This window comes from Paraburkholderia unamae, assembly GCF_003268775.1.
Classification (GTDB): Bacteria; Pseudomonadota; Gammaproteobacteria; order Burkholderiales; family Burkholderiaceae; genus Paraburkholderia; species Paraburkholderia unamae.
The window spans coordinates 171,765-229,435 of record NZ_QLSU01000014.1; the positions used below are offsets into that span (position 1 = coordinate 171,765).

The window sequence follows — 57,671 nt, forward strand, 5'->3', positions numbered from 1 at the left end:
GTTCGTGCGCGGGCGCATCGTGATCGGCACGATACCGAACGGCCTGGCCGTGCCCGCGCGCGCCGTGCAGTTCGACAACAACGCCACGAGCCTTTCGCTCGTTGCCGAAGACGGCACCGTCGTGCGGCGCAATGTCGTTCTCGGCCCCCAGGAAGCGGGCCAATGGGTGGTGAAGGATGGGCTGGAGCCGGGTGAGCGAGTGATTGTCGACGGCTGGCAGCGGGTGCAGCCGGGGCAGCGCGTGGACGCCCAGCCCGCCGCCGCCCCGAGCCACTCCTGAGCGGCGCGCGACATGAACCGATTCTTCGTCCACCGGCCGGTCTTCGCGTGGGTGGTTGCGCTTTTCGTGACGCTCTTTGGCGGCCTCGCGCTCATGCTGCTGCCGGTCGAGCAGTACCCCGACGTCGCGCCGCCCTCGCTCACGGTTTCGGCGGTTTATAGCGGCGCGGACGCGAACACGCTGGACCGTACCGTCACGTCGATCATCGAAAACGAAATGAACGGCGTCGACAATTTTCTTTACATGTCGTCGCAAAGCCGCTCGAACGGCACGGCGCAGGTCACCGTCACGCTCAGGCCCGGCACGAATCTCGACGTCGCGCTTTCGCAGGTCCAGGACCGCGTGAGCCGCGTCGAGCCGCGCCTGCCGCTGGAAGTCCGGCAGGTTGGCGTGAGCGTCACGAAAGCGTCTTCCGGATTCTTGATGCTCGTTGCGCTGCAATCCGCCGATGGCTCGATCCCTGCGGTCGAACTGGGCAACTTCGCCGCCAATAACATCGTCAACGAATTGCGCCGCATTCCGGGCGTGGGCGACGCTCAGCTTTTCGGTTCGTCGTATGCCATGCGGATATGGATCGATCCGGAAAAGCTCGCCAGCTTCGGTCTTTCGGCCAACGAAGTGATGACGGCCATTCAGGAGCAGAACAGCCAGACGGCGGGCGGGGCGCTCGGCGATCAGCCCATTGCGCCGGGGGCGGAGCTCAATGCGCAAATCGTCATGCACGGCCGCTTTTCGACGCCCGAGCAGTTTCGCGAGGTCATCGTGCGCTCGAACCCGGACGGCTCCACGGTGCGCGTGGGCGACGTGGCGCGCGTGGAGCTGGGCAACGACAGCTACGGCTTTCGCTTTCGCGTGAACGGCAAGGAGTCCGCGGGGATCGCCATCCAGCTTGCGAGCGGCGCGAATGCGCTGGCGGTGGCGACCGCCGTGCGGCAGCGTCTTGCGCAGTTGCAGCCGACTTTCCCGAAAGGCGTGGCATGGGTCGTGCCGTTCGATACCACGCCGTTCATCACGACGTCGCTGAGCGGCGTGCTGCGCACGATGATCGAGGCGTTGCTGCTCGTGACGGTCGTTGTGTTCCTGTTCCTCCAGAAGTGGCGTGCAACGCTCATTCCCACCCTAGTCGTGCCGGTTGCGCTGATCGGAACGTGCGTGGGAATTTATTTGTTCGGACTCTCCATTAATCTGCTGTCGTTGTTTGCGATGGTCGTCGCAATCGGCATATTGAACGACGACGCGATCGTGGTGGTGGAGAGCGTGGAGCGCGTGATCCAGGAAGAGGGCTTGAGTTCGCGGCGCGCGACCATCAAGGCGGTCGGGCAGATTGCGGGCGCGGCGATTGCCAGCACGCTCGTGCTCATTGCGGTATTCGTTCCCATGGCCTTCTTTCCGGGCTCGACGGGTGCGATCTATCGCCAGTTCTCGGTCACGCTCACCGTCTCGATCTTTTTGTCCACCTTGCTCGCGCTCTCGCTGGGCGTGGCCATGTCGGCGGCGCTGCTGGGCAGCAAGGCGAAAGCCGATGACGGTACGGGCAAGCAGGCGGCCACGCGTTGGCCGGCGCGCATTCAGCAGCGCATTTTCGATGCGTTCAATCGCGGCATGGATGCGGCCACCGAGCGCTACGTGCTGGCGGTGCAGGCCATGCTGCGCAAGCCGGTGCGCTGGCTCATCGTATTTCTCGTCGTTTGCGTCGCGACTGGTTTCCTTTTCACCCGCTTGCCGCGCGGCTTCATTCCGGGCGAGGACCAGGGGCATATATTCGTCGCGTATACGGCAGCGCCTGGCGCGACGGCGCAGCGCACGCAACAGGTCGTCGATCAGGTCGAGGCTTTTCTCAGGCAGCAACCCCAGGTGCGCAATATCGCCTCGGTCACGGGCTTCAGCTTCTTCGGCCAGGGGCAGTCGGCGGCCATGTCGTTCGTCGACCTCAAGCCGTGGGCGGACCGGCCGGGCGCGGCGAATTCCTCGGCGGCGCTGGTTGGGCGCGCGAACGCCGCCTTCCGCAATATTCCACAGGCGCTCGTCTTCGCGCTCGATCCGCCGGCCATCCCCGCGCTCGGCAATGCGAGCGGCTTCACGATGAAGATACTGGACCGCAGCGGCGTGGGCGGCGCGGCGTTGCAGCAGGCGAGCGCGCGTCTGCTGGCGGAGGCCTCGCGCAGTCCCTTGCTGGTGGGCGTGCGCCCCGACGGTTTGCCGCCCGCGCCGCAACTCTATGTCGATATCGACCGCGTAAAAGCGCGCGCGCTGGGACTGCAAATCGGCCAGGTGAACAGCGCGCTCGCGCTGGCGTTCGGCGCGAATTACGTGAATGACTTCGTCTACGAGGGCAACGTGCTGCGCGTGCTCATGCAGGCCGACGCCGACCAGCGCATGCGGGCCGAGGACATCGGTGCGCTGCGGCTGCGCAACAACGTGGGCGAGATGGTGCCGTTCTCCGCGTTCACGAGCGTGCACTGGACCGCCGGGCCGCAGCAGGTCGAACGCTATAACGGTTTTCCGTCGGCAACGATTTCGGGCCAGGCCGCGCCGGGCCGCTCCAGCGGCGCCGCGCTCGCGGAGATGGAGCGCATCGCGGGCAATGTCCTTTCCGGCAGCCTGACGTACGAATGGACCGGCACGGCCTACGAGGAACAACAGGCGGCCGGGCAGATCGGTGCGCTGCTGCTGCTTTCGCTCGTCGTCGTGTTTCTGTTGCTCGCCGCACTCTACGAGAGCTGGGCCATTCCCATTGCCGTGCTGCTCATCATTCCGCTGGGTGTGCTGGGCGCGGTTCTCTTCACCATGGCGCGGCGCTTTCCCGCCGATATCTACTTCAACATCGGCCTCGTGACCATCATCGGCCTCGCTGCGAAGAACGCGATCCTGATCGTGGAATTCGCCATCAAGGAAGAGGCCGCGGGCAGCGATATCGTGAGCGCCGCGGTGAACGGCGCTCGCCAGCGCTTGCGGCCCATCCTGATGACGAGCGTGACCTTCGTGCTGGGCATGCTGCCACTCGTGCTCGCCACGGGCGCGGGCGCGGCGGGGCGGCAGGCCGTGGGCACCGGCATCATGGGCAGCATGCTGACGGCCACGCTGTTCGGCATCTTCTTTACGCCGGTGTTCTATGTGGTGGCGCGCAAATGGCTGAGCCGCAAACGCGCGCAGGGCGACGATGAGGACGATGCGCGGCCCGTGGGAGCGCATGATGCTTAAGACTGCCAGGTGGATGGCGATCGTCGCGTGTCTCGCGCTGGCTTCGTGCAATTTCGCGCCGCGCTACCAGCAGCCTGATCTGCCGATAGCCGGCGCCTACGAGAGCGCGGATATCGCCACGCCAGGCGGCGAGCGTCTCGCTTCCGAGCTGACGTGGGAGACCTTCTTTCGCGACCCGGCGCTCAAGCAATTGATCGCCAAGGCGCTCGCCGAGAACCGGGACCTGGCGGCGTCCGTCGCACGCATCGGGCAGGCACAGGCGCTTTATCGCGTGCAGCGCGCAGCGCAGTTTCCGCAGGTGGCCGTGGGCGCGGACGCCACCCGCACCAAGACGCCGCTCAACACCATCGAGCCGGAGCTTCCCAACAACAACACCTCGGTCCACTTCAACCAGTACAGCGTGCAGGTGGCCGTCACGTCGTTCGAACTCGACTTCTGGGGACGCGTGGCCAACCTCAGCGAGTCCGCGCGGCGCAATTATCTGGCGACGGTCGAGGCGAATGAGGCGTTCCGGCTCTCGCTCATCAGCAACGTGGCGGCGACCTATTACGCCATTCTCTCGGGCAACGAAGGCATCGACCTGGCACAGCACACGCTTGAAACGCGCCAGTACGCGCTGGAAGTCGCGCGCCTGCGTCTCGAAGCGGGCGCGACATCGCTCGTGGACTACGAGCAGGCGCGTATTCTCGTCACGCAGGCGCAGACGCAGCTCGCCGAGCTGCAAAGAACGACGGGCCAGCAGCGCGATCAGTTGGCTGTCCTGATTGGTGGGCCGCTGCCCGACTCCGCCGGCATGACGCAGCGCCATGTGCTCGCCGACGCCGACCAGTTCGGTACGCTCGACGCAGGCCTGCCTTCTTCCCTGCTCACGCTGCGTCCCGACATTCGCGCGGCCGAGCAGTCGCTGCGAGCCGCCGCCGCCGATATTGGCGCCGCGCGCGCCGACTACTTCCCGCGCATTTCGCTCACGGGCAATTTCGGCTATGTGTCTCCGGAGTTGAGCGACCTGTTCGTGCCGGGCAAGCAGGCGTGGCTCATATCCGGATTCGTCACGCTGCCCATATTCGACGCGGGCCGCCGCAGCGCGCAAGTGCGTCTGTCCGAAGCGCGCCAGACCGAACTCGTGGCGAACTATCAGAAAACCGTTCAGGTGGCGTTCCGGGAAGTCTCGGACGCCCTGATCGCACGCCAGCGGTTGCAGGAGCAAATTGCGGCACAGGAGCGGGCGGTGGCCTCCGAGGCGCGCCTGGCTGAGGCCGCCGAACTGCGCTACCAGAACGGCATTTCCATCTACCTGGAGGTGGTCGATGCGAAGCGCAGCCTGTTCGCGGCCCAACAGCAATTGATCCAGTTGCGCGCGGCGGCGCTGCAAAACGGTGCTTCGCTCTATGTGGCGCTTGGCGGTGGGCAGGGTGGTTGAGGAAAGGGGGGGCTGGCTGGAAATGTCGCGTTTTGTGCAGGTCGAGTGTCGGACATCCACATGGAAGCGCCGGCGATGAGCGCGACTGGGACGATCACGATGACGATGCGTGAAGTTGACCGATTCAAGGCCATTCAGGATGTGGTGGACGGCAGGCTCACGCTCACGCGCGCCGCAGAACGTTTCGGGCTGACGACTCGCCAGATTCGTCGGCGGGCGGCGCGATTGCGCGAACATGGGTCCGAAGGCCTCGTGTCAGGCAAGCGCGCGAGGCCGGGCAATTACCGGCCGCAGGCCGCAACAGCCAACCACGCGCTGTCTGCTTGACCTTGCCGCAGTGCGGAGCGACGTTGCCGGTGCGCATGCGCGAAGCGCTTCGCACCTGTTCTATTCGCGGCATCGAGGGCCCCTTCAGCGGGTCGAGTCCGCACGACGCGAGACGTCACCTTGCGCAAACCCGTCGCTCCTTGCGCTCCGCTGCCCGCGCTACGCTTGTCTCTTACCCCTGCTATGCTTGGCGACGATATCGGGGGCAACCGTGCCTTCGAACATCGCATCGACCGGTTCAAACCAGAAGGAGCTAGACATGAGCACGACGCTTTACGACATTCCCGTGAACGCGATCGACGGCACGCCCACGACCCTGCGGCCCTTCCAGGGCAAGGTGCTGCTGGTCGTGAACGTGGCTTCGAAGTGCGGGCTGACGCCGCAATACGAGGGCCTGGAGGCGCTCTACAAAGACAAGCGCGAGCGCGGTCTGGAAGTCCTCGCGTTTCCCGCAAACAACTTCAAGGGGCAAGAGCCGGGCGCGAATGAAGAAATTCTGGCGTTCTGCACCGCGACCTACGGTGTGGAGTTTCCGTTGTTCTCGAAGATTTCGGTCGTCGGCGCGGACCAGCATCCGCTCTATCACGAGTTGACCCTGGCACAGCCGCAAGCCACGGGTGACGGTCCTTTCCGCGAGCGGCTGAAGGGGTACGGTATCGAACCGAATCCCGCCCCCGACGTGCTGTGGAACTTCGAAAAATTCCTGGTGAGCCGCGAAGGCAAGGTGGTGGGGCGCTTCGCACCGAACGTGAGTGCCGACGACGCCGCTTTGGTGAGCGCGATCGACGCCGAGCTCGCGAAGGCGCCGTAAGCGCCGGCCCGGAAACTCGATCGAGCGGCTCCGCAACCGACCCGCACCGGTGTCGCCGATCACCGATGCGGTCGACCTGCGGCTGCCCCTCGCGTCGTCGAGGCGCTCCATAGGCTCGGCATTCGTCCATACACACTGACGGTGCCGATTCTGCGGCGAGGCCTTCACTCGGCCACGCCGATCTTCCCGCTCAACCCTTTGAGTGCGAACGTCGCGGCGAACGTGAGGAGCGCGCACGCCGTCATGAACCAGGCCGGAGCGAGAGGGGTGCCCATCTTGCCGATCAGCCAGGTGCCGATCAACGGCGCCGTGCCGCTGAAGATCGTAAAGCTGAGATTGAACGCGATCGCCACGCCGCTAAAGCGTACGCGCGTGGGGAACATGTCGGCGATGATGCAGGCGAACGTGCCGTTGATCAGCGCAGCGCCCAGCCCGCCCAGCAGCATCAGCGTGACGAGGTCCATGCCGTGCGCGACGAGCACCGAGTAGAACGGCAGCGACAGCACGACGAGAATCAGCGCGCCTGCGCGCATCAGCAGCCGCCGTGGCACATGATCGCCGAGATAGCCCACGATCAGGATGCCGATCGATGCCGTTGCGAGCGCAACATTCTGCGCGATCGCGACGGTGTGCGGATCGTAATGGAGCACCTTGTCGAGGTAGGCCGGCATGTGCGCGAACAGCAGGCCGTTGTAGCCCGCGGTGGCGGCCGTGGTGAGAATGCCGCACACCACGGCGCGCCAATGCTTGCGCCACAATTCCGTGAACGGGCGCTTCGAGGCGAGGTGCTTCATGTTCGCGAATTCGGGCGTTTCCTCGAGCTTGCGGCGCAGCCAGAACCCCAGCAGCCCGATCAGGCCGCCGAACACGAACGCAATGCGCCAGCCATAGGCGGGGACGTCGGCCGGTGCGAGCGCGGCGTGCACGAACAGGTTCATGAGCGCCGCGAGCAACACGCCGGAATTCACGCAGAAGAACACGATGCCGCAAACGAAGCCCGCCCGCCGGGGCACCGTTTCGACCACATAGGTGATCGAGCCGGGCAGCTCGCCGCCAAGGCAGAAGCCCTGGATGAGCCGCAGGCCGATCATCGTGAAGGTTGCCGCAAGCCCCCAGCTTGCGTAGGTGGGCACGAGACCCATGCCGATCGTCGAAAGCGAAACGACGATCACGGAGACGATAAACACGCGCCGCCTGCCATAGCGGTCGCCGAACCAGCTCAGGACCGCGCCGCCCAGGGGCCGCGACAGATAGCCGATGGCGAACACGGCGAACGACATGACCAGCGACATCATCGGGTCGAGCATCGAAAAGAACGCCGCGCCGATGAATTGCGCGAACACGCCGTAGACGACGAAATCATAGAATTCGAGCGCGCCGCCGAGGCTGGCAAGAATGATCAGCCGCCACTGGCTCGCGCTGAGGCGTTCACTGGAGGCGCCGAGCGCGGTGCTCGATTCGAGGGTTGGCATGCTTGTCTCCGTGTTTTTTTGGTGTCGATGAACGATGAGTAGGGCTAGTCGGGGTCGACGGTCGCGATTTGCGAAATGTCCGCGTCGGCCAGGCCTTGTTCGACGGCTCGCGTGAGCCAGCGGCGCACGAGCGCGGCGACGGGAAGCGCCGCGCCGTGCGCGCATGCGAACGCCTCGACGGCGTCGAGGTCCTTGAGCATCGTGCGGATCGTGCCGCTCGGTTGCACGGGCGCGAGGATCATACGCGGTTGCAGCGTTTGCAGCAGGACGGAATCGGCCCATCCGCCGGCGAGCGCGCTGGGTATGCTCGCGGCGTCGATGCCGGTGCGCTGCGCGAGCCGCGTGGCTTCCGCAATGGCGGCGATGGTCGTCATCACGATGACCTGGTTCGCGAGCTTGGTGGCCTGGCCTGCGCCGCTCTCGCCCATGCGCGTCACACGCGCCGCGTAGGCCGTCATCGGCGCGGTTGCGGTGGCGATGTGCCCGGCGTCGCCGCCCGCCATCACCGCGAGCGTGCCCGCCGTCGCGCCGGCCGTGCCGCCGGAGACGGGCGCGTCGATCCACGCGCCGCCCGTTTCAGCGCGCCATCGCCGCGCGAGTGCCTGGGCCTGCGCGGGCGCCATGGTCGAATGATCCGCGACGATTGCGCCGCGCCTCGCCCCGTGCGCGAGCCCTTGCGGGCCGAAGGCGACCTCTACGACCGACGCATGGTCGGCGAGACACAGCATGACGACGTCGCTTTGCGCGGCCACGTCGGCAGGCGTGACGCCAACGGCGGACATCCCCTGCGTCGTCGCGCACAGCGTGTGCGCCTTTTCCGCGGAACGGTTCCAGAGCGCGGTGTGATACCCCGCTTCGACGAGACGCCTGGCCATTGGCAGCCCCATCTTTCCCAGTCCGCAAAAGCCCACGCTCAACGCAGCTTGCTCGCTTTGCAAAGTGGTGCTCATACGGTGTCTCCATGCGTGGGGGCGTCGTAGGGCCAATCGAGGTTGCCCGAATGCGTGACCGCGCCCAGATGCGCGGGCCGCACGAGCGCCGCATACTTTTCGAGCACGCCGGCCAGTCGCTTCGGCTTGTGCGGGGGCATTTGCGCACGGCGCTGCGCAAGTTCTTCGTCGGCAAGCTCGACGTGCAGCACGCCCTCGCGCGCATCGATGCGAATGCGATCGCCGTCACGCAGCAGCGCGATCGGGCCGCCTTCGGCCGCCTCGGGCCCCACGTAGCCGATACACATGCCGCGCGTGGCGCCGGAGAAGCGGCCGTCGGTGAGCAGGGCGACTTTCTCGCCCATGCCCTGACCGTAGATCGCCGCCGTCACGCTCAGCATTTCGCGCATGCCGGGGCCGCCGCGCGGCCCCTCGTTGCGGATCACCAGCACGTCGCCTTCGCGATAGCTTCGCGCCGCGACCACCGCCATGCAGTCCTCCTCGCATTCGAAAATGCGCGCGACGCCCGTGAACGTCAGCGACTTCAGGCCCGCGATCTTCAGGCACGCGCCGTCAGGCGCGAGGTTGCCGCGCAGGATCACGAGGCCGCCGTTGTGCGAGAGCGGGGCGTCGCAGGCACGCACCACTTCGCCGTCGGGGCCGCTGAATTGTTCAAGCGCTTGCGCGAGCGTCGTGCCTTCGAGCGTGAGCGTGTCGCCATGCAGATGACCGCCCGTTAGCAGCGCGTTGAGCACGGCGGGCACGCCGCCCGCGTGATGGAGATCCTGCGCGAGATAGCGGCCACCCGGTTGCAGGTCGCCGATCAAGGGAATGCGCGCGAACACGCGTTCGACGTCGTCGAGCGTGAAGCGGATGCCCGCCTCGTGCGCGATCGCCGGGATGTGCAGACAGGCGTTGGTCGAGGCGCCCGTCGCGGCCACGGCGGCGCAGGCGTTCTCCAGGCTCTTCACGGTGACGAGGTCGCGCGGCAGCGGGCCGCCCGAGCGCAAGGCGCGCATCACGGTCTCGCCGGCGCGCCGCGCGATGCCGATGCGCTCGCTGTAGACGGCGGGCACCATTGCCGAGCCGAGCGGCGCGAGCCCCAGCGTTTCGGCCACCATCGCCATGGTGTTCGCGGTGAACTGGCCGGGGCAGGAACCGGCTGTCGGCGTGCATTGCTTTTCAATGGCGTCGAGTTCGCTGCGCGAGATGTCACCGCGCTGCGCGGCGCCCACGGCCTCGATCGCATTGAGGATGGTCGCCTGACGCTGAAGCCCGTGGCCCGCGCCGCCGGGAATCGCGCCCGGTGCGCTGCCGGGCAGCATCGCGCCGCCGAACAGGAACACCCCCGGAACGTTCACGCGCACCATGCCCATCAGCATGCCAGGGAGCGTCTTGTCGCAACCGGCCACGCCGACGATGGCGTCGTAGCCGTGCGCGCGCACGAACAACTCCACGCTGTCCGCGATCACTTCGCGCGAGACGAGGCTCATGCGCATGCCCGCGTGGTTCATGGAGGTGCCGTCCGAAACCGAGATCGCCGTGCCGCGAATCGGCACGCCGCCGCCCGCGGCCACGCCAAGGCGAACATTGTCGGAAACCTGGTTGAGCGACATGGAGCAGGGCGTGTTCTCGCCGAAGGTGTCGACGATGGCGACGAAGGGCTTTTGCATCGAGGCGTCGTCGAGCCCGGTCGCGCGCAGAAACGCGCGATGCGGTGCGCGCGTGACGCCGTCGGTCACCATCCGTGAGCGGTGCTTGTGAAGATCGGTCATGGTCGTATCGTGGAGATGTCGATTCGTTGCATGCGCAACGTGCAAGAATGGATTGGGCGATTTCGCCCGGGTCACGCGGTCACGAGCAAGAAGCCGTTTTCGGCCGCAATGACCTGGCCGGTGATCGCGGGCGCCTGGTCGGCCAGGAAGAATGCGAGATCGGCGATTTCCGAGGGCTGCGAGACACGCTTGAGCGGCGAGTTCTCCGTCATGCGGCCGAGCACTTCGCGATATTGCGAGGGTTCGAGCGAGCGCAGCAACAGGCCGTCGTCGACCATGCCCGGCGCGATCGCGTTCACGCGCACGCGCGGCGCAAGCGAACGAGCGAGCGAGAGGGTCATCGTGTTGACGGCCCCTTTCGAGGCGGCGTAGGCAATGGACGAGCCGGTGCCGTTCAAGCCCGCGAGGGAAGAGATATTGACGACGCTCGCGCTACGCGTCGCGCTCGCCGATTCGCGCAGCAGCGGCGCGGCGGCGCGCGTCATCTGGAAGAGGCCGATCGTATTCACACGATAGATACGCTCGAACTCGGCGGCGTCGATGTCGTCGAGCGCGTGATGGGGGATCACGCGCGTCGTGCCCGCGCAGTTGACGAGGGCGTCGATGCGCTGCCAGCGCGTTGCCACGGCGTCGACAGCGCGCCGGCAGGCGGCGGCGTCGGCAACGTCGGCGTCGAACATCAGCGTTTGCACGCCGAGCGTGCGGCATTGCTCCTCGATGGCGAACGCGCCGGGCCGCGTGGCGTCGTCGAAGTTGCCGATGGCGACGGACCAGCCCGCGCGTGCGAAACGAATGGCCGTGGCGGCGCCGATGCCGCTTGCGGCACCCGTGATCATGCAGACCGGAGCTGCGGTTTGCGTCATGTTGATTTCCTTGAACCAGGCGGTGAATCAGTGGCTGCCGGCAGCCGCCCCTTGAGGCGGCGGCGCGGCTCGCAGCGTCAGCACGAGCGCTGCGCCAATGAGCAGAGCGACAGCAATGGCGAGCATGCCCGGCAGCAGCTTGCCGCCGCTCAGATCGGACAGCCAGCCGACGAGGAACGGGCTCACGAAACCCGCGAGATTTCCCGTGCAATTGATGACGGCGATGGCCGCGGCGGCGCCCGCGCCGCCGAACAGCGCGGTCGGAATGCCCCAGAACACCGGCGCGATCGAATTGATGCCGATGGCGGCGACCACCAGCGCGGCGACGGCCACGGCCGGCGTCGCAGCGAACAGGACGGAGGCGAGCAGGCCGAACGCACCGAGCACGCAGCAGATCGCCACCGGCCGGCGGCGCTCGCCACGGCGATCGGCGTACCGCGCGATCGCCACCATCGCCACGATGCTGATGAGTGACGGCACGGCCGAAAGCCAGCCGATGTTGCTCACGCTGGCGACGCCGCTCGCCTTGATGATCGTCGGCACCCAGAAGGCGAGGCCGTAGTTGCCCATGGCGATGCAGAAGTAGAGCAGGCCGAGCAGCCAGACGCGCGGGCTCGCAAACGCACTGCCCACCGTTTGTTCGACGCGCGTGTGCGCGTCGCGGGCGAGGTCGGCCGTGAGCAGCGACTTTTCGGCGGCGTCGAGCCAGCGCACGGAGTCGATCCGGTCGTGCAGCATGAAGAACGCCGCGAAGCCCACGAGCAGCGAAGCGAGGCCTTCGACAACGAACAGCCACTTCCAGCCCGCAAGCCCGAGCGCGCCGCCCAGATGGACCATCACCCAGCCGGACAGCGGGCCGCCAATCGCGCCTGAGACGGGAATCGCCGCCATGAAGAGCGCGATGATCTGCGAGCGCCGTGTAGAAGGAAACCAGTTCGACAGGTAGAGCACGACGCCCGGAAAGAAGCCGGCCTCCGCCACGCCCAGCAGGAAGCGCAGCGTGTAGAAGGAGGCGGGCCCGCTCGCAAACATCGTGAGGCTCGACACGATCGACCAGGAGATCATGATGCGAGCGATCCAGCGCCGTGCACCGACGCGATTGAGGATCAGATTGCTCGGCACCTCGAAGATGAAATAGCCGAGAAAGAAAATGCCCGCGCCGACACCGTAGACGGTCTCGCTGAGTTGCAGGTCGGCGAGCATTTGCAACTTCGCGAAGCTGACGTTGACGCGGTCGATATAGGCGACGACGAACGCCAGAAAGAGAAACGGCACGATGCGCCGCGCGAGCTTGCGGTAGAGGGCGAGGCGCGCGGGATCGGTGGCGGGGTGGGCATGCGCGTGCGCCGCGGCGGCGACATCGGCGCAGGCGGCCGATGTGGCGTTCGCGCCGGATGGCTGGGTGCTCATGGTGTCTCCAGTGCGCCGGTGTGGCGTTCTCACCTGCCGGCTTTGTTATGCTTCGCCTGCATGTAAAACTCGCGACGAGCCTGAAGCGCAAGAGTAGCCGCCCGCGATGGACTGCCGCAAATCACTCTTTCGGTATCGCACATAACCAAATTGGTATACCGGATACGGGAAACCCCTATGCAAAACGACGCGCCCATCGACCGGTTCTTCCGCAGCGGACTGAAGCTCGCGCACTTGCGCATCCTCGTCGCGCTGGCCGATCTTGGCCAGGTCACGCGCGTGGCCGCGGCTTTTCACGTGACGCAGCCGGCCGTCTCCAGACAGATCGCCGAGATCGAGCAGGCAATGGCGGTGAGCGTCGTGAACCGGGTCGGCAATGCGCTCGAACTGACCGCCATCGGCACGGTGATCGTCGCGTGCGGGCGCGAGATACTGCGCCATCTCGAACTTGCGCGCCGCGACGTGAACGCGCTCGCCACGGGCACGGGCGGACACGTGCGCTTTGGCGCCGTGGTGACGATTCCCGAGCCGCTCACGGCGAATGCCGTGCAGCTCTTTCTTCGCCGCGCGCCGGCGGCGTCGCTGTCGTTCGTCGAAGGCACGCTGGACCGGCTCATCAAGATGCTCGACGAGGGCGAACTCGACATCGCCATCGGACGCAACCGCATACCGACCGCGCAAACGCAGTTGCGCCAGGAAGCGCTCCATAGCGAGCCGTTCGTGTTCGTGGCGAGCGCCCATCATCCGCTCGGGCAGGTCGATCAGGCCGTCGAGTGGGACGACCTGCGCAACTGCCGCTGGATCACGCCGCTGCACGGCTCGCCGGCCTATGCGACGCTGATCGAGACGCTCTCGTCGCACGGCATCGTGCCGGGCGCGAGCAACGTCGAATCGAGTTCGCTTTCGCTGAATGTCACGCTGCTCACGCACGGCGAATTCGTCGCGATCCTGCCGCTTTCCACGGCGCGCCAGCACGCCATGCGCGGCCACATGCGCATCCTGCCGCTGGCGCCGCTCGAACCGTTGACCGAGGTGGTTGCGTACTGGCGTGCCGACGCGCTTCAGGGCGCCGGGCAACTGTTCGTGGAGTGTCTCAAGGAAGCCGGCAACGAAATGCGCAAGGATTGAGCGGGGCGCAACGCCTGCGCTGGACCTTCAGTGGCCGTTCGACGATAGACAGTTCGGTTGACGATAGAGGAGAGCGCCATGAACGAGGTTTCGCTTATCGGCATCGCACCGGACGCACGGCTACCATGAACCGGATACACGGCGTTCTGCTCGATTGAGGTGTCCTCTATAGCAACGGCGAATGCAGATGATCGGGATGATCGAGCATGTCGGCGACGAGATGCAGTGACTCTTCTATTCCCAGCGCGTCGCTGGGACCGCCGAGACAGATGCGTACGGCGTTGGGTGGATTCCCGTCGGTGCTGAACGCCGCACCGGACACCACGCCAATTTGCTTCGTGCGCAGATGCGAAGCGAGTTCCGACGCGCTCCATCCCGTTTCGCGCGGGACCTTGAGCCAGAGGTGAAAGCAGTCCTTCGACGCTTCGAACTCGCGTGCAGCGAACACCTGCGCCGCAATTTGCTGGCGCACCATGCACTCGTTGCGAATGGCTTCAAGCATTTGCTGAGCCACCCCGCTCTCGATCCAGCACGCGGCGAGATGCGACATGTAAGGGCTCGCCATGACCGTGGTCGCGCGCAGCGCCCCCGATAGACGCTCGGCATGGCGCGCGCTCGGTGCAACGACGAACGCCACACGCAATCCCGCACCGAAGCACTTCGACATGCCTGTCACGTAGTAGGTGAGTTCGGGCGCGAGCGTTGCAAGCGCCACGGGCGGCGCTTCGCAGAGCATGCCGTACGCGTCGTCCTCGATGATGGGCACGTTATAGCGCAGCGCGATATCGGCGATATGCTCGCGGCGATTCTGTGAGAGCGTGCGCGTTGTCGGATTCTGAAGTGTGGGATTGCAGTAAAGCACTCCGGGCTTGCGAGTCTTGCAGAGCGCTTCGAACGCCGTGGCGTTGATGCCGTCCTCGTCGCGCGGCAACGGGGCGAGCGGCATGCCCAGTTGATTCGCGATCACCTTCAGGCCGGGATAGGCCAGGCAATCGGTGCAGATCGTTTCGCCGGGTTTCACGAGCCGCAGCAGCAGCGCAACAAGCGCGTTGTGAATGCCGGGGCAGACCAGCAAGCCATCCGGGCGATGCGAAGGCAGCGTGTGGCGCAGCCACTGGCTGGCCGTGCTGCGCTCGAACTGCGAGCCGCCAAAATCCTGATAACGCAACATGGACCACGGGTCGGCCGCGCCAACGATCCGTGCCGCCGATTCCGCGAGCAGCGCCCTCATGTCCGGCGGCTCGGGCGGCATGTTCATGGTCATTTCCAGCGCCGTACCCGCGCGCAGCGGCACGGCCGGTGGCCGGCCGCGCACATAGGATCCGCTGCCCGCGCGCGAATCGATCAGGCCCCGCTTGCGTGCCTCGGCATAGCCGCGCGCGAGCGTCGTGTAGTTGATCTTGAGTGCATCGGAGAGATCTCGCAGCGCGGGAAGCCGGTCACGCGGGCGCAAACGGCCGCTCGCAACGTCCTCTTCGATGAGATCGGGAATGGTCTGATAAACGGGCTTGTCGCTTTCGGCGAGCCGTTTCAGCCAGTGAGCGGTGAAATTCGACATGGAGCGTGCGCGTGCGATCGGGTGAAGATGGGCTCATTCATTCTAGTGAGAATCGACGGCGGAAAATAAACAATTGATTGTGAGTGATTGCATCGAATGATCCGAATTGATGCGCGCATGCACCGAAAGTGATTGCATATTGCCCAGCACCAGGGCGTGAGCCATTTCATGCGGTTTGCACGCCATGTCACGCGAAAGGGGGGGGCACGCACTTCACGAAAAAAATCTGCGTGGATCATTCGCGGCACGTCGAATTGATTGGGTATTGATTGCATGACGCGTGCCGCCAGATGGCATAGCCGTTGCAAAAAGAGAGGCGCCGGCCACGGGTCGGTCACAGTCCTCAATCATTCAACGGAGTCACATCATGCCCGCCATCACCACGCCCGCCCACAAGACCGGCGACTTTCTCGTCGACTATGAGGAGAAGGTGTTCGAGGACGTCAAGGCGGAACCCGGCGAGAAAGCGCTCGTCACGTTCCACACAGTCGCGTTCGAAGGCTCCATTGGCTTCGTCAACATGCTTCAGGCCACGCGGTTGCAGCGCAAGGGCTTTGAAACTTCGATTCTGCTCTACGGTCCCGGTGTGATGCTGGGGGTGCAGCGTGGTTTCCCGACGCTCGGCGCCGAAGCGTTTCCGGGGCATCTGAACTTCAACAACCAGATCATGAAGTTCATGGCCGAGGGCGGCAAGGTCTACGCGTGCCGTTTCGCGCTACAGGCGCTCTACGGCCACGGCGAGGCCTCGCTGATAGAAGGCGTGCGGCCCATCAATCCGCTCGACGTGCTCGACCTGAAACTGCTGCATCGCAAGTCGAACGCGCTCGTGATCGACACCTGGACTGTCTGAGCGCACACGGGTATCGCCATGTCGATCCAATCCACGAACCGCATCGTTCGCGCCGCCGCCGTGCAGATTGCGCCGGATCTCGAATCGTGCACGGGCACGCTCGCGCGCGTCGGCGACGCGATCGTCAGCGCCGCGCGCGAGGGCGTGCAACTGGCCGTGTTTCCCGAAACGTTTCTGCCGTACTACCCGTACTTCTCGTTCGTGCTGCCGCCCGTGCAGTCGGGCGCGGAGCATCTGCGGCTGTACGAGCAGGCGGTGACGATACCCGGTCCTGTCACGGAAACCGTCGGCGCGCTTGCGCGCGAGCACGGCATGGTGATCGTGCTCGGCGTGAACGAGCGCGATCACGGCAGCCTCTACAACACGCAACTCATTTTCGATGCGGATGGCCAGATCAAGGTGAAGCGCCGCAAGCTCACGCCGACGTTCCATGAACGCATGATCTGGGGGCAGGGCGATGCGGCCGGCCTGAAGGTCGCGCACACGGCCGTGGGGCGCGTGGGTGCGCTCGCCTGCTGGGAACACTACAACCCGCTGGCGCGATACGCGCTGATGACGCAGCACGAAGAGATTCATTGCAGCCAGTTTCCGGGCTCGCTGGTTGGGCCAATCTTTGCCGAGCAGATCGAAGTCACGATCCGCCATCACGCGCTGGAGTCGGGCTGTTTTGTCGTCAACGCGACAGGCTGGCTCAGCGACGCCCAGATCGCTTCCATCACCAGCGACCCCAAGCTGCAAAAAGCGCTGCGCGGCGGCTGCAACGCGGCCATCGTCTCGCCCGAGGGCCAGCACCTGGCCCCGCCGCTGCGCGAAGGTGAAGGCATGGTGATCGCCGATCTGGACATGGCGCTCATCACCAAGCGCAAACGCATGATGGATTCGGTCGGTCACTATGCGCGGCCCGAACTGCTGAGCCTCGCAATCAACGAGCGTGCCGCCACGCCTGTTTTCTCTCTCGACGACACGAGCGTCACCGCTTCATGGAGCTTCCACGATGAATGCCAGCGTCAATCTACCGGAATCGAGTCTGCGACTCTTGACTGAGCTGCAATCGAGCGGCCTGCGGCTCGCGGAGCCCGATGCCGAGGGCCTGTCGCGGCGCGGTGGGGCCGGTCCATCCGACCACAAGGCCGTGGTGATCGACGGCGTCGCGCTGATGGTGCCGGTGCATACGCACAGCGCGCACCAGTCCGCCTTCGTCGCCAACGCGCCGGACGCGAACGGCACGAGCCTGCTCACACGCGGCAGCATACCGGTTGCACAGATCGCCTTCGCCAAGCCACCGCGCTTCTACAAGCTGCAAACGCTCGATGGCGTACCGTACTCGCACATTGCCACGCTGCATGGCACCGACGTGCTCGCCACCACCGTGCTGCAAACCTGTATCCGCTACGAGAGCCGCAAGAAGGCCTGCAAGTTCTGCGCGATCGGGCAGTCGCTCGCGGCGGGGCGCACGGTCGCGCACAAGACGCCGGAGCAACTGGCGGAAGTCGCGCGCGCCGCGGTGCTGCTCGACAATGTGCGGCACATGGTACTCACGACCGGCACGCCGGCCACGCCCGACCGCGGCGCAGCCATACTCTGCGAGAGCGCGCGCGCGATCAAGCGCGCGGTCAATCTGCCGATCCAGGCGCAGTGCGAGCCACCTGACGACGACGGCTGGTTCGGACGCATGCGGGAGGCGGGCATCGACACGCTCGGCATGCACCTGGAAGTGCTCGGCGAGGCGGAGCGCGCGCACATCATGCCCGGCAAGGCAACGGTGCCCGTGAGCCGTTACATGGAGGCGTTCGAAGCGGCCGTGAGCGTGTTCGGGCGCGGCCAGGTGAGCACCTACCTGCTCGCGGGCCTGGGCGACACGCCGCAACGCATTCTCGACACCGCGCAGCAACTCGTACGTATCGGCGTCTATCCGTTCGTGGTGCCGTTCGTCCCCATCGCGGGAACCCCCCTCGAAGACCTCGCGCCACCCACGCCCGAATTCATGCGCTCGATTCTCGCACCGCTGGGTGCGATGGTTCGCGAAGCCGGTTTGCGTGCCGACGACATCAAGGCGGGGTGCGGCAAGTGCGGCGCATGCTCGACGCTCTCGTCGTTCGAAAAGGTGACGCCATGAACGCAGTGAGCCACTTCGACGACGAAATCGTCGTGCGCTGGGCCGGTGAACCGTGGGAGCGCGAAGGCGCGCTGGCGATCCGGCAGGCGGTTTTTTGCACGGAACAGGGCATTTTCGAGGGCGACGACCACGACGAGATCGACGCCGCGGCACAACTGCTCGTCGCCGTGCAAGGCACGCAGGGGGCTGCGTCCCGCGTGGTGGGTACCGTGCGCATCCATCGGGATCCTGTCGACGCTTCCACCTGGTATGGCTCGCGGCTTGCCGTGCGCGCGGACTATCGCCGGCACGGGCGCATCGGTGCGACGCTTATTCGTCTTGCCGTGAGCAGTGCCCACGCGCTCGGCTGCACAAGGTTCCTCGCATCCGTGCAGGCGCAGAACGCGCCGCTCTTTCGTCGCCTGCACTGGCGCACGCTTGAAGAGGTGATTGCGTTCGGACGTGCCCATCACGTTATGCAGGCCGATCTCGCGCATTATCCACCGTGCGCGACGCCCTATGCCGGCTTCCCTGTCGATCAGCGGAGGGCCGCATGACGCTCGACGCAATCGTGGAGACGATCCGGGCGAGTCGCGGTCTCGCGCACAAGACCGATATCGCGCCGATGCTCGCAGCGCTCGATGCGGGCCATGACGCGTCCGTGGTCATGGCCGCCGGAGACGACTGCGCCGCGATTCCCGATGGCGACGGCTATCTGCTCTTTGCCGCCGAAGGCATGGTGAGCGACCTGATCGAAGCGATGCCGTGGTTCGCGGGCTACTGCTCGGTGCTCGTGAACGTGAGCGATGTGTGCGCCATGGGCGGGCGCCCGATTGCGGTCGTCGACGTCATCTGGAGCCAGGGGATCGAGCCTGCGGCTCAGGTGCTCGAAGGCATGGCCGCAGCGTCGCGGCAGCTCGGCGTGCCCATTGTGGGCGGACACAGCAACGCGCGCAGCGACCGCACGCAACTCGCGGTGGCGATTCTTGGCCGCGCGCAGCGCCTGCTGTCCAGTTTCGAGGCGCGCGCGGGTGACAGGCTGCTGATGGCGGTCGATCTGCGCGGTGCATTCGTCGAGCCGTATCCCTACTGGAATGCGGCCACCGAGGCGCCCGCCGAACGCCTGCGCGGCGACCTTGCGCTGCTCGCGCAGATTGCCGAGGACGGTCTATGCGCGGCGGCGAAGGATATCAGCATGGCCGGCATCGTGGGCACCGCGATGATGCTGGCGGAGTGCTCGCGTGTGGGTGTCACGCTCGATCTGGCCCGCCTGCCGAAGCCCGAAGGCGTGCCGCTTGAGCGCTGGGTGGAGATCTTCCCCAGCTATGGCTACCTGCTGAGCGTGCGTGAGGAGCATGTTGCCGAGGTGATTGCGCGTTTCGAGGCGCGTGGCATCGCCTGCGCGGACATCGGGGAGATGCAGTCCGAGCCCTCGGTGGACGTGCGCTGGCATGGCGAGACGCGAAATGTCTGGCGGCTCGACGCACAGCCCTTCATCGTACCCGCCGACCGTCGCGCGACCCGGGCGTTCGCCCCGGCGGCGTGCGAGTCCGTGGTGTCCGCTGATTCCGCTGAGTCCCCCTTATCCACCGACAAGCGCTTCTAGCACTCGAACAGGAGGTATCCATGCCAGTCACTTATTTCGTCGTGCGTTGGCCGGACGGCACCGAGGCGCGCTGCTACTCGCCATCGAGTGTCATTCGAGACTATCTGCGCCCCGGCGAGTATCCGCTCGACGCGTTTCTCGGTGCCACACGTGATGCGCTAGCCGCGGCATCCGAGCGGGTGCGCCAGAAGTTCGGCTACGCGTGTTCGTCCGCGCTCGACCAGTGGGACGCGATCGAGCGCACCGCTCAACCCTTTCGGTCGCAACCGGCCGCGCGCGTGACCGTCGTGAGCGTCGATTGAATCACAGCATCGCGGCAGTGTGCCCGCCGCGACCATCGCACAAGGAGATTTTCATGTCCATTCAGGCGCCCGCCGCCAAGGCCCATTTCAGCGTCGCCATCATCGGCGGCGGTCAGGCTGGTCTCTCAATGAGCTATTGCCTGAAGCAGTCCGGCATCGATCACGTCGTGCTCGAAAAGCGCACCGTCACACACACCTGGCGCGAACAGCGCTGGGACGCGTTTTGCCTCGTCACGCCGAACTGGCAGTGCGCGTTGCCGGATTATCCGTATCGCGGCGACGATCCGAACGGTTTCATGAAGAAGGACGAGATCATCGCCTGGCTCGACGGCTTCGCCCGGCACGTCGATGCGCCCGTTCGCGAAGGCGTGGCCGTCACGCGCGTTGCGCGCCGTCCGCAAGGCGGCTTTCTCGTGCAGACATCGGACGGCGTATTGAGCGCCGACCAGGTTGTCGTGGCGTCAGGTGGCTATCACACGCCGATCATGCCTCGCATGGCCGAACGGCTGCCCGCCCACATCGCCCAGATCCAGTCGTCGGAATACCGCAACCCGGCCGCGCTGCCCGAAGGCGCGGTGCTCGTGGTGGGTTCGGGACAGTCGGGCGCGCAGATCGCCGAGGACCTGCATCTGGCGGGTCGCAAGGTGGTGCTCGCGGTGGGCGAGGCCCCGCGCTGTGCGCGGTTCTATCGCGGCCGTGACGTGGTCGATTGGCTGGCGGACATGAAGTATTACGACATGCCGGTCGAGGAGCATCCCTTGCGCGAGGGCGTGCGCGACAACACCAATCACTATGTGACGGGGCGCGACGGCGGCCGTGATATCGACCTGCGCAAGTTCGCCCGCGAAGGGATGGCGCTTTACGGCGCGCTCGAAGATTACACGGCCGGGATGCTGCGATTCGCGCCGAACCTGCGCGCAAATCTCGACAGCGCTGACGAGACCTACAACCGCATCAACGCGTCGATCGATCGTTTCATCGCGCAGGAGGGCATCCAGGCGCCGCCTGGCGAGGCGTACGAGCCGGTGTGGAAGCCGCACGCGGAGCGCGAGTTGCTCGATCTGGCGGCGAGTGGGATCGGCAGTATCGTCTGGTGCATCGGCTTCCGGCCGGACTTTGGCTGGATCGACCTTCCGGTGTTCAACGGGCGTGGATATCCGGGCCACACGCGTGGTGTCACGGCGCAGAGCGGCCTTTATTTTCTCGGGCTGCCGTGGTTGCATACCTGGGGTTCGGGGCGGTTCTCGGGCGTTGCACGCGACGCCTCGTATCTCGCGGAGCGGATCGTTGCGCAGGCGAGGCCCGATGCGCGCGCGGCGTGAGACCGCGCCCTCGCCCGGACGGACGCAGACGCCGGCCGGGTCGCGCACGCACTACGTCGCCGGCATGCCCGAGCTGGCCTTCGCGGGGCTCTCGGAGCAGTGGCTTTTGCGCACCTGCGGCCAGTTGCACTGGAACGCGCTGGCCGGCCAGGCGGGGTTCGCCACACCGGACTTCTTCGACGACGAAGGGCAGAAGTCGTATGCCGCGTTCACGGCGATCCGCGTGCGTGAGGCGCGGTTCGAAGAGGTGGGCGAGCATCAACGCTTCGCCATCGAAGCAGACGTGCAGCGCATCGCGCACGCGAGGCATTTCGGTGTCTTTCGCGTGTTCACACCCGAGAGCGCGATCGCCCGTGTCGAGATGATCTCCACTTTCGTGCGCCGTGAGCACAGTGGTGACAATCGTTCGGTATGCAGAGCGATGTTCGACAGTGCGCCGCAACGCGTGACGCCGCCCGGCGCCGGCGAACTCGCGGCCCAGGCGAAGCGCTTTCGCACGGGCGACTGGACGCGTCACGGACGGCTCGACCGGATGCAACACGCCACACAGCATGTCGTGGAGTACCTGCCATGTCCGTCACTCGATTTCAACGGCGCGCATCTGCTGTACTTTGCCAGCTTCCAGTCGATGGTCGAGCGCGCGGAATGGCACTGGCGCTCGGCGCCGCAATCCGCGCCGCCGTGTCTCGTCGAGCGGGACATGGCTTTCTACGGCAACGCCAACGTGGGAGACCGTCTGACGCTTTCGTTTGGCGCGCGCCATGCCGGCCACGACGGTCTTTCGCACTGGTGCTCGATAGCGCGCGCGGGGGATGGCGTGCGCATTGCCGATGTCGTCACGCACAAAAGGTGGTCGCATGAATGACACGGCATCCTTGCCGCGCAAGCCGCTCTATACGCCCGCGGATCTCGAAGGCGTGCCGTGGCTCGACGCACGGCCGGGCGAGTATCCCTATCTGCGTGGCGTGCATGCGAGCATGTACACCGGGCGGCCCTGGACGATCCGGCAATACGCGGGTTGTGCCGACGCGGCCGCGTCAAACCTCGCGTACCGGCGCGCGCTGGAGGCGGGTGCAACAGGGCTTTCCATCGCCTTTGATCTGCCGACCCATCGGGGCTACGACTCCGATCACGGCGACGTTGCCGCCGATGTGGGCCTGGCCGGAGTCGCCATCGACTCCGTCGAGGACATGGCTCGCCTGTTCGACGGCATCGCGCTCGACCGGGTCTCCGTTTCGATGACGATGAGCGGCGCCGTGCTGCCGGTGTTCGCGGCCTTCATCGTCGCGGCCGAGGAGGCGGGTATCGATGCGATGCGGTTACGCGGGACCATCCAGAACGATATTCTCAAGGAATTCATGGTGCGCAACACGTATATTTTCGCGCCGGAGCCTTCGATGCGGATCGCGACGGACGTGGTGCGCTACGTGCTCGATCACATGCCGCATTTCAATGCGATGTCGATTTCCGGCTATCACATTCACGAAGCGGGAGGGGACAGCGTGCTTGAACTCGCGCTCACGCTCGCGAATGCGCGAGAGTACGTGCGGCGGGTGGTCGAAGGCGGCGCCGAAGTGGATGGCGTATGCCGCCAGTTGAGCTTCTTCTTCGCGGCAGGGCGCGACTTCTTCGGCGAGATCGCGAAACTGCGTGCGGCCCGCGTACTGTGGGCGGAACTGGCGCGATCGCTGGGTGCACGCGAGCCGCGCGCGATGCAGTTGCGCATGCATTGCCAGACTGCCGGATCGACCTTGACGGCACGACGCGCGCCCAACAACATCGTGCGCACCACCGTCGAGGCCATGGCGGCAGTGTTCGGAGGCACGCAGTCCTTGCATACGAATGGTTGGGACGAGGCGCTGTCGCTGCCCGGCGAGGACGCAGCAACTCTCGCGCGCGATACACAACTGATCCTTCAGCACGAGATGGGTTTGTGCGAAGTGGTCGACCCATGGGCCGGTTCTTATCTGATGGAGGCGCTCACGGCACGCACTGCGGACGCCGTGCGCGCCCTGATTGCCGAAATCGATGCCCACGGCGGTGTGATCGCCGCGATCGATTCGGGCTGGGTGCAAGCACGTGTGCATCAGGGCGCCGCGCGCACTCAGGCTCGGATCGACGCGGGCGAACACGTGGTGGTGGGTGTCAACCGTTTTCGCTCCAACGCAGATGAAGAGAGCGGCAGCCACGAAGTCGATGGACGAATGGTGCGCGCGCTTCAGTGCGATCGATTGCGCCGGTTGCGCGAGGGCCGCGACACGCAACGTGTGCGTGTCGCGCTGGAGCGGCTCACGCTGGTCGCGCGTACCGGTGAGGGGAATTTGCTGGCCGCGACGATAGCGGCAATTCGTGCGCGCGCAACGGTTGGTGAATGCACGGCGGCGCTGGAACTTGTCTGGCCGCGCTGGACCGCGGCACTGAGCGGCGATGCCCGTGCGTATGGAGATAACCGCAGGGGAGACGAGGCGTGGGAGGCAGTGAAGGCTTCTGTTGCACGCTGGCGCCGCGAGAGCGGGCGCGCGCCGTGCCTGGTGATGCTCAAGCTCGGCCAGGACGGTCACGACCGCGGAGCGCGTGTCGTCGCCGCTGCGCTCGCGGATGCGGGCTTCGAAGTCGAAATCGGCCCGCATTTCATGACATCGGCTGTGGCTGCGGAGTGGGCCGCGCTGCGTTCGCCCGATATCGTTGGTGTTTCGACGCTCGCGGGCGGCCACTTGAGTCTGGTGCCGGCACTCATCGACGCGATGCGCGCGCGGGGCGTCGAAGCGCCTGTTGTCGTAGGCGGCATCGTTCCGCACGTGCATCGCGAAGCACTGAAAGCGCAGGGCGTAGCGGCGATATTCGGCGCGGACACGCCGCTCGATGAAATCGTTCGCGATCTGTTGTGCGTTGCGAGCCGAACGAAGACGCCTTTAGCGTGACGCGGGCCACCGCCCGGCAACCAGCAAGACGGCACTCAGGCAAACGCCAAGCGAGCCGACGCCGGACCTTGCGAGGGTGAAAATGTGCAGTGCACAGACTCGGCTACGGCTTTGATTTCATAAGGGAAATCCCCACGTTTTTTCAACAAAAAAGGTATAGAACAATACCCAAAAGATGTTGGACGCTAACGCGATCACTGTCTATTATCCGATCGAATCAAGGTGCACAAGTGTTTCTGTAGGGCCAGCACAAGGTCGACCATGCCAGGAGACAAACAGCGTCACGAGAGGCCTGCGCGGCTTCCCGCAGCGATTTCCAATGGGCTGAGGTCGGGTCTGGATGAATAAAGAAGCGTTCCCCCTTCAATCAACACGGTAGCTTGACCTCCATGCCGTCTTTTTATTTATCGCGCAAAAGCGCTGTGTTCGATGGAGCAGACCCTCGGGAAGTCTCCGATTACGTGAACCACGCGGTCGGCCGACATTCAATTCGTGTGTCGGCCAAGACGCAGCCTGGCGCACGTCTTCTGTTAAGGAAGGTGTGCGAAATAGGACTGTGCAACATCAGTTACGGTGCCAGAGTCGAAATCTCGACAGAATCTCTTCGCGATTCCTATCAATTGCAGGTTCTATTGCGCGGAACCTCCATGTGGACAGGCGACCAGAATACCTACGAGTTCAACCCCGGTGAATTTCTCGTCATCAACCCCGCAGACCCTGCGCGTGTGCAATACTCAAGCGACTGCGAGAAGCTTATCGTCACGCTGCCGGTTGACGTGGTGGAGGCGATGTCTTGTGAAGCTAACGATAGCAGAGGCGATAAGCGCGTACGGTTCCTCCGCCCGGTTCAGACGCTTGCATGTGTCGACGGACTCGCCGGCTTGCTCGCCCTGATGTGCGAAGAAAGCGAAAACGCCACATGCAGCCCGGAGATCCAGCGTCAGTATTCGCAGATCCTGGTTCGCAAGTTGCTCACTCAGCTCGAAACGAACGTGCTTGAGCGACAGACACATGAACCCAGCGTGGCCTTCGAGAGGATAAAGAAGTACATACTGGATCATCTCTATGATGACCTCTCGCCTGAGACCGTGGCCTTTGCATCAAATGTCAGTTTAAGAAAAATGTATGCGTTATTTAAATTACATGCAAAGGAAAGCCCTCGCAGTTTCATTCAACGCCTGAAGTTTGACCGCGTTCGCGCTGATCTTCTGAACGCACGCACTTCGGACAGCGTTACGGAAATTGCCACCCGCAACGGCTTCTCACACCTCAGCCGTTTCTCGGCGGCTTACCGCGCTCGCTACGGCGAATTGCCGTCCCATACCCTTAGCCGTTCCCGGTAGGATCCGCCAGTTATACATGATGACCGTCCTGGCGGTCATCGGCGATCGTGATGGCACGCTCTGGACTGCCCTGCACGATGATCGACTATTCCGTGGCAGAACCGGAGCGTCGATGGTTTAAGTTCTCTTCTAGCCTTGCATGGATGACCGCTGCCCTGAAGCTCAGGTGACACGTCGCGCCACATCTTCCGGGGCAAGCGGTCGAGATCGATTCAGCAGGTTATCAACACGCGGTCAAACATGGTAAACGTCGATAACTTGATGAATCAAGTCGTTCTTCAATACGACTTTTTTGTTCAGAATGGAGAATCCAGATGAACTGATCTTCAATGTGTAGCAGGAGGTTCCGAAGAAGTGGTCGAGCGTTTTGTATCTGTAACTCATGGTGTGCCAGTTAAAGCGCACTTCGACGCTGTTCTCATCGCGCTGCACAATCTCGACGTTAGCGATGTTGTGGGTGGTGCGAGGCTCTGGACTACTTGCGCCGGAACGCTCAGTGTTAAGACGAAAGACCCGGTCCTCAAGACCAACACGATTTGGGTAGTAGATGAGCGAGATATGCTTGTTGGGATCGTCAACGAGCTGGTCTGAGTCGTCCCAGCAGGGCATCCAGAATACCGCTTCCGGGTCGTAACACTCCACCCACTCGTCGAATTTCCGATCGTCAAGCAAGCGTCCTTCTCGAAAGAGGAAGGCGCAGATGTCGAGATAAAGGTTCTCAAAGGCGCTCATTTCAGAACCTCGACGGGTTGTACGTTGATGATACTCTGCTCGGCGGAAAGGCTACGCAGCATCGTTTCGGACCAGTACCGGTGCTGTTGCACGAAGAGCCCCTCGTCTTCGATTCGAACTCCGCTGAGAATCGGATCATATCCGACGCGTGCAGCGTTCTCGTCGCGACCACTCACCCACCGGGTAGCACCTCGACTCAGGTCGTTCCATTGAGCTGCGGTGCCTTTAAATCCGCTTTGGCAGGCGCGGAATTCCTCAAGGTCGTCCGGTGTTCCCATGCCGCTGACATTAAAAAAGTCCTCATATTGGCGAATTCGCGTGTGACGATCCTGTTCGCTCTCGTCGCGGGGGCCGAAGCAATAGATCGTGACTTCGGTCTTGTCCACCGAGATCGGCTGGACGACACGAATCTGCGTGGACACCTGGTCCATCACGTAAAGATTCGGGTAAATGCAGAGGTTGCGAGTGTGATTGACGATAGCGTCCGCTACCTCTTCGCCGAGTCGTGCCTTCAATTCCTCGCGGTGACCGAATACGGGACGGACCTCTGGATTGAGTAGTCGCGTCCACAAGAGGATATGGCCATGTTCGAAAGCGTAGAATCCGCCGACGCTTTTTGACCAGGCATTCGCGTCAACCGTACGGACATTATCGTCAGAGCGGTCGCGGCGACCGACTGTAGCAACATAATTCCAGTGAACTGCGCTAACGTGATATCCGTCGGCCCCGTTCTCGATCTGCAACTTCCAGTTACCGTCGTAGACGTATGAGGAACTTCCGCGCAGGACTTCGAGTTCCCCTGGCGTCTGATTGATGATCTGGTCAAGAACGGCCTTGCTGCCTCCCAGATGTTCTTCGATCGACCCGACGTTCGGGTTCATCGAGCCAAACAGGAAGCCCCGATAATTGGCAAAGGAGGGGACTCGCGTCAGGTCGTGCGAGCCGTCAACGTTGAAACCTTCCGGGTAGTTGTCCGTCTGCCCGTCCTTGACTTTCAGAAGCTTCCCGGTATTACTGAATGTCCAGCCGTGAAACGGGCAGGTGAAACTCCCCTTGTTCCCCTGCTTGCGCCGGCACAATTCGGCGCCACGATGCGCACACGCGTTGATCACGGCGCCCAGCTTACCGTTCTTGTCACGCGTGATGATAACGGGCTGGCGACCGATTTTGGACACGAAGTAGTCGTTGGGATTTGCGATTTGGCTTTCGTGTGCCAGGAAGACCCAGTTTTGCTCGAACAGGTACTTCATTTCGTATTCGAACAGCGCGGCATCCGTGAAGATGTCGCGACGGCACCTGAAGCGACCGCTGGATGGATCGTCTTGTACCGAATCGGACACCAATTGGTGAATGGCGCCAAAGCCCGCCGCTGAATTGAGTGAGGCATTCATTGATTGCTCCTCCATGAGTTTTGATTGGAGTGATTTTCATGAAGGGGAGCGGTTGATCATATCCAGTCAGTGCAGATCTTCTATCCAATTTGTGCAAGCTTTTGAGGGCGGGAAATTCTAGCGGGTGTGATAGGGCGCCTGTGAGGGGAGTTCGCGCTACCAGGCCTCATAGCGCACAGAAAGGCGGCCTGGGTCGGCAAGCCGGTATCGGGTTGCAATCCCTGTGGTTAAGGGGTGCCTGATCTCATTCGACCCGAAACGTCTGCAAAATCTCATCAATCATTGCCCGGATACGTGCGGTATGCCTCAGGTCCTGATGCGTCACGAGCCACACCTCATAGGGAGCCTTCCTCGCACGTTCTGGCCAGATACGTATCAGACCGTCCTTCTCCGCCATCGCGACGGGTATTTCGCCCAAACCGATACCCGCCTTGATCGCTGCGCGCAGACTTAGGTTGGAATTCAGGCTCGCGACGATCCTGCCGCCGTGGAGTGGCTCGCCAGCGAGTTCGGGCGTGCTCGTGGCTGACATATACGGCTGGTACACGACCAGATCATGCGCGGAAAATGCCTGACCCTCGATCGGCATCCCATGGTGGTCGAGATACGTCCGGGAGGCGAAGAGACCCATTTCCCAACTGGCGATGCGCCGCGCGACGAGCCCCGGATTGGTCGGACGCACCGTCCGCACGGCGATGTCGGCTTCTCGCCTGGCGAGGTTGACGATCTGCGTCGACGTGTTCAACTCGACCCTGACATCGGGATGCTTTGCATGAAGGCGTTCGATCGCGGGTATCACGAATTCCAGTGCGAGCGCGTCCGTTGTCGTCACCTTGACTTCGCCCGCAAGACGCTTGTCCATGCCATGCGTGCGTCTTGCGAGATCGTGCGCCGAGCGCTCCATCAATTCAGCGGGTGCCAGTGCCAGCTTGCCCGCCTGGGTCAGCTCATAGCCCTTTGATGTGCGCACGAAGAGTGCGGCGCCGAGCGCGTGTTCGAGCGCGACGAGCCGCCTTCCCACCGTAGCCTGGTCGAGCTTGAGTGCGCGCGCCGCGGCACGCAATGTCCGCTCGCGGTGAATCGCGAGGAAGATACGTGCGTCATCCCAGTTCATGATTTCTCCAGATCGGGTGATGCATTTTTGCATCACTCTGCCGGCATTTTGCTGCGTGGCGCGTCGCGGCGCAAATCCTATACTCGTCTCCAGACTTGACGCGATCGATTCAATGACTCAACCAGATTCATTCGTTCCGCGGGCAAGCTTATGAGGATAGTTCCATGTCGAATGCAACACATACGCTTCCAGCAACCATGTCGGCTGTCGAGATCACTCAGCCGGGCGGTCCGGAGGTGCTGGTGCCCACTGTGCGCCCAGTCCCGGCGCCGGATGCCGGCGAACTGCTGATCCGAATTCACGCTGCGGGCGTCAACGGTCCTGATGTGTTCCAGCGTAAAGGATTGTACGATCCGCCGCCGGGCGCATCGGATCTGCCTGGCCTCGAAGTGGCTGGAGAGGTTGTTGCACTTGGGCGTGGTGTGACGCGCTTTAGCGTCGGTGACCGCGTCTGCGCGCTGATTCCTGGCGGCGGCTACGCCGAATACGCCACTGCGCACGAGTCGAATACGCTGTTCATCCCTGAGGGGCTGAGCCTCGTCGAGGCGGCCGCCATGCCGGAAACATTCATGACCGTATGGTTGAACGTGTTTCAGCGTGGTCAGTTGAAAAAGGGCGAGACCGTACTCATTCATGGCGGCGCATCAGGCATCGGCACGACAGCCACGATGTTCGCCAAGGCGCTCGGGGCGGGGCGCATTATCACGACCGTGGGTTCCGATGCGCAACGAGCGGCGAGCCTTGCACTGGGAGCGGATCTCGCTATTGACTATCGCCACGATGACTTCGTTGAGAAGACGATGGCGTTCACCGACGGTCGGGGCGCGGACGTGATCGTGGATATCATTGCGGGCGACTACGTGGCAAGAAATTATGCAGCGGCTGCCGTCAATGGGCGCATCGTGCAGATCGGCGTGATCAAGGGACCGGCTGCACAGGTTGATCTGTTCCCCATGCTCACCAAGCGTTTGACGCATATTGGTTCGACACTGCGTTCGAGAACCCACGAGGAAAAGGCCGCGATCATCGGTGAACTCGAAGAACACATCTGGCCTCATATCCGGAGCGGCAACGTGAAGCCGTTGATCTATCAACGCTTTGAACTAGAGCGTGCCGCTGATGCCCACACCTTGATGGATTCCGGGACTCACATTGGCAAGATCGTGTTGACGACTCCTGCCGCGCAGCGGTAGCGGACCGAAATCCGCGTGCGTGCCCTCGAATTTGAGCGGCTGTGCGGCTCCGGCAAAGCCGTGCACCGCATGCTTCCACAAGGGCGGCAAGGCACTGTGAGCAGCCTGCCGATGTATCGGCGGGAGGCGGATTCCGCTAAGCACATAGTGATAATCGAGTCCCGCGCTATGGACGAATCCTCGTAGTGTAGTGTCATCCGTCGTTCAGGGAATGACGCGGGAACGGAATCATTGTTGCTTGCGCCGATCGAATTGCCCCCCACCTGGGGGGCTGAATGCGCGTGTGGTGCCGGGTAGTCTATTGCAGGCGACTTCACCTGACGCATAGGGGCGACACAAGATGTCACGAGTCGACCCCCGGCGGCACCACAGCATCTCGGTTGGGAAGAATTCATGAATGACTCACTGTTTGACATCTCCGGCAAGACCATTCTTGTGACCGGCGCATTCGGCGGTCTCGGGTTGCACTTTGCCGAATTCCTGGCGCAGCGCGGTGCGCGTGTGGCCATGGCGGGACGGCGCATCGAAGCGGGACGCAACGAAGCGGCACGCCTGCGCACCGACGGCTTCGCAGCTGAAGCCTTCGAGCTTGACCTCACGCGCGATGGTGAAATTGACCTTGCGCTCGCGGCGGCGGAAACCGTATTCGGGCCGATCGATGTGCTGATCAATAACGCTGGCGTGACAAAGACCCGGCCGTTGCTTGAGGTGTCGCGTGACGAGTGGGCTTCCGTAGTCGACGTCAACCTGAGTGGCGCATGGTATGCCGCGCAGGCGGTCGCTCGCAGGATGGTGCAACACGGGCGCGGCGGGAGCATCGTCAATATCGCATCGATACTGGGGCGGCGCGTGGCACAGCAGGTGCCCGCGTACGCCGCGAGCAAAGCCGCGCTCCTTCATCTGACCGAGGCAATGGCGCTGGAGCTCGCGCGTCACGATATTCGGGTGAATGCTATCGAGCCCTGCTATATCGAAACCGACATGAATCGCAGTTTTCTGCGGACCGACGCGGGCAATGCGCTTTGCAAGCGCATTCCGCAGCGGCGCTTCGGTGCTCCGGGCAGCCTGGACGGCGCGTTGCTGCTGCTGGCCTCGGACGCATCGTCCTTCATGACCGGCGCCTCGATTGTCGTGGATGGCGGCCACAGCATCAATTCACTTTGAGAGCGTGCCCATACGATGAGTAACGCGAACCATCTTCAGCCAGAAGACGGGGCCTATGGCTACCCACTCCTGATCAAGCAGTTGCTGCACACGACGCTCGCAAGCTGCCCAGAACAGCAGATCGTCTATGGCGATGCGGTACGCTACAACTACTGGGGCTTCCGGCACCGGCTGGGCCAGTTGGCGAGCGCGCTTGCCGGGACAGGCGTCACGCCCGGCGACACGCTGGCCGTGATGGACTGGGACAGCCATCGCTATCTGGAATGCTATTTTACGGTGCCCATGATGGGTGCGGTGCTGATGACCGTGAACGTCCGGCTTTCAGCAGACCAGGTGCTTTACACGCTTAACCACGCGGGCGCTCGCGTGCTGCTCGTGCATCGCGACTTCCTGCCGTTGCTGGAGAGCATTCGAGATCGTCTGGAGACGGTGCAGACCTTTGTGCTGATCGGCGACGGCGACGAAACGGCACCGCGTCCCGCGCATTTCAAGGGGGAATACGATGAGATGGTGAGCGCAGGCTCACCCGATTACGATTTCCCGGACTTTGACGAGCACACGCGTGCCACCACGTTCTACACAACGGGCACGACTGGCTTGCCCAAGGGCGTGTCGTTCAGTCATCGTCAGCTCGTGCTGCACACGCTGGCAGGCATGGCGGCGTTGGGCAGCGCTCGCGAGCAGGGCCGCGTGCATCGCGAGGACGTCTACATGCCGATCACTCCCATGTTCCATGTGCACGCGTGGGGCATGCCTTACATCGCGACAGCGCTCGGCCTCAAGCAGGTCTATCCGGGGCGCTACGTGCCCGAGACCCTCTTGTGCCTGATCGAGCGCGAAGGTGTCACGTTTTCGCATTGCGTGCCGACGTTGCTCGACATGCTCCTCACGAGCCCGGCCAGTGCAGCCATCGATCTCTCCCGCTGGAAGGTGATCGTGGGAGGCTCGCCGCTTTCGGAGGGACTCGCGTGCGCCGCACGTGCTCGCGGCATCGACGTCTTCACGGGCTACGGGATGTCCGAGACCTGTCCGCTGATGACACTCGCTCAGACGCGCGGCGGCGCGAAGGGCGACGACATCACGGTACGCACGCGCGCGGGCTTGCCGCTGCCGCTCGTGGACCTGCGCATCGTCGACGAGCACATGCGCGACGTGCCGCGCGACGGCAAGTCAGCAGGGGAGGTCGTCATGCGCGCGCCGTGGGCCACGCAAGGGTATCTCGGTGACGAACAAGCCTCCGCGGCACTATGGGCGGGCGGTTATCTGCACACCAACGACATCGGAGTGATCGACGCAGAGGGTTACCTTCAGATCACCGACCGCATCAAGGATGTCATCAAGACCGGCGGTGAATGGGTCTCGTCGATGGAGTTGGAGAACATCCTCTCGACGCATCCGGCCGTGCGCGAAGCGGCGGTTATCGGCGTCAAGGATGCGAGATGGGGCGAGCGGCCGCTCGCGCTCGTCGTGCTCGCCGAGGGAAAGCAACAGAGCGTCACACCGGCGGACTTGCAGGTGCACGTGAAGCGTGTGGCAGACCGCGGGCTCATCTCGCGCTACGCGGTACCCGAACGCCTGTTGATCGTGGACTCGCTCGAGCGAACCAGCGTGGGTAAGATCAACAAGCGGGCGTTGCGCGACCGGTATCAGAACGAGCAGGAGAACGAAGGGATGTGAAACGTCCATGCCATGTCCATGCTGCGATCGGTTGCCGGTCGCCAGCATGGCGTTGCGTGCTTGCCGATGCGAAGCCTGGTGCCGCGACAGCAGTCATGCAAGGTGACTTGAAGCAGCGGGATCTCCGCTGCACCAGTCTGTCTCAGGGCGTCTCGACCGCCACCATGTGACTGACCGACGGCGATTGTGTGAAGTGATGGCCGACGAGTTGCCGCCATTCGGCAAAGTCGTCGGTCTTTCGAAATGCCTCGTGTGCGGCCACGCTGGCCCATTGCACCAGCAGCGTGTATTCGGAAGGCTGTTCGATACCACGGTAAAGCGCAGCGCCATGGCAGCTCGGTGTGCGAGCGAAGATCGGTGCGGCTTCGCGCCAGGCCGCCTCGAATGCTGTGACATTGTCGGCACCAATGTGCAGGTGGGCCTTTTCGATGATCATGGGGAGTTCCTGATGGGTTGAGAGCGTCGACGTATTCAATTGCCTCTGACGTCGTTCCGAGATTCCGAGAAAAGTGGGGCACGCGCGCTGGCGAGATCCTGCCAACGACGCGTGCCGCTCAGGAATACGCGGGGCCTTGCGGGAACCGCGCGATCTCAGTGTTTAGAGTCCGACTTCCTTGAGCAAGGCCGCGGCGGCAAGTTTGCCGATGTTGTTGGACGCAAGCGGACTGTCGCCTGTAATGAGCTTGCGATCGGTGTGACAACTACCGTCGATGCCTTCGTTCAACACTTTCACGCCGAGCTTTTCGAGGCTCTCGCCGACGAGCCAGGGCAGCGGTCCCGGCATGTAGCCGATCGCCAGATTCGCTCCCTTGTCGAGGGAGTCGGGGAACACGCAAATCTCGTAGCCCTTGAAGGGGTAGTCGGCGGGATCTTCGTCGACGGCCGCGGAAAGCAGGCAGGACGGACCGTGGCAGAGCGTAACAATGTACTTGTCATGGTCCATCGCCCACTTGAGTACCTGCTTGACCTCCTTGCTCTGCGGAATGCAAGCGAGCACGCCATGACCGCCTGGCACGAACACTGCGATATAGGGGGAGTCGCTGCCCAGACTCTGTTCCAGCACATCGGAGAGTTTGAGCGGCTGCTTAAGCTTGGGGAGGTACTTGCGGTATGTGCTTTGCACCGCTTCGTCTTCGTTCGGCATCGCCCAGAGTTCCAGCTTGGCCGGGTTGCCGGAGAGCGTTGCGATGTCGATCTCGAAGCCGGCCTGATCCATGTGATGCATCGGCAGTAGCATCTCCACCGGGTGATTGCCGGTCGAGAACATCTTGCCGTTGGTCATGAGAATGTAGCGTTCGTCGGTCGCGATCATCAGAACCTTCCATTTGCCCTCTTTATAGGGGTTCGGATAGGTCGTACCGTCGAAATCCGTTTTCGACGCGGTGTACTGCGAAAGCGAATACGGCGAGGGAAAGAACGCATTGTTCTCAGCGGCGTCGGGCGAGGGCGTCTTGTCGAGCGCCTGGGTTCCTGAAGTCATGGCATCTCCTTGAGGGGGGTTGGCAAACGTGCTTCGGAAACAGGGGAAAAGGTGTGGTGCGCCGTGGCACGGTGTCGAGTGCGCTACCTGTGGTGATGCGAGCGCTGGCCACTACGAGGCGACGGTGCCAGGTGCGTGATCCACAACGGAAATAGTAGGGCGCTGCGCACCGGACACAAAGCCCCCTGAATGGGTGGGGAGGTCTACGTCATTGGATGCGTTAGACGAATGACGCGGATCGGCACGGCGCGACAGTCGGATGAACCGTGTCGCGCCGGCAATCGTCCGAAGTTCAGTCGTGAGCAACGCGTACCACGACCTTGCCGAAATTGCGGCCCGCCAGCAGATCGAGGAAGGCTTGTGGCGCGTGCTCGAGACCGTCGACAAAATCCTCGTGGACCTTGACTTTCCCTTGTGCGACCCAGACGCTCATTTCACGCATGAATTCGTCGAAGCCGCTCGCGTAGTGGTCGCCGATGATGAAGCCCTGAATGCGAATGCGCTTGAACAGAAGCATCTGCAAAAAGGCAGGCAAATGATCCGGCACCTGTGGCGCTTCATCCGCGTTGTACTGGGAGATCAGTCCGCACAGCGGAACTCGTGCGCCTACATTGAGCAGCGGCTGCACTGCTTCGAGGATGGCGCCGCCTACGTTCTCAAAGTAGACATCGATCCCGTCTGGGCAGACCGAGGCGAGGCGTGAGGCGAAGTCCGGCGCGTGGCGGTCGAGGCAGGTGTCGAAGCCGAGTTCCTCGGTCACATAGCTGCATTTGTCCGTGTCGCCGGCAATGCCCACGACGCGCGCGCCCTTGAGCTTTGCGATCTGCCCGACGACGGCACCCACTGCGCCGCTCGCCGACGCGACGACCACGGTCTCGCCAGGCTGTGGTGCGCCAATCTTGAGCAAGCCCCAGTAAGCGGTGAAGCCCGTCATACCGAGGACACTTAATGCGTGCGATGGCTGCTTGATGTCGTCGAGTACCGTTAGCCCATCGCCGTTCGATAGTGAATAGTCCTGCCAGCCAGCGTGGGCGAGCACGAGGTCTCCCGCCTTGAAACCTGCATTCTTCGAGGCGACGACACGGCTCACAGTCGCCCCGATCATTGGTTCGCCGATCGCAACGGGCGGCGCATAGGAGGCCGTATCGTTCATACGCGTCCTCATGTAGGGATCGAGCGACAGGTAGAGCGTGCGCAGCAGCACTTCGCCATCGGAGGGGGCAGGTACGGCGCTTTCGTCGAGTCGGAAATTGTCTTGCGACGGTGCGCCGTGCGGCCGCGAGTTGAGTACTATGCGGCGATTGCCGATTGAGTGCTGAAGCATACGTAAATCCTCACAGGGTTACGACTCCTGGGTGCTAGTTTTGCGTCGAAGCCGGCGGACGCAGCCAGGTTACAGTCGGTGCACGCGGATTGTAGGGCGGTGCAGCGAGCTGAATGCACCGCACGCGGGAAATCATCGTTACTCGCGACGCACGAATCGCTTTCCTCGTCCCCGTGTAAGCGCGCGGGCGCGCAAGGTGATCCGGGCCGCGCCGATCAGCGTGATGCTGCGGGCGCACTCGATCGCGTCACCGGGCGCAAGATCAACCGGCGGCTGCTGTGTGAGCCTGGAGATGTTGAAGGAAGCAGGGACGCGGCGTGCCTGCGGGTCGCGTCCCTTCACAATCAGTTGCCGGGTTCGTGCACGTGCAGTTGGTTGTTGATCGACGCGACGCCCGGCACCGCCTCAGCGGCCGCACCCGCAAGATCGATCTGCCCGGCTTCCGGCACCGAGCCCGCGAGCGAAACCGCACCGCCCTTCGCCAGTACGTTGATGTGCGATGCGTCCAGGCCCTTAGCGTGCGTAAGCGCGTGGCGCACATCCTTCGCCAGCTTGTGATTTTGCGCGCGGGCGGTTGTCGTGCCGTTTCCGGACTGGGCCGCACCTGGCGCTGCGCCCGCATCGGTCTGAGCGCGCGCGCCGAATGCACAGACGGCTGCCACGAGCAAGACAGCCGTTTTCATCATGAAAGCAGACTTCTTCATCGGTAAGCTCCCGGGTTGGGTGTGAGTGGAATCCTGGTGCGATGCACTAGACGGACGCAAGCTTGCCGAGATCGCCGAACAGCTTCGTGTTGTCCCAGTAGGCCGTGATCCGCTCGATCCGTGCTTGTGGATCAAGCTGGAAGATGAAGGCGTGCCGGACCGAGAATGAACGTGCGTGATTGGCAATGCCGAGAAAATCTCGCGCCTGCGTGCCGCCGATCACGACTTCCGCAGTGACGGCACGGTCTGTATCGCTTGCGTGGAGTGCGACGATCTTGTTTTGCAGATCGGGAAAGGCCTCGACCAGTGAGGCCCAGATTTGCCGTCCGATAACCTCGGCCGAACCGGTGGCGCCAAGTGGCACGTAGTCGATCTTTGCTTGCGGCGCGCACAGTGCGAGCATGCCGGCCACGTCGTGGGCTCGATAGCAATCGAAGAACTGCGTGATGGTTGCGCGGCTGCTCATGACGGCTCCTTCGGCGGCAGGCGCAGCGGCGCCCAGTGAGGCTCAGGATGAAATGTCCGGTGACACACGACTAGCCCCCCGAGCGGGGGGGCTCACCGGGCAGGTGCGCGTCGCCGATAATGCGTGATCCGATGACGGCGCTCCCGTCACCTCTTTCAGCGGGTCATGATGGACATGCTCGAAAATATGCGTACGTTCGTGCGTGTCGTGGAAGCCGGCAGTTTTACGGCCGTCGCGAAGCGTATGGATACCTCGACAGGCATGGTGTCCCGTGCGATTTCCCAACTCGAGGGCCATCTGGAGACGCGCCTCCTGCAACGCACGACACGGCACCTTGCGTTGACCGAGAGCGGGCGGCGTTACTTCGAACGTGTGCGGCCGATTCTGAGCGACGTGGACGAAGCGAACGCAGAAGCGCGCAACGCCCTGGTCAGGCCCTACGGTAGACTTCGCGTGCACTCGATGCCCGGGCTCGGGCAGCGCCATGTGATGTCGTCGATTGTTGCCTATCGCGAGGCTTTCTCCGAGGTCGAGGTGGAGCTCACGCTCTCGCAACGCCTGCCCAACCTCGTTGAAGACGGCTTCGACGTGTCCGTGCTGACCGCGGCGTCGTTGCCCGACTCCGGCTACATCGCGCAGCCAATCGGCGTGAGCTATAGCGTGCTCGTCGCGTCACCCAGCTACCTTGCGAAGCACGGCGTGCCCCGCATGCCGGCCGATCTTGCACGCCATGCTTGCCTCGGGCTCGATACCCCGGCTGCTCCAGCGCACGAATGGCGCTTGCAGGGGCCGGAGGGAGAGGCGGTGCATCAGTTACGCGCTCCCACCCTTCAGGTGAACGAACCGGAGGCGCTAGCCGTCGCGCTGCGAGCCGGCAGCGGCATCGGCTCACTCGCTATCTACTCGGTGATCGACGACCTGCGCGCGGGCACGCTCGTGCGGGTATTGCCCGACTATCGCCTTCAGACGCTGAGTGTCTATGCTGTTTATGTCTCGCGAGCCTACGTCGACGCACGTATCCGCACCTTCCTCGACCATTTGCGCTCCACGCTGGCGCCGGCTCTGCAAGAAGAGGAGCTGGAAATCGACCGGTTCGTTTATGCTACGGCAACGTAGTACCGGCACGCGATGCAGGAGAGGAGCCGATAGCGCCAATGACGTCCCGTCCCGACAGGCGCCGACGCGCCGACGCCACAGGCGCTTCGGATAGCGCCGCTGCCGCGCTGATTCGCACCAAGCTCGCCCCCGCGCGTGCGCGTGAGAACGTCGCACGCGTGGCGCCGCTTGAACGATTGCGCGCCGGGCTTGAGCGCAAGCTGACCGTGGTGTGCGCGCCAGCCGGTTACGGCAAGTCGACGCTGCTCTCGGAGTGGAGCAGGACGCTGCTCACACTGGGCGCGCAGGCCGCGTGGGTCAGCTTCGACGACGAGGACGATGATCCATCCACGTTTGCGTCCTACGTTATTGCGGCTGTCGTGGAGGCAACTGGCGGCGCGGGCACGCGCGCGCAACAGCAGTTGCGCGACCGGGCGCTCCTGCCGATCCACGTCGCTTTTGCCGAGCTGCTTAACGAGCTGGGCGAGAGCGGCAAGCCGCTATTTCTCTTCCTCGACGACGTCGACCGGCTCGAAACCGCGGCGATCCACGAGGCACTCTTCAGCCTGCTGCGCTACGCGCCGGACAACCTTCATGTTGTGCTGGCTTGCCGTTCGACGCCGGCGCTACCGCTCAGCTATTTCGCGTCTCGCGACCAGCTCGTCTGGCTCGACGCCAGCGATCTGCGCTTTAGCCGCGACGAGGCAGCGGAATTCGTCAGACGCATCGCGGGCCGGGAACTGGCGGCGAGCGACCTCGAAGCGCTCGTCGGCGCGACCGAGGGATGGGTATCCGGTTTGCAGCTTGCGTCGCTCGCACTGCGCGGCGAAGTCGATGCGGCGCTGGTCGTTCGGCGTATCGCGCAGGCGAGGGGCGGCATTGCCGCCTACCTGAATGAGAACGTCATAAACGTCTTGCCGGAGACCGTACGCGAGTTCCTGCTTGCGACGGCCGTGCTCGATCGCATGACGCCCGCGCTCTGCAATGTATTGACCGGCAGGGAGGATGCACACGAGACGCTGGAATGGCTCAGTGCACACAATCTGTTCGTCAAGGCACTGGATGGCGAGCGCCTGTGGTTCCGCTACCACGCGCTGCTTTTACAGTATTTGCGTGACGAATTGCAGTTGCGCAAGCCGCAAGCTGTCGCCGGACTCCATCGCGCGGCGGCCGCATGGTTCGGCGCGGCGGGCCTGTGGTCCGAGGCCGTCAAGCATGCCCTCACAGCGGGTGAGATCGTGCAGGCCGCGGATTGGGTGGAGGCTTGCGCAATGGAACTCATTGCGGCGAGCGACGTACGCACCGTCCTCAACTGGATCGCGCGCCTGCCCGAGACAGCGCTGCACATGCGCGTGCGGCTGCGCCTTGCGCACGCATGGGCGCTTGCGCTTTCGCTACAGATCGTTGCCGCGAGGCGGGCGATCCAGGCCATCGAGGCTGATATCGAGGATGGTGTGCTGCCGGTTGACGACATGGCAGCGCTGGAGGTACTCGCCGTGCGCTCGCTGATTGCCGGCCTTGCGGATGAGAGCGCGGAGTCGTTGCGGCTCGGTCGCCGCGTGCTGACTGCCCGGCCGCCGCGCGGCTCGTGGGTCGAACAGATCGGGCAGACGACCTTGATCTTCGGCTTGAGCTACGCCGGCGGCCTGGACGAGGTTCTGCGCTTGCGTGCCGAAGACACGGCCGCCGTGGGCCGTGAACCGCTCTATTCGGACGTCTACCGACGCAGTATGTCCGGCCTGGGTGAGTTCGTCGCGGGGCGTTTGCACGACGCGTCGCGCACGTTCGAAGGCGCATTGCGTATTGCGGAGGAGCGGGCCGGGCGCCTGTGCGCGGCGGCGGCCTTGCCAACGGGCTACCTGTGCGCCATTTACTATGAGTGGGGCGATCTGAAGCGCTTGCGCGAAATACAGCATGAGCGGTTGCCGATAGCACTACAGGCGTGCTCGCTCGGGCCCATGCTGCGATTTGCGCTCGCAGCGGCGATGAATCTGGCGCACTTGAACGAGTTCGAGGCCGCCCACGCGCTCCTTCGCGACGTCGAACGGGTGGCAGACGACAGGCAATGGTTGCGCCTCCAGGTGGCGTGCCTGGCTGCCCATGTCCGCCTGAGCCTCATGGCCGGCAAGCTCACAGAAGCGCATCGCTTTGGGGAGGCGCTGCGCATGCTGGCGCCTGGCATCGCGCCACGGCCCGAATGCAGCGTCGTGGAAACATGGTCGTTCCATGAGATGGCGCACGCACGGCTACTGTTGAGCGACGGCCACGCCAGGGAGGCCGCGGCAGTCCTGTCTGTCCTGGAGCGAGAACTCTCATCACGGGCGATGCCATGGTTTGCCGCGCAGGCGGCCGTGCTTAGCGCGATCGCGCACGACGCGTGTGGTGAGGACGGCAGGGCGCTGTCGTTCATGGCAGACGCACTGGCCTACGGGCAGTGCAACGGTCTCGTACGTACGTTCATCGATGAAGGGCCGGGCGTCGCGTCGCTGCTGGCGAAGCTTGGCAACTCCCCAGGCCGTTTCCCAGGCGTGAGTGCGTGGTACCTCAAGGAGTTGACTGGAGCCTTTGATGCCCCGCCGGCGAGCGACGTGGCCAAGGCGTCAGCGCGGCCACTGTCCGGGCCGGCCGCGAGCAATCTCAGTGCCCGCGAGGTGGAGATCCTTGATTATGTGGCGCGCGGATTGTCGAACAAGGAAGTTGCGCGTGCGCTGCGCGTGGCCCCCGAGACGATCAAGTGGCACCTCAAGAATATCTTCGAGAAACTCAACGTGAGCTCGCGAATCGAGGCGGTACGAAGTGGCCTCGCGTTTGATCTGCCCATGAACCGCGGCGACGACCCGGCGAGTGACAGTGGCAAACGCCGTTAAACGGCGCGCAACCCGCGTTTTCAGGAACATGAATTTCTGAGGACACGGTCGGCCATCCGATTCTTTTGCGGCCCATGAATATGCCAGCGGGGCGAGTCCAGGCATCGGTTCAAACTGCTTGTTTACGCCGCAGCGAGTTCGTGTGCCGTAACACCGGGCTCAGCAAAGTCATGGTTCAGCCCCGATGTGGCCTGACGATGCCGAGCTTCGCGACGCGCCGGTACAGCGTTGCGCGTGAAATGCCTAGCGCTCGCGCAGCGGCATTAGCGCGCCATTCGTACTTCGTGAGCGCCGCCATGATGCGCTCGCGCTCGTCTATCGAAGCACGAATCGGGGAGGATTGCGCAGGCATCGATGCGTGCGCTCGCACTCGTGCAGTCGGCTTCGTGGTTGGCGGTGCAACCGGCAGCAGTTGCGAGGCAAGAATCGCATCAACATGCCGCGTGTCGACGAGCTCGGTGTCGCACACGGCGCACGCGTAGCGGATGGCCGTGCGCAACTGGCGCAGATTGCCTGGCCACGCATACGTCGCGAGGCGCGCCGCGAGGGTAGCGTCGAGCGTGATCGGCCTGTCCACGGCCTGGGCTTCGTCCGCGAATATCGTGTCGATGAGCGCGGCGATGTCGTGCCGCTCGCGCAGCGGCGGCAGCGTGAGCGCCGCGCTGCTCAGCCGATAGTAGAGATCGTCGCGAAAGGCGCCGGTGTGGGTCATATGCGCGAGGTCCCTCTGCGTCGCGCAGATCACGTTGACGTCGACATGCCTTGACGATTTGCCGTCAACCGTCACCATCACGTCATCCGCAAGCACGCGCAACAGGCGCGCCTGCTGCGCCAGCGGCATATCGCCGATCTCGTCGAGAAAGAGCGTGCCGCCATCGGCCATCGCAATCGTGCCACGTATATCGGGGCGGCGCGCGGCCTCGAATGGGCCAGGTCCATATTCGAACAGTTCACGCTCGATTCGCGATTCCGCTAGCGCGTAGCAACTGACAGCAATGAACGGGCGGTTGCGTCGCGCGCCGGCGTTGTGAATCGCGCGGGCAAACACTTCCTTGCCCACGCCCGTTTCGCCCTGAAGCAGGATTGGCAGGCGCTTGCCCGCCACTCGTTGCGCGATGCGTGCGTTTTCGACCACACGCGCATCCGTGCTGCGCAGGAAAGGGCCGAGCGCACTGCAATCGTGTTCTCGCGCTGGTGCGCCGCTTTCATGCGACAGCGGTATTGCTCCGTGCCTGGCGACTGGGCCGCGGCGGCCGATGTGTCCAAACGGCGTGCGAACGCGCGCGTAAAGCACTGTGCCGTTCGCACGCAGGCGCAGTTGCGCAATGGTCCCGGTGTGCCCGATGTCGCGCAGCTTCACGTGCAATGGATCGAAGATCTCGTCGATGTGATGCGGGCCGTTGGGACAGGGCATCCATTCGCTCGCGCGTCGGTTCGCAGCGACCACGTTGCCGCTCTCGTCGAAGGCGATCAGCAAGTCAGGTCTAACTTCTACGTGATTGCGGCTCTGATGGCCGAAGAGTATCCAGCACGACGTCATGCGTTGCAGGAACCAGGCATTTTCTATGAGCGTGGCGCTATCGCGCACGAGCCGGTTGACGATGCGCTGGCTTTCGCGGTTGTCGGGCGACTGCACGGCCGAGGCGTCCAGCACGCCGATCAGATCGCCATCCGGCGCGAAGATCGGTGCTGCGCTACAGGTGAGGGTCGTGAACGCGGCGCGGAAGTGATCGGTCTTGTGTACCGTGACGGGTGTGAGGTCGGCGAGCACATTCGCAATGCCGCAGGTGCCTTCCTCATCTTCCGACCAGCACGATCCGATATGGAGTCCTGAGTGCCTGAATTCTTTGCGGCGATCGTGGGCGACGCGGTAGTCGATGGTCACACCGCGTGCATCAGCAAGCATGACGCAATAGTTGTCGTCGCGCACCATATCGTGCAACCGCGTGAGGCATTCAGCCGAGGCCCGCATCAAAGCCTCTTCCCGATCGCGGATTTCGCGCACCTCAGTGGCGCTCAACACGCGTGGGCCCGTCACTGCGCCAGGGTCGAGTTGATAGAGAGCGAACGAGCGCTGCCACGAGGCGGCGAGTTGAGGCGAACCGGACGGCGAACGAAGGCGGCCTTCCACAGCGCCACGCACGCGCTCGGCATGACGGGCAGCGGCCAGGACGTATGACATAAGCGATTCCAGACGGTTGCTGATGGGAAACGCCGGACCGGAGAGCGTTCGGCGGGATTCTTTGTAGCACATCCCTGGCTCGTGATCACACGGCGGCGAAGCAGGCAAGACCGCTGAGACGTTCGTCTCATCGTGCGACACCTCGCATGAGGTCGTGGGCTGGAACGTCGCTCAGGCGCGCCGTGCGGGGCCGCCGCGATTTCTGTCGTGCGAGCCCAGGGCGGTTCTTCTCGTGTCTTGCAGAGTACGAGACGGTGGCTGAGACGCTGCGAGCGATGCAAGCGCCGAAGCTGCGAAGGCTGAAAAACGGCTAAGGCCCTTGCTGCGTGGTACGTTGCGCAGACGCACAGCGTTGTGAGTGTTATTGGCACGTCGCTTGCAAGGTCTACGGGAAAATGCGAAGCACGGTCTCGCACGGCGCGTCGCTATCAGGAAACACAATCTTGGGTCCGGCCTCGGACCGCGAGTCACACTCTCTCGCATGCATTCCAGGCGGAGGTGGTCGGTGTGACCGGCGAAGGGACGCAGGACCGGTCTTGTCGTATGTGCACACGCCGTTCGGTGTGGCTCACACTAAGGCGAGACAGTCCTGGCGCGAAGATCGGAGAGGGGCAACCGGCGTGAGGTACCAGCCGCGCATGAGCCGACTCACGCACGCTTGCCTGGGCAGACGGTGACGCGTCGCCTCCAGGATCGTGCCGCGGTGATGGTACATTATCGGCCTAACTCGAAAACATCGGGTGTGCCTTGAAGCGCTGCCCGAGGCGTCCGGTTTGTGTGCCAGTACGATCGTGCCCGGCATCACACGTCGCGGACACAGGAGACGACAATGGACGTGCGGCAACGTGATCATATCGAAACCGTGGTCCTGACGACTGCCGGCCAGCCGCCGGTGGCCGCCCGGATGCACGACGCAATCATCCAGAGCTCCTGGCAACGTTGCGTGCATCAGTACGGCCTCGATCCGACGCGTATGCAGGAAGCGCGCATCCTGCCGCAGATGCGGCTGCGCGAGCATCAGCAACGCATCGACGATTTTGCTCGCATTGCCCGCTATGGACTGGAAACCCTGTACAGCCAGGTGGCCGGGATGGGCTACGTCGTCTTGCTGACCGATGCGGACGGTGTCACAGTCGACTATCTTGGCGATGCCGGCACAGACGCGGGGTTGCGTCGAGCGGGTCTCTATCTGGGCGCCGAATGGAGCGAGAACGGTGCCGGCACGTGCGCTGTCGGTACCGCGTTGGCGACAGGCCAGGGCTTGACCGTGCATCAGGCCGATCATTTCGATGCCACGCACATTCCGCTGACCTGCACAGCCGTGCCGCTGTTCGATCCGCACGGCCGGCTCAATGCGATTCTGGACATTTCCGCGCTCAGTTCGCCGCTGGCCAAGGACAGCCAGACGCTCGCGCTGCACCTGGTGCGCACCTATGCCGGCCGGATCGAGGACGCTTATTTTCTGCGCCGGCATCGGCAGGACTGGATCCTGAAGCTGAGCCCGGCGTTTGAATTTCTCGATGTCAATCCGGAGTATCTGATAGCGCTCGATGCCAATGGCTGCATCGTCGGCCATAACCGTCGCGCGCACCAGATGCTGACGGCCGAGCCCGGCGTCGGTGCGACGGGGACGTCTCTCCTCGGCGCACGATTCGACACACTCTTTGACGCGCGCGCGGAGGAATTGGGCCGCTTCGTCTATTCGCGGCCCAGCGAGCAACGTATCGTCCAGCTAAGCCGCAGCGCAAAGCGACTCTATCTGAGTGTCATGCCGCCGATGCTGCGTTTGCCCCCCCACACGCAAACGCCATTGCCGGCCGAACTGGCGGCGCTGTGCGGCGGAGATGCGGCGCTGGAGCAGCAATTGCAGCGTGCCTCCAGGCTCATTGACGCGCCGATCAACCTGCTGATCAATGGCGAGACCGGCAGTGGCAAGGAATACTTTGCGCGAGCGATGCATCGGGCCAGTGCGCGTCGGGACGGTCCCTTCATCGCGGTCAATTGCGCGGCGATTCCGGAGACGCTGATCGAGAGCGAACTGTTCGGGCACCTGCCTAACAGTTTTTCGGGCGCGGGCTCGAAAGCCAAACGCGGTTTGATCCAGGAGGCCGACGGAGGCACGTTGTTTCTCGACGAGATCGGCGACATGCCGAGAGAACTCCAGTCGCGCCTGCTTCGAGTGCTCGCCGAGGGCGAAGTCCTGGCGATCGGCGCGTCACGTCCGGTACCCGTCAACGTGCGGGTGATTTCGGCGACTCACCATTCGCTTGATCAATTGGTCAGCGGGGGGCGCTTTCGCGAAGATCTGTATTACCGGCTCAACGGCGCGCGGCTTACCTTACCCCCGCTACGCGAGCGTAGCGATCTGGACTGGCTGGTCGAGAAGTTTCTCACGGTGCCGCAAGGACTGCCTGCCTACACGCTCTCTGAACCGGCCCGAGCCCAACTGCACCGCCATCGCTGGCCGGGCAATCTACGCGAACTGCGCAACGTGCTCGAATATGCACGCGCGGTGTGCAGCCACCGGCACATCGAAACGGACGACCTGCCCGAGGGCATCGGTGGGCAACACCTCGTGCCCACGCCCGAATGCCCGGCGCCTGACGCGGCAGCGCATTGCGCAGACGCGGAACCGCACACGCTATCCCCCGAAGGCATGCTGCTCATGCAGTATCTGCGCGCCTCCGGCTGGAACCTGAGTGCTGTCGCGCGCCAGATTGGCATCAGCCGCATGACGTTGTATCGCCGCATGGCCCGCCATGGCATCCAGTCGCCGAACCGCAACGATACCGCTTCTGGCCGCGCAGACGGGAGCGAGCACGCCGGGCACTGACGCGGTACGGAACGTCAAGGTGCACTGAGACAGCTGTCAAACGCTAGACAACCGATGCTGTGACACCTGTCACACGCAACGCACGGAACAGCGTGTTTCACCGTCTGTTCTTCAGGGTAACCCCCTAATTTATCGCTTCTGCCAGCCAGCATTGGTGTTGGCACAACTGTTGCAATAAGTCCTGTCACTAAAACCTATCAGGAGACAGGCATGCACGAACCTTCCCCGGTTCGTCCGCCACGGGTCGGCATCATCGCCAACCCCGTATCGGCTCGCGACATCCGGCGCGTCGTCGCCAACGCCAACAGTCTGCAATTGTCCGACCGCGTGAACATCGTGCTTCGCGCGATGGCGGCGCTGGGCGCATGCGGCGTGACGCGGGTGCTGATGATGCCGGACCGTGAAGGCCTGAAGCCCATGCTGGAGCGGCACATGGCGCGCGAGCGCGCGGCAGCAGGCCATAGTCACGCATGGCCGCAACTGGATTGGCTCGCGATGCCGGCGACAGGTCGCGTGGACGATACTTTCCGCGCAGCGCGCATGATGCGCGAAGCCGGAGTCGCGGCCATCATCGTGCTGGGCGGCGACGGCACACACCGCGCCGTGGTGCGCGAGTGCGGACAGATCCCGATCGCCGGATTGTCCACCGGCACCAACAACGCCTATCCCGAGCTGCGCGAGGCCACACTGGCCGGACTCGCGGTCGGGCTCCATACCGTGGGCCGCATTCCGTCCGATGCCGCGCTGGCTTTCAACAAGCGGCTGGACGTGACGCTGAACGCGGCCAATGGGGCCGTACGTCACGACATCGCGCTTGTGGATGCCGTCATCGCCCACGAGCACTACATCGGCGCCAAAGCGTTATGGCGGACCGACTCGCTTGCTGCCGTCTATCTGGCCTTTGCCGAACCTGAGGCGATCGGGCTGTCGTCCATCGGCGGCATGCTGGCGCCAGTGGGCCGGCGCGAACACGGTGGACTGTACGTGGAATTGACTCCGCCCGGGCCGGATGATCTCGCGACCGGCGCCGCTGACGAGCCGCTCTTTCATCTCCATGCTCCGATCGCACCCGGTCTGCTGCGGCCCATACCGATACACGGCTGGCGCCGGATGGTCGACGGCGAGCCGATGCGCGTGCGTCAGCGCGCCGGGGTGGTGGCCCTGGATGGCGAGCGCGAGTTCACGTTTAGCCAGAAGGACTGCTTGACGATCACGCTGCGCGAACGGGCCTTTCGCTCGGTCGACGTGGCGCGTTGTCTGCACTATGCCGCAACGCAAGGTTTGCTTCGAGGAACGCCCGCAACAGCGCTCGCGGCTCAGGCGAACACCGCATACGAATCCACCGGGGCCGAGCCCCTCGCTTTTCCTTCACTGCCGTAAAACACAACCTTTCAAAGGAGACACGCATGACTGCGAAACCTGCTGCCCTGCCGCTGGGCCATGACGAACTGCTGGAGTGCTATCGCAGGATGCGCACCATCCGCGATTTCGAGGAACGCCTGCACGTCGATTTCTCGCGCGGCGACATCCCAGGCTTCGTGCACCTCTACGCCGGCGAGGAGGCAACCGGGGTCGGGATTCTGCATCATCTCCATGACGGCGATCGCATCGCCAGCACCCACCGCGGGCACGGCCACTGTATCGCCAAGGGCGTGGACGTGATCGGCATGATGAAAGAGATCTACGGCAAGACCGGTGGCTCCTGCAATGGCAAGGGCGGTTCCATGCATATCGCCGACCTCTCCAAAGGCATGATGGGCGCCAACGGCATTCTTGGCGCCGGCGCGCCGCTGATCTGCGGTGCCGCGCTCGCCGCCAGGTTTCGCGGTAAGGGCGAAGTGGGGATCACCTTCGCGGGCGACGGCGCCTCCAATCAGGGCACCTTCCTTGAAAGCCTGAATCTGGCGGCGGTATGGAATCTGCCCGTCATTTTCGTCATCGAGAACAACGGCTATGCCGAGGCCACTTCCCGCGACTACGCCACCGCGGTCGATAGCTACGTGGACCGCGCGGCCGGATTCGGCATCCCGGGCGTCACGGTGGACGGCACCGACTTTTTCGCTGTGCACGAGGCAGCGGGCGAAGTCATCCGCCGGGCGCGTGAAGGGGGCGGTCCCTCGCTGCTGGAATGCAAGATGGTGCGCTTCTACGGCCACTTCGAGGGCGATGCACAAACCTATCGCGCACCGGGCGAACTGGACGATATCCGCGCCAATCACGACTGCCTGAAGATTTTTTCGGCCCGGGTCATCGAGTCCGAATTGATCACACGCGCCGAACTGGATGCGATCGACCGCGACGTGGCCGCCCTTATCGAGCGCGCCGTGGAGGAAGCGAAGGAAGCTCCGCAGCCCAAGCCTGCCGATCTGCTCACTGACGTCTACGTGAAGTACTGAACAGCGAACCCGACGAATCAAAGGAAATACGTATCATGGCCCGCAAACTCAGCATGAAACTGGCGATCAACGAAGCGATCGACCAGGAAATGACCCGCGACCCGAGTGTGATCATGCTCGGCGAAGATATTGTCGGCGGCGCCGGCGCGGAAGGGGAAAAAGACGCATGGGGCGGGGTGCTCGGCGTCACCAAGGGACTCTATGCGAAGCACGGCGACCGCCTGCTCGACACGCCGCTGAGCGAAAGCGCCTATGTGGGCGCTGCGATCGGCGCGGCGGCTTGCGGCATGCGGCCCATCGCGGAACTGATGTTCATCGATTTCATGGGGGTGTGCTTCGACCAGATATTCAATCAGGCCGCCAAGTTCCGCTACATGTTCGGCGGCAAGGCCGAGACGCCCGTGGTCATCCGCTGCATGGTCGGCGCGGGCTTCCGCGCGGCCGCACAGCACTCGCAGATGCTCACGCCACTGTTCACGCATATCCCGGGGCTGAAGGTGGTATGTCCGAGCACGCCGTATGACACCAAGGGGTTGCTGATCCAGTCGATCCGCGACAACGATCCGGTGATTTTCTGCGAGCACAAGAACCTGTACGGGTTCGAAGGAGAGGTGCCGGAGAACTCGTACGCCATCCCGTTCGGCGAGGCGAACGTCGTGCGCGACGGGAAACATGTCTCGATCGTCACCTACGGGCTCATGGTGCACCGCGCGCTCGAGGCCGCCGCCCAGCTTGCCCGGGAAGGCATCGAGGCCGAAGTGATTGACTTGCGCACGTTGTCACCGCTCGACATGGACACGGTGCTCGAATCCGTGGAGAACACCGGCCACCTGGTCGTGGTGGACGAGGCCAGCCCGCGCTGCAACATCGCGACTGACATTTCGGCGCAGGTGGCGCAACAGATATTCAAGGCACTCAAGGGACCGATTGAAATGGTCGCCCCGCCGCATGTTCCGGTGCCTTTCTCGCCCACGCTTGAGGATCTCTACCTCCCTGGCAGCGCGCAGATTGCAGCGGCGGCCCGTCGTACCCTGGGCAAGGGAGGAAAGCACTGATGGCCGTCAACATCACCCCTATCGTCATGCCGAAGTGGGGCCTGGAAATGCGCGAAGGCACCGTGCAGGACTGGCTCGTGGCAGAGGGCGAGCGCATTCAGGTCGGCCAGGCATTGGTGGACGTGGACACCGACAAGATATCCAACGCCGTCGAGGCGACCGATGCCGGCCTGCTGCGCCGCATCGTCGCGCAGAGCGGCGAGACGCTGCCGGTCAAGGCGCTGCTCGGCGTGCTTGCCGAGACGGAGGTGAGCGATGCCGAGGTCGAAGCCTACATCGCCGCGTTCGAGGTGCCGGCCGCCGACAGTGACGATGCAGACGCCGGTCCGGCGTTCGACTACGCAGAGGTGGACGGCATTCGCGTGCGCTATGCGCGTCGCGGTCCGGAATCGGGTACGCCGGTGCTCTTCATCCATGGCTTTGGCGGCGACCTGAACAACTGGCTGTTCAACCTCGATGCGGTGGCGGAGAAGCACCCGGTGATCGCGCTGGACCTGCCGGCGCACGGGCAATCGACTGTCAAGCTGGCCGGTACCACGCTCAAGGCGCAGGCGGCTTTCGTCGGCCAGTTCATGGATGTGATCGGTGTGCCATCGGCGCACCTGGTCGGTCACTCGATGGGAGGTGGCGTTGCCGCGCAGATCGCAGTGGACGCGCCGGACAAGGCGGCCTCGCTGGCATTGATCGACAGCGCCGGCTTCGGCGACGAGGTCAACGCCGACTACACGGACGGCTTTGTGCGTGCCGATTCGCGCCGCGAACTCAAACCCGTGGCCGAGCTGCTGTTCGCCGACACGGCGCTGGTGAGTCGCCAACTGCTGGACGATCTGCTCAAGTACAAACGCCTGGACGGTGTGAGTGAAGCGCTCGCTGCGCTAGGCACACAACTGTTCGGTGGCGGCAGGCAGAGCGAACAACCCGGCCGTGCGCTGGGCAGCTTCGGCAAGCCGGTGCTGGTGATCTGGGGCAGCGACGATCAGGTCATTCCGGGCAGCCATGCCAAGGCCGCGCCGGCCGAAGCGAAGGTGGAACTGCTCGATGGTGCAGGCCATATGCCGCAGATGGAGAGGGCCAACGAAGTGAATGCACTGCTGCGTCAGCATTTGAACCCGTGAAGCAAGCGGGTCCGCCTTGGTGATGACCTTCTGAATACCGGGCTGATCGCCGCGCCTCACCGTGAGTCAGCCGATCTCCAGGACGCCTCGCCGCATTGCGCAGCAGGGGCGAGGGGATCTGGATCACCTCATTCGAAACAGATTAAGGAGTTTGAACCATGAAGGCAGCACGTTTTTATGATCGCGGAGATATCCGGATCGAAGACATACCCGAGCCCGTCGTGGAGCCGGGCACCGTCGGCATCGACGTGGCGTGGTGCGGCATCTGCGGCACGGATTTGCACGAATTCATGGAGGGGCCGATTTTTATTCCGCCCTGCGGCCATCCGCATCCGATCTCCAGGGAGTCCGCTCCCATCACCATGGGCCATGAATTTTCTGGCGTGGTGTATGCCGTGGGTGAGGGCGTGAACGATATCGAAGTCGGCCAGCATGTGGTGGTGGAGCCCTACATCGTGGCCGACGACGTCCCTACCGGGCCGGGCGACAAATATCACCTGTCCAGGAACATGAATTTTATCGGACTGGGTGGCCGTGGCGGCGGCCTGTCCGAAAAGATCGCGGTCAAACGCCGTTGGGTGCACCCGATCTCGAAGGCCATTCCACTGGATCAGGCTGCCCTGATCGAGCCCCTGTCGGTGGGTCACCATGCCTTCACCCGCAGCGGCGCCAAGGCCGGCGATGTGGCCCTGGTCGGCGGCGCCGGCCCCATCGGCCTGTTGCTGTCAGCGATTCTGAAAGCCAAGGGCCTGCGCGTCATCGTCACGGAGCTGAGCGCCGCGCGTAAGGAAAAAGCCCGGGAATCCGGCGTCGCCGATTACATCCTGGACCCGACCGCAGTGGATGTGGTCGCCGAAGTGATGAAAATCACCGGTGGCGAAGGGGTGGATGTGGCGTTTGAATGCTCCAGCGTGAACAAGGTGCTGGACACGCTGGTGGCCGCGACAAGATCGACCGGCGTGGTGGTGATCGTGTCCATCTGGAGCCATCCGGCCAGCGTCAATGTACACAGCGTGGTCATGAAGGAACTGGACGTGCGCGGGACGATCGCGTACTGCAATGATCATCAGGAAACCATCAAGCTGGTGGAGGAGGGGAAAATCAATCTGGAACCGTTCATCACCCAGCGCATTCAACTGGATGACCTGATTTCGCAGGGATTTGACACCCTGATTCACAACAATGAATCAGCCGTAAAAATCATCGTTCAGCCCAGAATGAAGTGAGCGTGGGCTCCTCCGCAAGAGGGGCACTCCGCCTGTCCAGGCCTCCGGCTGCCGCATCGCAGCCGGATGAGGCGAAGCCAGGACACCCATACCAAGGAGACATTCATGCAGCAAGCTTCTCTTCCTCTGGCCGGCAGATCGGCCGTCGTGACCGGTGGCGCGCGCGGCATCGGTCGTGGCATCGTGATGGCGCTGGCCGAGGCGGGCGCCGATATCCTCATCGCCGACCTGCTGGAGGACGACATGCGCGCCACGCAGGAGGCCGTGCGCAGTCTGGGCCGCAAGGCGCTGGTGCGGCGTGTGGACGTGACCGACGCTGCGCAGGTGCAAGCGATGGTCGATCAGGCCGTGACCGAACTGGGCGGCCTGGACGTGCTCGTCAACTGCGCGGGCGTCATCAGCATCCACCCGGTCGCGGATCTTGCCGAGAAAGACTGGGACTTCGTCATGGACGTCAACGCCAAAGGAACCTTCCTGGGCTGCAAGGCCGCATTGGGGCCGATGCGTGCACGACAGTCGGGGCGCATCATCAACGTGGCATCGATCGCCGGCAAGGAAGGTTTTCCGAACCTTGCGCACTACAGCGCCTCGAAGTTCGCAGTGGTGGGTTTCACCAACGCGCTGGCCAAGGAAGTGGCCCAGGAAGGCATCACGGTTAACGCCATTTGTCCCGGCATCGTGCGAACCTACATGTGGGACCGCCTCGCCGATGAGTGGAAGAATGAGGGTGAATCGGTAGAGGACTCCTGGGCCCGCCACCAGCTTTCACTGATTCCGCAGGGCCGTGCGCAAACACCGCAGGACATGGGGCGCCTGGCGCTGTTCTTTGCCACGATGGACAACGTCACCGGCCAGTCGGTCAACGTTGACGGCGGCTTCACCTTTCACTAGGCACGGGTGTCGCCCCGGTCGAGCGGGGTTGGCGTCACGTTCCTCACGCACACGCAAATGCCATTCGACATTATCGATCTTGATGTTGGCACCGCCGATCCGCTCGTCGCGGAGCAAGACCTGCTGTCGCTGGCGGTGTCGGGCCGGTGTGTCGCGCATCTTTGGCAGGCACCGCAGTCGCTGGTGGTGCCGCGCAGCTACCAGCGCTTCGCCGCGCTGGAGCGTGCACGCGCCGAGTTCGCGGCGCGAGGTTGTCCGGTCTTTCTGCGCATGTCTGGCGGTGGTCTGGTGCCGCAGGGACCGGGCATTCTCAATCTTAGTCTGGCCTACCCGCTGCGCGGCACGGTGGGCGGACTTTCCGAAGCCGTCTATCGACATCTGTGCACGATTCTGGGCGAAGCGCTCGCCGTGCTGGGGGTACGGACGCATTGGCAGACGGTGAACGGCTCGTTTTGCGATGGCCGCTTCAATCTGGCCTGGGGGCCACCCGGCGACGCACGCAAGATCGCCGGTACCGCGCAATACTGGCGCCGCATCGAGGCGGCGTCGCAAGCGTCGTCATCGCCGTTGCACGTGGTACTGGCGCATGCCGTGTTGCTGGTCAGCGCCGATCCAGAGGAAATCAATCAACGTGCCAATGCCTTTGAGGACGCCATCGGGAGTGGGAGACGCTATCTCCCCGAGCGTGTGGTCACGGTACAGCAGGCGCTTTCCGGCACGGGCGACACGCCGGCTGACCGGCTTGACGAGCGCGTCGTGACAGCACTTCGTGCCTGTGTGGCCGCAGCAACGCCTCCCGTGGCGATCGACGGTTGAACGCAGTCAATCAGGGTAGTACCGACAAGCGACGATAGTCGGGCACGCGATCCGCGCTTGCGGGCTTCGCGTCCGGCTCCCCGTGGCAATAAGCAAATGGAGACGAGATACATGGAACCGATCCAAACCGGTGCCAATACGGCACCAAGCGTCGCGACCGGAAGTGGGAGAGCCACACTCGGGCCGTTCGTATTTCCAATCGCGGTATTTCTGATCGTGCAGGTCGTCAGTCTCGGTGTGTGGCGTCTGTTCGTTGACCCCGTAAAGGCGGTCTGGCGGTACTATCCTCAACCGTTTGGTATGTACCTCTTCTGGGGCATCCTGGTTCTCGTCTTTATCGGCTTCAATTTCGGCATGGCCGGCTTCTCCACCTTGAAGCAGCCACTGCGAGGCTGTGTCGCCACTGGTTTGACGCTCCTGCTCGGATTCGCGATTCCCGCTGCCTTCGTGTATGGCTATGGACTGCTGGACCCCACATTTGCCGGGAGCACCGGACAGGGCGCAACCGGCCTTATTGTTCTGATTGGTTTCTACGGTTTCGGAATACTTGCCACGGGAATGGCCGGATGGCCCTGGACAGACAGTGGGCTAAGCCAGGCCAAGGCAGGCTTGGCGCAATTAATGAGTGGTGTGTGCCTGACAACGCTCGGCTATTTCCTTCTTGTCTATCCCAATCTCTCGTCTACCACCGCGTCACACAAAGTCTTGTTGAGCTTGCCTGTTACGATTGGCTGGTTCTATTCCGTTATCGTCGCATGGTTGACGACATTTCTCATTTTTGATAACTGGCCATGGAGTATGCTGAAGCGCAGAGGCCTTGTCGCGCTTGCAGCGTTTTTCGGCAATTTCTTGATGGGGACCGCAATCTATTTCGGCTTTATCGCGCTGATCAAAGCGTATCTTGTTCCCGATGAAGCGCTTTCGAAAATCGGCGAGGCACTCCCGATATGGGCTGCGCAACTCGGTGTATGGATCGTCTTCTGGTTGATATTCTGGGCGAATGTCATGGGCAATTTTCCCCAGAGATTCGGTTCCTTCTGGAATCGGACGACTCGATTTATCCTGTGCTGGGGACTCGGAATCGTCTCCTTTCAATTCTACACACGATGGTTTGCGGAGAGAATTCTGCATGAAGCACCGATTACCTCAAGCTTCAGTGGCGACCCGCTGACATGGGTGGATCTGCTGAATTTTGTCATGTTGATTTACATAGTTTACTTTGATTTTTTTGGCATTTCGAAAATAAGGAATGCGAATAATTAAGGTTGAAATTTTTCCAGAATTGTATGAGGGCATCTGCACGGATCTGCCACAGCAGCGCAAGAAGTATGTCTGAAGTTGCCTGCGTGCCTGGCAAGCCGGATCAGCCACCGCCTGGATCATCTTGAGTCGGTCAAGCTCTCGCCTCGTCACGGCGGAGCGGGACAGTACGTTCAACGACGTCACCGATCCGGATGATCGTCTTCTTTCAGATACCGTAGCAAGATCTGCACGGCGGGCGACGGTGTGCGCGATTTGCGCGTGACGATCCCGAGATTGGCCATTGAGAGTGGCAATGCCACGGGCAGTATCGTGACCATTCCGTATTTGGCGTAATGCTGCGCAACATCGTTCGGCACGACGGAAATCATGTCCGATGCTTCGATCATCGCGGTCGTGGCGAGGATCGAGGCTGTCTCAACAATGTCGAGATCGGCTGTCAGCCGGGCTTCCTGAAGCGCACCCTCGACCCGCCGGCGCATGGGACTGCCGAGGGGGTGGAGAATCCATGTCGCATTGACCAAAGTCGCCAGACGAAGCTTGTCGCAGCCAGCGAGCGGGTGATCCGGCCGCGCGATCACGCGCATCTGTTCGCCCTTCTCGAACGGCTCGATATTCAGGTCTTGCTCGTTGAACTGGTCGGGCAAACGGCCGAGCACGACGTCCAGATCCCCGCGTAGCAAGGCCGGCAGCAAGGTATCGCTCGTGCCCACCTCGATGCTTAGCCGCACGCGCTGATTCGCCTGCTTGAACGCCGCCAGCGCGCGCGTCAGGAGCGTGGGTACGGGGCCCATGACGGTGCCGACGCGCACGAGGCCCGCCGCCCCTTTTGCCAACTCGGCAATTTCCGCCTCAGCATGTTCGAAATCGTGCAACACGCTTTGCGCATATCGAATCATGACTTCGCCATAAGCGGTCGGCTCCATGCCTCGTGAAAGACGCTCGAACAACTTCACGCCCAGCCGCTCTTCCAGTTGTTGAAGCAACAGGCTGGCGGCAGGCTGGGTGGTGTGCATCGCGTCCGCCGCGCGGCGCATGTTGCGAAATTCGTTGAGCGCGTAGAGCAACGCGACGTGCCGGCTCGAGATGCGCAGGCTGGTATGGGGTTTCGATGCCTTGGGAGATTCGTCCGTTGACATCGCCTGCGTCGCGGGCTTGGGACTCATATCAAATTTGAAATCGATATATACAGAAACACAATTATACGGGTATCGCGCGGATTCGTAGAATCGCTCCATCGTTTCCTCGTCCGATCCACGATTTCGATATGACCACTCGCATCACTCATCTGACCGTACGCGATATCCGCTTCCCGACCTCCCGCTCACTCGACGGCTCCGACGCCATGAACAGTGCGCCCGACTACTCGGCCGCCTATGTGGTGTTGCATACCGACTCGGCGGCCGGTCTCGAAGGGCATGGCCTGACGTTCACCATCGGCCGGGGCAACGAGCTGTGTGTCGCCGCCGTGAATTCGTTGGCGCCGATGGTGGTTGGCCTGACGCTTGAAGAGATCGTCGCCGACATGGGCGCCTTCTGGCATCGGATTACCACCGGCGACAGCCAGCTGCGCTGGCTCGGCCCCGACAAAGGTGCGATCCACCTCGCCACGGCCGCGCTCGTCAACGGCGTGTGGGACCTGTGGGCGAAGGCGCAAGGCAAGCCGGTGTGGAAGCTGCTGGCCGACATGACGCCGGAAGAACTGGTGCGATGCCTCGACTTCTCGTATGTGACGGACGCATTGACCCCGGCGGAGGCAATCACGCTGCTGCGCCGCAAGGCGCCGACCAAGGCGCTGCGCGAGGCCGAGATGCTGGAGCACGGCTTCCCCGGCTACACCACGGCCGCCGGCTGGCTCGGCTATTCGGAAGAGAAGCTGCGTCGCCTTGCACGCGAAGCCGTCGATGCAGGCTGGACCCACTTCAAGCAGAAGGTCGGCGGCAATCTGGAAGACGATATCCGCCGCGCGACGATTCTGCGCGAAGAGATCGGTTGGGAGCGCACCCTGATGATGGATGCGAATCAGGTTTGGGGCGTCGATGAGTCGATCGAGAAGATGCGGCGCCTCGCCGAGTTCGATCCCTGGTGGATCGAGGAGCCGACGAGTCCGGACGACATCCTCGGTCACGCCGCCATTCGCCGCCGCATCGCGCCGATCGGCGTGGCCACTGGCGAGCACTGTCACAACCGCGTGATGTTCAAGCAGATGTTCCAGGCGGGCGCCCTCGACTTTTGCCAGTTGGACGCGGCGCGGCTCGGCGGCTTGAACGAAGTGCTGATCGTGCTGCTGATGGCGGCCAAGTATGGGATTCCCGTTTGTCCGCACGGTGGCGGGGTGGGGCTCTGTGAATACGTGCAGAACATCTGCCTGTTCGACTACATCGCGGTGTCCGGGTCGCTGGAAGGGCGCGTGCTGGAGTACGTGGACCACCTGCACGAACATTTTCTCGAACCCGTGGTGATCCGCCGCGGCCGCTACATGCCTCCCCGGCGCCCCGGCTACAGCATCGAGATGCATCCGCAGACGCTCGTCAACTACGAATATCCCAATGGCAGCGCCTGGTCGTAGTCCGGGGGCGATCCGCCAGATTCGGCGTTGACAGACTCAACGTTCGAGCATGGCCGGGCGGCATCAAGCGATGCCGCCCACGCGGGGAACCGCGTCATCCTAAAAAAAGAAAAGCACGGAAGAGACACATGAACCCATTTCCCGAACAGACCCTGTCCGCGCCGGTCGAGCGTGCAACTGAGCGCGCGCTGGACAAGCTGTTGTTCCGAAAGCTGATGCCGCTGCTGATCATTGTCTATGTGATCAGTTTCCTGGACCGGACCAACATCGCACTCGCCAAGGCGAGCATTGCCGTCGACCTGGGCATTTCCTCGGCTGCCTATGGTCTCGGCGCGGGCTTGTTCTTCCTGACCTACGCTGCGCTCGAGGTGCCGAGCAACCTCATCATGTACAAATGCGGCGCCAAGTTCTGGATCGCCCGCATCATGGTCACCTGGGGGTTGCTGTCGGCCGGCATGGCGTTCGTCCAGGGCGAAACGTCGTTCTACGTCATGCGCTTGCTGCTTGG

At 63.5% G+C, this 57,671-nt stretch carries 48 protein-coding genes (2 of these 48 cut by a window edge); 32 read left to right on the forward strand and 16 right to left on the reverse strand.

All coding sequences use genetic code 11. The features are described 5' to 3' along the window. From C7401_RS23400 to C7401_RS23420, 5 genes are all read left to right on the forward strand, one after another. Positions 1 to 280, forward strand: partial view of an efflux RND transporter periplasmic adaptor subunit gene (locus tag C7401_RS23400; protein WP_112173780.1) — the end only. The gene continues 881 nt to the left of window position 1, outside the view; 280 of the gene's 1,161 nt are visible here — the last part of the coding sequence; its start codon lies off the left edge, out of view; it ends in the stop codon at positions 278 to 280. Positions 281 to 292: 12 nt separating this feature from the next. Next, positions 293 to 3,481: a multidrug efflux RND transporter permease subunit gene (locus tag C7401_RS23405; RefSeq protein WP_112173781.1), complete on the forward strand. Its 3,189-nt coding sequence runs from the start codon at positions 293 to 295 to the stop codon at positions 3,479 to 3,481. Further along, positions 3,471 to 4,901 carry an efflux transporter outer membrane subunit gene (locus tag C7401_RS23410; RefSeq protein ID WP_112173851.1) on the forward strand — a complete coding sequence of 477 codons (1,431 nt, stop codon included), beginning with the start codon at positions 3,471 to 3,473 and terminating at the stop codon, positions 4,899 to 4,901. Before C7401_RS23405 ends, C7401_RS23410 begins: the two co-directional genes overlap by 11 nt. Before the next feature lie 60 nt (positions 4,902 to 4,961). After that, complete coding sequence (locus C7401_RS23415) at positions 4,962 to 5,228, forward strand: helix-turn-helix domain-containing protein (protein ID WP_146757980.1); 267 nt, start codon at positions 4,962 to 4,964, stop codon at positions 5,226 to 5,228. A gap of 259 nt (positions 5,229 to 5,487) precedes the next feature. Further along, on the forward strand, positions 5,488 to 6,039 hold the full coding sequence (locus C7401_RS23420; protein ID WP_112173783.1) for a glutathione peroxidase: 552 nt from the start codon (positions 5,488 to 5,490) through the stop codon (positions 6,037 to 6,039). A gap of 164 nt (positions 6,040 to 6,203) precedes the next feature. Here the strand turns inward: C7401_RS23420 and C7401_RS23425 are convergent, their stop codons facing one another. From C7401_RS23425 to C7401_RS23445, 5 genes are all read right to left on the reverse strand, one after another. Further along, on the reverse strand, positions 6,204 to 7,511 hold the full coding sequence (locus C7401_RS23425; RefSeq protein ID WP_112173784.1) for an MFS transporter: 1,308 nt from the start codon (positions 7,509 to 7,511) through the stop codon (positions 6,204 to 6,206). A 44-nt stretch (positions 7,512 to 7,555) separates the two neighbouring features. Then, positions 7,556 to 8,461 (reverse strand): NAD(P)-dependent oxidoreductase, encoded by a 906-nt coding sequence (locus C7401_RS23430; RefSeq protein WP_112173785.1) that lies wholly within the window; start codon positions 8,459 to 8,461, stop codon positions 7,556 to 7,558. Then, positions 8,458 to 10,215: a dihydroxy-acid dehydratase gene (gene ilvD / locus C7401_RS23435; RefSeq protein ID WP_112173786.1), complete on the reverse strand. Its 1,758-nt coding sequence runs from the start codon at positions 10,213 to 10,215 to the stop codon at positions 8,458 to 8,460. Before ilvD ends, C7401_RS23430 begins: the two co-directional genes overlap by 4 nt. A gap of 71 nt (positions 10,216 to 10,286) precedes the next feature. After that, complete coding sequence (locus C7401_RS23440) at positions 10,287 to 11,078, reverse strand: SDR family NAD(P)-dependent oxidoreductase (protein ID WP_112173787.1); 792 nt, start codon at positions 11,076 to 11,078, stop codon at positions 10,287 to 10,289. A gap of 27 nt (positions 11,079 to 11,105) precedes the next feature. Continuing rightward, positions 11,106 to 12,488 carry an MFS transporter gene (locus tag C7401_RS23445; protein WP_112173788.1) on the reverse strand — a complete coding sequence of 461 codons (1,383 nt, stop codon included), beginning with the start codon at positions 12,486 to 12,488 and terminating at the stop codon, positions 11,106 to 11,108. Between the two features lie 177 nt (positions 12,489 to 12,665). Between C7401_RS23445 and C7401_RS23450 the strand changes: the two genes are divergently transcribed. Further along, positions 12,666 to 13,616, forward strand: a complete 951-nt coding sequence (locus C7401_RS23450; protein ID WP_112173789.1) for a LysR family transcriptional regulator — start codon at positions 12,666 to 12,668, stop codon at positions 13,614 to 13,616. A 166-nt stretch (positions 13,617 to 13,782) separates the two neighbouring features. Here C7401_RS23450 and C7401_RS23455 read toward each other — a convergent pair whose 3' ends face one another. Further along, positions 13,783 to 15,174 carry an aminotransferase-like domain-containing protein gene (locus C7401_RS23455; RefSeq protein WP_112173790.1) on the reverse strand — a complete coding sequence of 464 codons (1,392 nt, stop codon included), beginning with the start codon at positions 15,172 to 15,174 and terminating at the stop codon, positions 13,783 to 13,785. 367 nt (positions 15,175 to 15,541) lie between these two features. Here C7401_RS23455 and C7401_RS23460 point away from each other — a divergent pair, with 367 nt between their 5' ends. From C7401_RS23460 to C7401_RS23505, 10 genes are all read left to right on the forward strand, one after another. After that, complete coding sequence (locus tag C7401_RS23460; protein ID WP_112173791.1) at positions 15,542 to 16,024, forward strand: MSMEG_0572/Sll0783 family nitrogen starvation response protein; 483 nt, start codon at positions 15,542 to 15,544, stop codon at positions 16,022 to 16,024. Positions 16,025 to 16,042: 18 nt separating this feature from the next. After that, a complete protein-coding gene (locus tag C7401_RS23465) occupies positions 16,043 to 17,068 on the forward strand; it encodes a Nit6803 family nitrilase (protein WP_112173792.1) in 1,026 nt (341 codons plus the stop codon). Beyond that, positions 17,019 to 18,140, forward strand: a complete 1,122-nt coding sequence (locus C7401_RS23470; RefSeq protein WP_112173793.1) for an MSMEG_0568 family radical SAM protein — start codon at positions 17,019 to 17,021, stop codon at positions 18,138 to 18,140. The genes C7401_RS23465 and C7401_RS23470 overlap by 50 nt, the downstream gene beginning before the upstream one ends. Then, positions 18,137 to 18,676 (forward strand): MSMEG_0567/Sll0786 family nitrogen starvation N-acetyltransferase, encoded by a 540-nt coding sequence (locus tag C7401_RS23475; protein ID WP_112173794.1) that lies wholly within the window; start codon positions 18,137 to 18,139, stop codon positions 18,674 to 18,676. The genes C7401_RS23470 and C7401_RS23475 overlap by 4 nt, the downstream gene beginning before the upstream one ends. Next, positions 18,673 to 19,725: a sll0787 family AIR synthase-like protein gene (locus C7401_RS23480; protein WP_112173795.1), complete on the forward strand. Its 1,053-nt coding sequence runs from the start codon at positions 18,673 to 18,675 to the stop codon at positions 19,723 to 19,725. The genes C7401_RS23475 and C7401_RS23480 overlap by 4 nt, the downstream gene beginning before the upstream one ends. 20 nt (positions 19,726 to 19,745) lie before the next feature. Continuing rightward, positions 19,746 to 20,027: an MSMEG_0570 family nitrogen starvation response protein gene (locus C7401_RS23485; protein ID WP_112173796.1), complete on the forward strand. Its 282-nt coding sequence runs from the start codon at positions 19,746 to 19,748 to the stop codon at positions 20,025 to 20,027. 53 nt (positions 20,028 to 20,080) lie between these two features. Continuing rightward, positions 20,081 to 21,349, forward strand: a complete 1,269-nt coding sequence (locus C7401_RS23490; RefSeq protein WP_112173797.1) for an MSMEG_0569 family flavin-dependent oxidoreductase — start codon at positions 20,081 to 20,083, stop codon at positions 21,347 to 21,349. Continuing rightward, the gene (locus C7401_RS23495) at positions 21,333 to 22,214 is read left to right on the forward strand and encodes a Pnap_2097 family protein (RefSeq protein WP_258397196.1); all 882 of its coding nucleotides are present in this window, start codon (positions 21,333 to 21,335) and stop codon (positions 22,212 to 22,214) included. Before C7401_RS23490 ends, C7401_RS23495 begins: the two co-directional genes overlap by 17 nt. Next, the gene (gene scpA, locus C7401_RS23500; RefSeq protein ID WP_181565663.1) at positions 22,207 to 24,270 is read left to right on the forward strand and encodes a methylmalonyl-CoA mutase; all 2,064 of its coding nucleotides are present in this window, start codon (positions 22,207 to 22,209) and stop codon (positions 24,268 to 24,270) included. The genes C7401_RS23495 and scpA overlap by 8 nt, the downstream gene beginning before the upstream one ends. Before the next feature lie 389 nt (positions 24,271 to 24,659). Next, entirely contained in the window at positions 24,660 to 25,613 is a 954-nt protein-coding gene (locus C7401_RS23505; protein ID WP_112173799.1) for an AraC family transcriptional regulator, read from the forward strand. A gap of 234 nt (positions 25,614 to 25,847) precedes the next feature. On the opposite strand, the gene benB is transcribed toward C7401_RS23505, so the two are convergent. The 3 genes from benB to C7401_RS23520 all read right to left on the reverse strand — a co-directional run bounded on the left by benB (position 25,848) and on the right by C7401_RS23520 (position 28,850). Then, positions 25,848 to 26,345 (reverse strand): benzoate 1,2-dioxygenase small subunit, encoded by a 498-nt coding sequence (benB, locus tag C7401_RS23510; RefSeq protein WP_112173800.1) that lies wholly within the window; start codon positions 26,343 to 26,345, stop codon positions 25,848 to 25,850. Further along, a complete protein-coding gene (locus C7401_RS23515) occupies positions 26,342 to 27,736 on the reverse strand; it encodes a Rieske 2Fe-2S domain-containing protein (protein ID WP_112173853.1) in 1,395 nt (464 codons plus the stop codon). Before C7401_RS23515 ends, benB begins: the two co-directional genes overlap by 4 nt. A 244-nt stretch (positions 27,737 to 27,980) precedes the next feature. Next, positions 27,981 to 28,850: a LysR family transcriptional regulator gene (locus tag C7401_RS23520; RefSeq protein WP_112173801.1), complete on the reverse strand. Its 870-nt coding sequence runs from the start codon at positions 28,848 to 28,850 to the stop codon at positions 27,981 to 27,983. Between the two features lie 164 nt (positions 28,851 to 29,014). On the opposite strand from C7401_RS23520, the gene C7401_RS23525 reads away from it, so the two are divergent. The 3 genes from C7401_RS23525 to C7401_RS23535 all read left to right on the forward strand — a co-directional run bounded on the left by C7401_RS23525 (position 29,015) and on the right by C7401_RS23535 (position 32,884). Continuing rightward, the gene (locus C7401_RS23525) at positions 29,015 to 30,043 is read left to right on the forward strand and encodes an NAD(P)H-quinone oxidoreductase (RefSeq protein ID WP_112173802.1); all 1,029 of its coding nucleotides are present in this window, start codon (positions 29,015 to 29,017) and stop codon (positions 30,041 to 30,043) included. Positions 30,044 to 30,436: 393 nt separating this feature from the next. Beyond that, the gene (locus C7401_RS23530; protein WP_181565665.1) at positions 30,437 to 31,207 is read left to right on the forward strand and encodes an SDR family NAD(P)-dependent oxidoreductase; all 771 of its coding nucleotides are present in this window, start codon (positions 30,437 to 30,439) and stop codon (positions 31,205 to 31,207) included. Between the two features lie 15 nt (positions 31,208 to 31,222). Then, positions 31,223 to 32,884, forward strand: coding sequence for a fatty acid--CoA ligase (locus C7401_RS23535; protein ID WP_112173803.1), 1,662 nt, complete (start codon positions 31,223 to 31,225; stop codon positions 32,882 to 32,884). 142 nt (positions 32,885 to 33,026) lie between these two features. On the opposite strand, the gene C7401_RS23540 is transcribed toward C7401_RS23535, so the two are convergent. From C7401_RS23540 to C7401_RS23560, 5 genes are all read right to left on the reverse strand, one after another. Next, complete coding sequence (locus C7401_RS23540; RefSeq protein ID WP_112173804.1) at positions 33,027 to 33,320, reverse strand: antibiotic biosynthesis monooxygenase family protein; 294 nt, start codon at positions 33,318 to 33,320, stop codon at positions 33,027 to 33,029. A 162-nt stretch (positions 33,321 to 33,482) separates the two neighbouring features. After that, a complete protein-coding gene (hchA, locus tag C7401_RS23545; RefSeq protein WP_112173805.1) occupies positions 33,483 to 34,364 on the reverse strand; it encodes a glyoxalase III HchA in 882 nt (293 codons plus the stop codon). A gap of 292 nt (positions 34,365 to 34,656) precedes the next feature. After that, positions 34,657 to 35,688, reverse strand: a complete 1,032-nt coding sequence (gene curA, locus C7401_RS23550) for an NADPH-dependent curcumin/dihydrocurcumin reductase (protein WP_112173806.1) — start codon at positions 35,686 to 35,688, stop codon at positions 34,657 to 34,659. Between the two features lie 344 nt (positions 35,689 to 36,032). Next, positions 36,033 to 36,392: a BON domain-containing protein gene (locus C7401_RS23555; RefSeq protein ID WP_258397197.1), complete on the reverse strand. Its 360-nt coding sequence runs from the start codon at positions 36,390 to 36,392 to the stop codon at positions 36,033 to 36,035. A 46-nt stretch (positions 36,393 to 36,438) separates the two neighbouring features. Beyond that, the gene (locus C7401_RS23560; RefSeq protein ID WP_112173807.1) at positions 36,439 to 36,858 is read right to left on the reverse strand and encodes a nuclear transport factor 2 family protein; all 420 of its coding nucleotides are present in this window, start codon (positions 36,856 to 36,858) and stop codon (positions 36,439 to 36,441) included. Positions 36,859 to 37,026: 168 nt separating this feature from the next. On the opposite strand from C7401_RS23560, the gene C7401_RS23565 reads away from it, so the two are divergent. Next, positions 37,027 to 37,974 (forward strand): LysR family transcriptional regulator, encoded by a 948-nt coding sequence (locus C7401_RS23565; RefSeq protein ID WP_112173856.1) that lies wholly within the window; start codon positions 37,027 to 37,029, stop codon positions 37,972 to 37,974. 158 nt (positions 37,975 to 38,132) lie between these two features. Continuing rightward, a complete protein-coding gene (locus C7401_RS23570; protein WP_258397198.1) occupies positions 38,133 to 40,820 on the forward strand; it encodes a winged helix-turn-helix domain-containing protein in 2,688 nt (895 codons plus the stop codon). A 175-nt stretch (positions 40,821 to 40,995) separates the two neighbouring features. On the opposite strand, the gene C7401_RS23575 is transcribed toward C7401_RS23570, so the two are convergent. After that, positions 40,996 to 43,002, reverse strand: a complete 2,007-nt coding sequence (locus C7401_RS23575; protein ID WP_112173809.1) for a sigma-54-dependent Fis family transcriptional regulator — start codon at positions 43,000 to 43,002, stop codon at positions 40,996 to 40,998. Positions 43,003 to 43,831: 829 nt separating this feature from the next. Here C7401_RS23575 and C7401_RS23580 point away from each other — a divergent pair. The 9 genes from C7401_RS23580 (at position 43,832) to C7401_RS23620 (ending at position 54,597) form a co-directional block, all read left to right on the forward strand. After that, positions 43,832 to 45,835, forward strand: a complete 2,004-nt coding sequence (locus C7401_RS23580; RefSeq protein ID WP_112173810.1) for a sigma-54-dependent Fis family transcriptional regulator — start codon at positions 43,832 to 43,834, stop codon at positions 45,833 to 45,835. Between the two features lie 210 nt (positions 45,836 to 46,045). Continuing rightward, on the forward strand, positions 46,046 to 47,215 hold the full coding sequence (locus C7401_RS23585) for an ATP-NAD kinase family protein (RefSeq protein WP_112173811.1): 1,170 nt from the start codon (positions 46,046 to 46,048) through the stop codon (positions 47,213 to 47,215). A gap of 26 nt (positions 47,216 to 47,241) precedes the next feature. Then, positions 47,242 to 48,231 carry a thiamine pyrophosphate-dependent dehydrogenase E1 component subunit alpha gene (locus C7401_RS23590; RefSeq protein WP_112173812.1) on the forward strand — a complete coding sequence of 330 codons (990 nt, stop codon included), beginning with the start codon at positions 47,242 to 47,244 and terminating at the stop codon, positions 48,229 to 48,231. A gap of 35 nt (positions 48,232 to 48,266) precedes the next feature. Beyond that, positions 48,267 to 49,286, forward strand: a complete 1,020-nt coding sequence (locus tag C7401_RS23595) for an alpha-ketoacid dehydrogenase subunit beta (protein WP_112173813.1) — start codon at positions 48,267 to 48,269, stop codon at positions 49,284 to 49,286. After that, on the forward strand, positions 49,286 to 50,401 hold the full coding sequence (locus tag C7401_RS23600) for an acetoin dehydrogenase dihydrolipoyllysine-residue acetyltransferase subunit (RefSeq protein ID WP_112173814.1): 1,116 nt from the start codon (positions 49,286 to 49,288) through the stop codon (positions 50,399 to 50,401). Before C7401_RS23595 ends, C7401_RS23600 begins: the two co-directional genes overlap by 1 nt. Positions 50,402 to 50,559: 158 nt before the next feature. Continuing rightward, positions 50,560 to 51,627 carry a 2,3-butanediol dehydrogenase gene (locus tag C7401_RS23605; RefSeq protein ID WP_112173815.1) on the forward strand — a complete coding sequence of 356 codons (1,068 nt, stop codon included), beginning with the start codon at positions 50,560 to 50,562 and terminating at the stop codon, positions 51,625 to 51,627. Between the two features lie 105 nt (positions 51,628 to 51,732). Further along, complete coding sequence (locus tag C7401_RS23610; RefSeq protein ID WP_112173816.1) at positions 51,733 to 52,518, forward strand: SDR family NAD(P)-dependent oxidoreductase; 786 nt, start codon at positions 51,733 to 51,735, stop codon at positions 52,516 to 52,518. Between the two features lie 57 nt (positions 52,519 to 52,575). Next, positions 52,576 to 53,334: a lipoate--protein ligase family protein gene (locus tag C7401_RS23615; RefSeq protein WP_112173817.1), complete on the forward strand. Its 759-nt coding sequence runs from the start codon at positions 52,576 to 52,578 to the stop codon at positions 53,332 to 53,334. A 111-nt stretch (positions 53,335 to 53,445) separates the two neighbouring features. After that, positions 53,446 to 54,597, forward strand: coding sequence for a hypothetical protein (locus C7401_RS23620; RefSeq protein ID WP_258397199.1), 1,152 nt, complete (start codon positions 53,446 to 53,448; stop codon positions 54,595 to 54,597). A 179-nt stretch (positions 54,598 to 54,776) separates the two neighbouring features. Here the strand turns inward: C7401_RS23620 and C7401_RS23625 are convergent, their stop codons facing one another. Then, a complete protein-coding gene (locus tag C7401_RS23625) occupies positions 54,777 to 55,832 on the reverse strand; it encodes a LysR family transcriptional regulator (protein WP_181565666.1) in 1,056 nt (351 codons plus the stop codon). Between the two features lie 29 nt (positions 55,833 to 55,861). Between C7401_RS23625 and C7401_RS23630 the strand changes: the two genes are divergently transcribed. Next, a complete protein-coding gene (locus C7401_RS23630) occupies positions 55,862 to 57,163 on the forward strand; it encodes an L-fuconate dehydratase (protein ID WP_112173818.1) in 1,302 nt (433 codons plus the stop codon). 128 nt (positions 57,164 to 57,291) lie between these two features. Beyond that, on the forward strand, positions 57,292 to 57,671 hold the start of the coding sequence (locus tag C7401_RS23635) for an MFS transporter (RefSeq protein WP_112173819.1). Its footprint extends 940 nt past the window's final position; 380 of the gene's 1,320 nt are visible here — the first part of the coding sequence; the start codon lies at positions 57,292 to 57,294; its stop codon lies beyond the right edge, outside the window.

Bases quoted from the DNA above. Each gene is read 5' to 3' on its own strand.
- C7401_RS23440 (WP_112173787.1), bottom strand. From the start codon at position 11,078: ATGACGCAAACCGCAGCTCCGGTCTGCATGATCACGGGTGCCGCAAGC.
- C7401_RS23490 (WP_112173797.1), top strand. From the start codon at position 20,081: ATGTCCATTCAGGCGCCCGCCGCCAAGGCCCATTTCAGCGTCGCCATC.
- C7401_RS23560 (WP_112173807.1), bottom strand. From the start codon at position 36,858: ATGAGCAGCCGCGCAACCATCACGCAGTTCTTCGATTGCTATCGAGCC.
- C7401_RS23505 (WP_112173799.1), top strand. From the start codon at position 24,660: ATGCCGTCTTTTTATTTATCGCGCAAAAGCGCTGTGTTCGATGGAGCA.
- C7401_RS23515 (WP_112173853.1), bottom strand. From the start codon at position 27,736: ATGAATGCCTCACTCAATTCAGCGGCGGGCTTTGGCGCCATTCACCAA.
- C7401_RS23575 (WP_112173809.1), bottom strand. From the start codon at position 43,002: ATGTCATACGTCCTGGCCGCTGCCCGTCATGCCGAGCGCGTGCGTGGC.
- C7401_RS23625 (WP_181565666.1), bottom strand. From the start codon at position 55,832: ATGGAGCGATTCTACGAATCCGCGCGATACCCGTATAATTGTGTTTCT.
- C7401_RS23465 (WP_112173792.1), top strand. From the start codon at position 16,043: ATGTCGATCCAATCCACGAACCGCATCGTTCGCGCCGCCGCCGTGCAG.
- C7401_RS23525 (WP_112173802.1), top strand. From the start codon at position 29,015: ATGTCGAATGCAACACATACGCTTCCAGCAACCATGTCGGCTGTCGAG.
- C7401_RS23610 (WP_112173816.1), top strand. From the start codon at position 51,733: ATGCAGCAAGCTTCTCTTCCTCTGGCCGGCAGATCGGCCGTCGTGACC.
- C7401_RS23530 (WP_181565665.1), top strand. From the start codon at position 30,437: ATGAATGACTCACTGTTTGACATCTCCGGCAAGACCATTCTTGTGACC.
- C7401_RS23460 (WP_112173791.1), top strand. From the start codon at position 15,542: ATGCCCGCCATCACCACGCCCGCCCACAAGACCGGCGACTTTCTCGTC.
- C7401_RS23565 (WP_112173856.1), top strand. From the start codon at position 37,027: ATGGACATGCTCGAAAATATGCGTACGTTCGTGCGTGTCGTGGAAGCC.
- C7401_RS23475 (WP_112173794.1), top strand. From the start codon at position 18,137: ATGAACGCAGTGAGCCACTTCGACGACGAAATCGTCGTGCGCTGGGCC.
- C7401_RS23495 (WP_258397196.1), top strand. From the start codon at position 21,333: ATGCGCGCGCGGCGTGAGACCGCGCCCTCGCCCGGACGGACGCAGACG.
- C7401_RS23455 (WP_112173790.1), bottom strand. From the start codon at position 15,174: ATGTCGAATTTCACCGCTCACTGGCTGAAACGGCTCGCCGAAAGCGAC.
- C7401_RS23535 (WP_112173803.1), top strand. From the start codon at position 31,223: ATGAGTAACGCGAACCATCTTCAGCCAGAAGACGGGGCCTATGGCTAC.
- benB (WP_112173800.1), bottom strand. From the start codon at position 26,345: ATGAGCGCCTTTGAGAACCTTTATCTCGACATCTGCGCCTTCCTCTTT.
- C7401_RS23430 (WP_112173785.1), bottom strand. From the start codon at position 8,461: ATGAGCACCACTTTGCAAAGCGAGCAAGCTGCGTTGAGCGTGGGCTTT.
- C7401_RS23590 (WP_112173812.1), top strand. From the start codon at position 47,242: ATGACTGCGAAACCTGCTGCCCTGCCGCTGGGCCATGACGAACTGCTG.
- C7401_RS23445 (WP_112173788.1), bottom strand. From the start codon at position 12,488: ATGAGCACCCAGCCATCCGGCGCGAACGCCACATCGGCCGCCTGCGCC.
- C7401_RS23620 (WP_258397199.1), top strand. From the start codon at position 53,446: ATGGAACCGATCCAAACCGGTGCCAATACGGCACCAAGCGTCGCGACC.
- C7401_RS23615 (WP_112173817.1), top strand. From the start codon at position 52,576: ATGCCATTCGACATTATCGATCTTGATGTTGGCACCGCCGATCCGCTC.
- C7401_RS23405 (WP_112173781.1), top strand. From the start codon at position 293: ATGAACCGATTCTTCGTCCACCGGCCGGTCTTCGCGTGGGTGGTTGCG.
- C7401_RS23415 (WP_146757980.1), top strand. From the start codon at position 4,962: ATGGAAGCGCCGGCGATGAGCGCGACTGGGACGATCACGATGACGATG.
- curA (WP_112173806.1), bottom strand. From the start codon at position 35,688: ATGCTTCAGCACTCAATCGGCAATCGCCGCATAGTACTCAACTCGCGG.
- C7401_RS23450 (WP_112173789.1), top strand. From the start codon at position 12,666: ATGCAAAACGACGCGCCCATCGACCGGTTCTTCCGCAGCGGACTGAAG.
- C7401_RS23605 (WP_112173815.1), top strand. From the start codon at position 50,560: ATGAAGGCAGCACGTTTTTATGATCGCGGAGATATCCGGATCGAAGAC.
- C7401_RS23595 (WP_112173813.1), top strand. From the start codon at position 48,267: ATGGCCCGCAAACTCAGCATGAAACTGGCGATCAACGAAGCGATCGAC.
- C7401_RS23480 (WP_112173795.1), top strand. From the start codon at position 18,673: ATGACGCTCGACGCAATCGTGGAGACGATCCGGGCGAGTCGCGGTCTC.
- C7401_RS23520 (WP_112173801.1), bottom strand. From the start codon at position 28,850: ATGAACTGGGATGACGCACGTATCTTCCTCGCGATTCACCGCGAGCGG.
- C7401_RS23410 (WP_112173851.1), top strand. From the start codon at position 3,471: ATGATGCTTAAGACTGCCAGGTGGATGGCGATCGTCGCGTGTCTCGCG.
- C7401_RS23420 (WP_112173783.1), top strand. From the start codon at position 5,488: ATGAGCACGACGCTTTACGACATTCCCGTGAACGCGATCGACGGCACG.
- C7401_RS23555 (WP_258397197.1), bottom strand. From the start codon at position 36,392: ATGAAGAAGTCTGCTTTCATGATGAAAACGGCTGTCTTGCTCGTGGCA.
- C7401_RS23600 (WP_112173814.1), top strand. From the start codon at position 49,286: ATGGCCGTCAACATCACCCCTATCGTCATGCCGAAGTGGGGCCTGGAA.
- C7401_RS23425 (WP_112173784.1), bottom strand. From the start codon at position 7,511: ATGCCAACCCTCGAATCGAGCACCGCGCTCGGCGCCTCCAGTGAACGC.
- C7401_RS23485 (WP_112173796.1), top strand. From the start codon at position 19,746: ATGCCAGTCACTTATTTCGTCGTGCGTTGGCCGGACGGCACCGAGGCG.
- C7401_RS23580 (WP_112173810.1), top strand. From the start codon at position 43,832: ATGGACGTGCGGCAACGTGATCATATCGAAACCGTGGTCCTGACGACT.
- C7401_RS23585 (WP_112173811.1), top strand. From the start codon at position 46,046: ATGCACGAACCTTCCCCGGTTCGTCCGCCACGGGTCGGCATCATCGCC.
- C7401_RS23470 (WP_112173793.1), top strand. From the start codon at position 17,019: ATGAATGCCAGCGTCAATCTACCGGAATCGAGTCTGCGACTCTTGACT.
- C7401_RS23540 (WP_112173804.1), bottom strand. From the start codon at position 33,320: ATGATCATCGAAAAGGCCCACCTGCACATTGGTGCCGACAATGTCACA.
- C7401_RS23630 (WP_112173818.1), top strand. From the start codon at position 55,862: ATGACCACTCGCATCACTCATCTGACCGTACGCGATATCCGCTTCCCG.
- hchA (WP_112173805.1), bottom strand. From the start codon at position 34,364: ATGACTTCAGGAACCCAGGCGCTCGACAAGACGCCCTCGCCCGACGCC.
- ilvD (WP_112173786.1), bottom strand. From the start codon at position 10,215: ATGACCGATCTTCACAAGCACCGCTCACGGATGGTGACCGACGGCGTC.
- scpA (WP_181565663.1), top strand. From the start codon at position 22,207: ATGAATGACACGGCATCCTTGCCGCGCAAGCCGCTCTATACGCCCGCG.